The sequence below is a fragment of the Citrobacter sp. CRE-46 genome (assembly GCF_059615875.1).
The window spans coordinates 4,997,181-5,054,851 of sequence record NZ_CM184341.1 but is presented as its reverse complement, the minus strand read 5'-3'; the positions used below and the strand labels follow the sequence as shown (position 1 = coordinate 5,054,851).

General features: G+C 51.9%; 53 protein-coding genes and 1 pseudogene (2 of these 54 cut by a window edge). 25 read left to right on the top strand and 29 right to left on the bottom strand.

The features are described 5' to 3' along the window. From rhaM to rhaB, 5 genes are all read right to left on the bottom strand, one after another. Positions 1-127, bottom strand: partial view of an L-rhamnose mutarotase gene (rhaM, locus tag AC534G_RS24475; protein ID WP_110496324.1) — the start only. It extends 188 nt beyond the left edge of the window; the window shows 127 of its 315 coding nt (coding positions 1-127); its start codon is at positions 125-127; the stop codon falls past the left edge of the window. After that, entirely contained in the window at positions 124-1,272 is a 1,149-nt protein-coding gene (gene fucO, locus AC534G_RS24470) for a lactaldehyde reductase (RefSeq protein WP_038635920.1), read from the bottom strand. The genes rhaM and fucO overlap by 4 nt, the downstream gene beginning before the upstream one ends. Before the next feature lie 11 nt (positions 1,273-1,283). Further along, positions 1,284-2,108 (bottom strand): rhamnulose-1-phosphate aldolase, encoded by an 825-nt coding sequence (rhaD, locus tag AC534G_RS24465; RefSeq protein WP_069324874.1) that lies wholly within the window; start codon positions 2,106-2,108, stop codon positions 1,284-1,286. A 143-nt stretch (positions 2,109-2,251) separates the two neighbouring features. Then, entirely contained in the window at positions 2,252-3,511 is a 1,260-nt protein-coding gene (gene rhaA / locus AC534G_RS24460) for an L-rhamnose isomerase (RefSeq protein ID WP_042313455.1), read from the bottom strand. Continuing rightward, positions 3,508-4,977, bottom strand: coding sequence for a rhamnulokinase (rhaB, locus tag AC534G_RS24455; protein ID WP_110496323.1), 1,470 nt, complete (start codon positions 4,975-4,977; stop codon positions 3,508-3,510). Before rhaB ends, rhaA begins: the two co-directional genes overlap by 4 nt. A gap of 300 nt (positions 4,978-5,277) precedes the next feature. Between rhaB and rhaS the strand changes: the two genes are divergently transcribed. From rhaS to AC534G_RS24435, 4 genes and pseudogenes are all read left to right on the top strand, one after another. After that, positions 5,278-6,126 (top strand): HTH-type transcriptional activator RhaS, encoded by an 849-nt coding sequence (rhaS, locus tag AC534G_RS24450; RefSeq protein ID WP_038635932.1) that lies wholly within the window; start codon positions 5,278-5,280, stop codon positions 6,124-6,126. Positions 6,127-6,205: 79 nt separating this feature from the next. After that, complete coding sequence (gene rhaR, locus AC534G_RS24445) at positions 6,206-7,045, top strand: HTH-type transcriptional activator RhaR (protein ID WP_110496321.1); 840 nt, start codon at positions 6,206-6,208, stop codon at positions 7,043-7,045. Between the two features lie 182 nt (positions 7,046-7,227). After that, positions 7,228-7,938 (top strand): hypothetical protein, encoded by a 711-nt coding sequence (locus tag AC534G_RS24440; RefSeq protein ID WP_110496319.1) that lies wholly within the window; start codon positions 7,228-7,230, stop codon positions 7,936-7,938. A gap of 186 nt (positions 7,939-8,124) precedes the next feature. After that, positions 8,125-8,605: pseudogene (locus AC534G_RS24435) on the top strand (Hcp family type VI secretion system effector). Positions 8,606-8,694: 89 nt separating this feature from the next. Here the strand turns inward: AC534G_RS24435 and rhaT are convergent. Next, positions 8,695-9,729 carry an L-rhamnose/proton symporter RhaT gene (gene rhaT, locus AC534G_RS24430; protein WP_110496317.1) on the bottom strand — a complete coding sequence of 345 codons (1,035 nt, stop codon included), beginning with the start codon at positions 9,727-9,729 and terminating at the stop codon, positions 8,695-8,697. A gap of 288 nt (positions 9,730-10,017) precedes the next feature. Between rhaT and sodA the strand changes: the two genes are divergently transcribed. Both sodA and kdgT read left to right on the top strand, forming a co-directional pair. Further along, entirely contained in the window at positions 10,018-10,638 is a 621-nt protein-coding gene (gene sodA / locus AC534G_RS24425; protein ID WP_038635943.1) for a superoxide dismutase [Mn], read from the top strand. 236 nt (positions 10,639-10,874) lie between these two features. Continuing rightward, entirely contained in the window at positions 10,875-11,858 is a 984-nt protein-coding gene (gene kdgT, locus AC534G_RS24420; RefSeq protein WP_038635946.1) for a 2-keto-3-deoxygluconate transporter, read from the top strand. Positions 11,859-11,899: 41 nt separating this feature from the next. Here kdgT and AC534G_RS24415 read toward each other — a convergent pair whose 3' ends face one another. Beyond that, positions 11,900-12,796, bottom strand: coding sequence for a dihydrodipicolinate synthase family protein (locus AC534G_RS24415; RefSeq protein WP_110496315.1), 897 nt, complete (start codon positions 12,794-12,796; stop codon positions 11,900-11,902). A gap of 152 nt (positions 12,797-12,948) precedes the next feature. Between AC534G_RS24415 and yiiM the strand changes: the two genes are divergently transcribed. From yiiM to AC534G_RS24395, 4 genes are all read left to right on the top strand, one after another. Then, complete coding sequence (gene yiiM, locus AC534G_RS24410; protein ID WP_087856656.1) at positions 12,949-13,623, top strand: 6-hydroxyaminopurine reductase; 675 nt, start codon at positions 12,949-12,951, stop codon at positions 13,621-13,623. A 218-nt stretch (positions 13,624-13,841) separates the two neighbouring features. Beyond that, positions 13,842-14,546, top strand: a complete 705-nt coding sequence (locus tag AC534G_RS24405; protein WP_060683053.1) for a GntR family transcriptional regulator — start codon at positions 13,842-13,844, stop codon at positions 14,544-14,546. Between the two features lie 7 nt (positions 14,547-14,553). Next, entirely contained in the window at positions 14,554-15,510 is a 957-nt protein-coding gene (locus AC534G_RS24400) for a sugar phosphate isomerase/epimerase family protein (RefSeq protein WP_060683767.1), read from the top strand. 117 nt (positions 15,511-15,627) lie between these two features. Next, positions 15,628-16,878, top strand: a complete 1,251-nt coding sequence (locus tag AC534G_RS24395; RefSeq protein ID WP_087856673.1) for an MFS transporter — start codon at positions 15,628-15,630, stop codon at positions 16,876-16,878. 40 nt (positions 16,879-16,918) lie between these two features. Here AC534G_RS24395 and cpxA read toward each other — a convergent pair whose 3' ends face one another. Further along, a complete protein-coding gene (gene cpxA, locus AC534G_RS24390) occupies positions 16,919-18,292 on the bottom strand; it encodes an envelope stress sensor histidine kinase CpxA (protein WP_038635957.1) in 1,374 nt (457 codons plus the stop codon). After that, on the bottom strand, positions 18,289-18,987 hold the full coding sequence (cpxR, locus tag AC534G_RS24385) for an envelope stress response regulator transcription factor CpxR (RefSeq protein WP_038635960.1): 699 nt from the start codon (positions 18,985-18,987) through the stop codon (positions 18,289-18,291). Before cpxR ends, cpxA begins: the two co-directional genes overlap by 4 nt. A 150-nt stretch (positions 18,988-19,137) precedes the next feature. Between cpxR and cpxP the strand changes: the two genes are divergently transcribed. Next, the gene (gene cpxP, locus AC534G_RS24380; protein WP_069324867.1) at positions 19,138-19,638 is read left to right on the top strand and encodes a cell-envelope stress modulator CpxP; all 501 of its coding nucleotides are present in this window, start codon (positions 19,138-19,140) and stop codon (positions 19,636-19,638) included. Positions 19,639-19,761: 123 nt separating this feature from the next. On the opposite strand, the gene AC534G_RS24375 is transcribed toward cpxP, so the two are convergent. Continuing rightward, on the bottom strand, positions 19,762-20,220 hold the full coding sequence (locus AC534G_RS24375; protein ID WP_069324866.1) for a DUF3757 domain-containing protein: 459 nt from the start codon (positions 20,218-20,220) through the stop codon (positions 19,762-19,764). Positions 20,221-20,545: 325 nt separating this feature from the next. Here AC534G_RS24375 and fieF point away from each other — a divergent pair, with 325 nt between their 5' ends. From fieF to AC534G_RS24345, 6 genes are all read left to right on the top strand, one after another. Further along, positions 20,546-21,448, top strand: coding sequence for a CDF family cation-efflux transporter FieF (fieF, locus tag AC534G_RS24370; protein WP_038635968.1), 903 nt, complete (start codon positions 20,546-20,548; stop codon positions 21,446-21,448). 185 nt (positions 21,449-21,633) lie between these two features. Then, positions 21,634-22,596 (top strand): 6-phosphofructokinase, encoded by a 963-nt coding sequence (gene pfkA / locus AC534G_RS24365; RefSeq protein ID WP_006686196.1) that lies wholly within the window; start codon positions 21,634-21,636, stop codon positions 22,594-22,596. A gap of 204 nt (positions 22,597-22,800) precedes the next feature. Further along, the gene (sbp, locus tag AC534G_RS24360; RefSeq protein ID WP_038635971.1) at positions 22,801-23,790 is read left to right on the top strand and encodes a sulfate/thiosulfate ABC transporter substrate-binding protein Sbp; all 990 of its coding nucleotides are present in this window, start codon (positions 22,801-22,803) and stop codon (positions 23,788-23,790) included. A 104-nt stretch (positions 23,791-23,894) separates the two neighbouring features. Continuing rightward, positions 23,895-24,644 carry a CDP-diacylglycerol diphosphatase gene (locus AC534G_RS24355; RefSeq protein ID WP_038635973.1) on the top strand — a complete coding sequence of 250 codons (750 nt, stop codon included), beginning with the start codon at positions 23,895-23,897 and terminating at the stop codon, positions 24,642-24,644. A gap of 73 nt (positions 24,645-24,717) precedes the next feature. Further along, positions 24,718-26,022, top strand: coding sequence for an SLC13 family permease (locus tag AC534G_RS24350; RefSeq protein WP_110496313.1), 1,305 nt, complete (start codon positions 24,718-24,720; stop codon positions 26,020-26,022). Between the two features lie 113 nt (positions 26,023-26,135). Next, complete coding sequence (locus tag AC534G_RS24345) at positions 26,136-27,608, top strand: DASS family sodium-coupled anion symporter (protein ID WP_110496311.1); 1,473 nt, start codon at positions 26,136-26,138, stop codon at positions 27,606-27,608. Between the two features lie 40 nt (positions 27,609-27,648). On the opposite strand, the gene tpiA is transcribed toward AC534G_RS24345, so the two are convergent. Then, entirely contained in the window at positions 27,649-28,416 is a 768-nt protein-coding gene (gene tpiA / locus AC534G_RS24340) for a triose-phosphate isomerase (protein WP_038635981.1), read from the bottom strand. A 111-nt stretch (positions 28,417-28,527) separates the two neighbouring features. Beyond that, complete coding sequence (locus tag AC534G_RS24335; RefSeq protein WP_069324864.1) at positions 28,528-29,124, bottom strand: YiiQ family protein; 597 nt, start codon at positions 29,122-29,124, stop codon at positions 28,528-28,530. A 100-nt stretch (positions 29,125-29,224) separates the two neighbouring features. On the opposite strand from AC534G_RS24335, the gene AC534G_RS24330 reads away from it, so the two are divergent. Next, positions 29,225-29,653, top strand: coding sequence for a DUF805 domain-containing protein (locus AC534G_RS24330; RefSeq protein WP_042313402.1), 429 nt, complete (start codon positions 29,225-29,227; stop codon positions 29,651-29,653). A gap of 70 nt (positions 29,654-29,723) precedes the next feature. On the opposite strand, the gene fpr is transcribed toward AC534G_RS24330, so the two are convergent. The 4 genes from fpr to AC534G_RS24310 all read right to left on the bottom strand — a co-directional run bounded on the left by fpr (position 29,724) and on the right by AC534G_RS24310 (position 34,093). Beyond that, positions 29,724-30,470 carry a ferredoxin--NADP(+) reductase gene (gene fpr, locus AC534G_RS24325; RefSeq protein ID WP_038635988.1) on the bottom strand — a complete coding sequence of 249 codons (747 nt, stop codon included), beginning with the start codon at positions 30,468-30,470 and terminating at the stop codon, positions 29,724-29,726. Between the two features lie 95 nt (positions 30,471-30,565). Next, entirely contained in the window at positions 30,566-31,576 is a 1,011-nt protein-coding gene (glpX, locus tag AC534G_RS24320) for a class II fructose-bisphosphatase (protein WP_038635990.1), read from the bottom strand. 140 nt (positions 31,577-31,716) lie between these two features. Further along, positions 31,717-33,225 carry a glycerol kinase GlpK gene (gene glpK, locus AC534G_RS24315; RefSeq protein WP_042313394.1) on the bottom strand — a complete coding sequence of 503 codons (1,509 nt, stop codon included), beginning with the start codon at positions 33,223-33,225 and terminating at the stop codon, positions 31,717-31,719. A 22-nt stretch (positions 33,226-33,247) separates the two neighbouring features. After that, positions 33,248-34,093 (bottom strand): MIP/aquaporin family protein, encoded by an 846-nt coding sequence (locus tag AC534G_RS24310; RefSeq protein ID WP_038635996.1) that lies wholly within the window; start codon positions 34,091-34,093, stop codon positions 33,248-33,250. Between the two features lie 428 nt (positions 34,094-34,521). On the opposite strand from AC534G_RS24310, the gene zapB reads away from it, so the two are divergent. Further along, positions 34,522-34,767 carry a septal ring assembly protein ZapB gene (gene zapB, locus AC534G_RS24305; protein ID WP_019077914.1) on the top strand — a complete coding sequence of 82 codons (246 nt, stop codon included), beginning with the start codon at positions 34,522-34,524 and terminating at the stop codon, positions 34,765-34,767. 206 nt (positions 34,768-34,973) lie between these two features. Here zapB and AC534G_RS24300 read toward each other — a convergent pair whose 3' ends face one another. From AC534G_RS24300 to priA, 11 genes are all read right to left on the bottom strand, one after another. Beyond that, positions 34,974-36,905, bottom strand: a complete 1,932-nt coding sequence (locus AC534G_RS24300) for a sigma 54-interacting transcriptional regulator (protein ID WP_110496309.1) — start codon at positions 36,903-36,905, stop codon at positions 34,974-34,976. Between the two features lie 159 nt (positions 36,906-37,064). Then, positions 37,065-38,024: a 2-keto-3-deoxygluconate permease gene (locus AC534G_RS24295; protein ID WP_038636001.1), complete on the bottom strand. Its 960-nt coding sequence runs from the start codon at positions 38,022-38,024 to the stop codon at positions 37,065-37,067. A gap of 86 nt (positions 38,025-38,110) precedes the next feature. Further along, positions 38,111-39,274, bottom strand: a complete 1,164-nt coding sequence (locus AC534G_RS24290; protein ID WP_038636004.1) for a UxaA family hydrolase — start codon at positions 39,272-39,274, stop codon at positions 38,111-38,113. 21 nt (positions 39,275-39,295) lie between these two features. Beyond that, complete coding sequence (locus tag AC534G_RS24285) at positions 39,296-39,586, bottom strand: UxaA family hydrolase (RefSeq protein WP_038636007.1); 291 nt, start codon at positions 39,584-39,586, stop codon at positions 39,296-39,298. Between the two features lie 227 nt (positions 39,587-39,813). Continuing rightward, positions 39,814-40,299: a ribonuclease E activity regulator RraA gene (gene rraA, locus AC534G_RS24280; protein ID WP_008787034.1), complete on the bottom strand. Its 486-nt coding sequence runs from the start codon at positions 40,297-40,299 to the stop codon at positions 39,814-39,816. A 92-nt stretch (positions 40,300-40,391) separates the two neighbouring features. Continuing rightward, on the bottom strand, positions 40,392-41,321 hold the full coding sequence (gene menA / locus AC534G_RS24275; RefSeq protein WP_038636012.1) for a 1,4-dihydroxy-2-naphthoate polyprenyltransferase: 930 nt from the start codon (positions 41,319-41,321) through the stop codon (positions 40,392-40,394). A 67-nt stretch (positions 41,322-41,388) separates the two neighbouring features. After that, the gene (hslU, locus tag AC534G_RS24270; protein ID WP_038636017.1) at positions 41,389-42,720 is read right to left on the bottom strand and encodes an ATP-dependent protease ATPase subunit HslU; all 1,332 of its coding nucleotides are present in this window, start codon (positions 42,718-42,720) and stop codon (positions 41,389-41,391) included. Between the two features lie 9 nt (positions 42,721-42,729). Beyond that, positions 42,730-43,260 (bottom strand): ATP-dependent protease subunit HslV, encoded by a 531-nt coding sequence (gene hslV / locus AC534G_RS24265; protein WP_003028805.1) that lies wholly within the window; start codon positions 43,258-43,260, stop codon positions 42,730-42,732. A gap of 91 nt (positions 43,261-43,351) precedes the next feature. Further along, the gene (gene ftsN / locus AC534G_RS24260) at positions 43,352-44,326 is read right to left on the bottom strand and encodes a cell division protein FtsN (protein ID WP_074458535.1); all 975 of its coding nucleotides are present in this window, start codon (positions 44,324-44,326) and stop codon (positions 43,352-43,354) included. 93 nt (positions 44,327-44,419) lie between these two features. Next, entirely contained in the window at positions 44,420-45,445 is a 1,026-nt protein-coding gene (gene cytR, locus AC534G_RS24255; protein ID WP_003028807.1) for a DNA-binding transcriptional regulator CytR, read from the bottom strand. Positions 45,446-45,599: 154 nt separating this feature from the next. After that, entirely contained in the window at positions 45,600-47,798 is a 2,199-nt protein-coding gene (priA, locus tag AC534G_RS24250) for a primosomal protein N' (protein WP_087856662.1), read from the bottom strand. Between the two features lie 257 nt (positions 47,799-48,055). Here priA and rpmE point away from each other — a divergent pair, with 257 nt between their 5' ends. The 3 genes from rpmE (at position 48,056) to AC534G_RS24235 (ending at position 50,802) form a co-directional block, all read left to right on the top strand. Continuing rightward, positions 48,056-48,268 carry a 50S ribosomal protein L31 gene (gene rpmE, locus AC534G_RS24245; protein ID WP_038636025.1) on the top strand — a complete coding sequence of 71 codons (213 nt, stop codon included), beginning with the start codon at positions 48,056-48,058 and terminating at the stop codon, positions 48,266-48,268. A gap of 339 nt (positions 48,269-48,607) precedes the next feature. Further along, positions 48,608-49,288, top strand: coding sequence for an oligogalacturonate-specific porin KdgM family protein (locus tag AC534G_RS24240; protein WP_110496307.1), 681 nt, complete (start codon positions 48,608-48,610; stop codon positions 49,286-49,288). 89 nt (positions 49,289-49,377) lie between these two features. Next, positions 49,378-50,802 carry an MFS transporter gene (locus AC534G_RS24235; RefSeq protein ID WP_110496305.1) on the top strand — a complete coding sequence of 475 codons (1,425 nt, stop codon included), beginning with the start codon at positions 49,378-49,380 and terminating at the stop codon, positions 50,800-50,802. A 53-nt stretch (positions 50,803-50,855) separates the two neighbouring features. Here AC534G_RS24235 and metJ read toward each other — a convergent pair whose 3' ends face one another. Further along, a complete protein-coding gene (metJ, locus tag AC534G_RS24230) occupies positions 50,856-51,173 on the bottom strand; it encodes a met regulon transcriptional regulator MetJ (protein ID WP_003825168.1) in 318 nt (105 codons plus the stop codon). A gap of 265 nt (positions 51,174-51,438) precedes the next feature. On the opposite strand from metJ, the gene metB reads away from it, so the two are divergent. Together metB and metL are read left to right on the top strand one after the other, a co-directional pair. Then, a complete protein-coding gene (metB, locus tag AC534G_RS24225) occupies positions 51,439-52,599 on the top strand; it encodes a cystathionine gamma-synthase (protein WP_038636034.1) in 1,161 nt (386 codons plus the stop codon). A 2-nt stretch (positions 52,600-52,601) separates the two neighbouring features. Further along, on the top strand, positions 52,602-55,034 hold the full coding sequence (gene metL, locus AC534G_RS24220) for a bifunctional aspartate kinase/homoserine dehydrogenase II (protein ID WP_069324857.1): 2,433 nt from the start codon (positions 52,602-52,604) through the stop codon (positions 55,032-55,034). A gap of 26 nt (positions 55,035-55,060) precedes the next feature. Here the strand turns inward: metL and AC534G_RS24215 are convergent, their stop codons facing one another. Next, complete coding sequence (locus tag AC534G_RS24215; protein WP_110496303.1) at positions 55,061-56,245, bottom strand: cytoplasmic protein; 1,185 nt, start codon at positions 56,243-56,245, stop codon at positions 55,061-55,063. A 133-nt stretch (positions 56,246-56,378) separates the two neighbouring features. Between AC534G_RS24215 and AC534G_RS24210 the strand changes: the two genes are divergently transcribed. Then, positions 56,379-57,671: the 5' portion of a bifunctional metallophosphatase/5'-nucleotidase gene (locus AC534G_RS24210; RefSeq protein ID WP_069324855.1), read on the top strand. 264 nt of this gene lie beyond the right edge of the window; 1,293 of the gene's 1,557 nt are visible here — the first part of the coding sequence; the start codon lies at positions 56,379-56,381; the stop codon falls past the right edge of the window.

The following is a 57,671-nucleotide window of genomic DNA, read 5'->3' as shown; positions in this document are numbered from 1 at the left end:
TCGCGTAGTGATGGGCGCCGTGTTGTTTCAGTAGTGATTCCAGTTCTGGCCAGATGGGATTGTGCCGACGCTGGTACTCAACGTGCGCGTCGGCATTCACCTGCATCACAAACGCTTTGCGGATCATAACGCCTCCAGATACAGCTCGCGGACTTCATCGCGGCTGGCGATGCGCGGGTTACACGGCGCGCATGGATCGGCCAACGCTTTATCTAACCAGCCTTCAATATCCTCTTTGGTCACGCCAAGCTGGCTGAAACCGGCTGGAATACCTACCCGCTTGCTCAGGGCGCGAATGGCGTTGATGGCTTCCATGCTTGCCGCTTTATCGCTCATGCCGCGGGTATCGACGCCCATCGCCTGCGCCACTCGGGCAAAGCGAGCCTCGGCGTTCGGTCGGTTAAAGTTTTCGATTATCGGCAGCAGGATGGCGTTGCAGACGCCGTGCGGCAGGTTGTGGGTTGCGCCCGGCTGGTGCGCCAGCGCATGCACCAGACCAAGACCGGCGCTGTTAAATGCCATACCCGCCAGATATTGACCAAATGCCATTTGCTCACGGGCTTCGAGGTTGTGGCCATCATCGACCGCTTTCGGTAGCCACAGATTAATCAGGCGAATGGCCTCCAGCGCATTGGCGTCAGTGAGTGGGTGCGCGCCGACGGAAACATAGGCTTCCACCGCGTGAGTCAGGGCGTCCATGCCGGTTGCGGCGGTAACGGAAGCCGGGATTTCCAGCATCACGCTGGCATCATCCACGGCGATATCCGGGATGATGTTCGGGTCGATGATCACCTCTTTAACCTTGCGAGCAGAGTCGATAATCACCGCATTGCTGGTCATTTCTGCAGCAGTGCCGGCGGTGGTATTGATGGCGACCAGCGGAACGCCGGCATTTTTCACTTTGCCCACGCCGGAGTATGCGGTAGAAGGGCCTGGGTTGGCGGTCAGGATTTTCACTGCTTTAGCGGTATCGATCGGACTGCCGCCGCCAAAGGCGATAATGTAGTCACATTCTGCGCTCTGATACGTCGCAAAACCTTTCTGCACCAGCTCTTCTGTCGGGTTTGGGAATACCTCATCAAACAGGTGGTAAGACATTTGATGTTCATCCAGCGCGCTAAACAGGCTATCCAGCAGGCCCAGTTTCACCAATTGACCATCGGTAACGATCAGCGCTTTGCCCCATTGCTTATTCGCCACGAGGTTCACCATATCGGCAATCGCTCCAGCGCCATGCAGGCTAATTTTGGGTAGTGCCAACATAAAGCTCATCACTATTCTCCTTATAATGCTAGTGCGCTTGCCAGCGGAGTCACGCCAAAACGTTTGCCGAGTGCGACCAGTTCTTCACGCGTGATGGTCTGCTTCATACCGCCCATCGAATAGATTTTGACTAAAACCTCAGCGGATTTCTCAGCGGTATCGATCAAACCGAATGCTTCATCGAGGGAGGGGCCGCTGCCGAACACACCATGGAACGGCCACAAAACAAGCGAATGCTTCTGCATTTCCTGCGCGGTCGCCTGGCCGATTTCATCCGTACCCGGCACCATCCACGGCAAAATGCCGACGCCATCCGGGAACACCACCAGGCACTCGGTGCTGCCTTCCCACAGTTTGCGGGTGATCAGTGCGGTGTTGTTTTCCAGCACATAGGTCAGGGCGATCAGGTTGGTGGCGTGGCAGTGCATGATCACGCGATCTTTGCCGTTCGTCGCTTTAATACGTTCGCAGTGAGAGAGGAAGTGGGCTGGCAATTCGGAGGTTGGCACCGCTTCGTGGGTCAGGCCCCAAAGGATGTGATAGCCCGCACCGTCGCTGTCCACTTTCACTACGCCTAAATTTGCCGCCGGATCGAGCTGAACGTTACGGAAAAATTTACCCGAGCCGGTGACGATAAATGGCGTATTCGCCAGCAATGGCATGGGTTGACTCAGCGCGATATAGCGCGGATTTTCGTGGAAATTGCCGCTAAATGGCGTGATATCCGCTTCATCCAGGCGCAGCGTCAGGTTGCCGCCGTTACGTTCATCCCAGCCTTTCAGCCACGCATCGGATGTGGCTTTGATCATCCCCTGGACAAACCAGGAATGAGTAATGTTCTGCATGTTCGGTGCTCCCATTTATTGCCCGAAGGTTATCGGGTCTTACGTAGGCCGGATAAGCGCAGCGCCATCCGGCAATCGTGTTTTATTTATTGCCGGATGGCGACGCGGGGCGTCTTATCCGGCCTACAGTTCAGGTGTCGCTATCAGCTACGTTTGCTCAGGATCTCTTTTTCATAGGCGCGAACGCTATCCAGCCACTGGCTGCCCGCTGGCGTGTCGTGGCGCTGGCAATACATTTCCCAGACGGCCTGCCACGGCAGTGATTTTTGTTCTTCCAGCAGGGCCAGACGTGCGGTGTAGTCGCCGCTGGCTTCGAGCTGACGCAGTTGCTCGGTTGGTTCTAACAGCGCGCGCAGCAGGGCTTTTTTCATATTGCGGGTGCCGATAACCCATGCCGCGATGCGGTTAATGGAAGCGTCGAAGAAGTCGAGACCGATGTGTACGCGATCAAACAGGTTGTGGCGGACGATTTCGCTGGCAATTGCCTGAGTTTCATCATCCAGCAGCACCACGTGATCGCTGTCCCAGCGCACCGGACGACTGACGTGCAGCAGCAGGCGCGGTACATACAGCATGGCGGCGGAGATTTTGTCGGAAATCACTTCAGTCGGATGGAAGTGTCCCGCATCCAGGCACAGCGCGGTCTGGCGGCTGGTGGCGTAGCCCATATAGAACTCGTTGGAGCCGACGGTGTAGCTTTCAGCGCCGATGCCAAACAGCTTGCTCTCAACGGCGTCAATATGGTGCGCCGGGTCGAGTTTCTCGCTGATCACTTCGTCCAGTGCTTCCAGCAGGCGCTGGCGCGGCGCTAAACGGTCAACGGTGATATCTTTCATACCGTCCGGGATCCAGATGTTCATTACCGACGGCGTACCCAACTGTTCGCCAAAATACGCCGAGACGCGACGGCTGGCTTTGCAGTGGTCAATCCAGAACTGGCGAATGTGGTCATCGGCATGGGCCAGCGTGAAGCCGTCGGCGCTCAGCGGATGAGAAAAGCAGGACGGGTTGAAATCCAGCCCTAACTGGTTTGCTTTCGCCCACTCAACCCAGTTTTTGAAGTGTTCCGGTTTGATTTGGTCGCGGGCAACCGGCGTATCGGATTCCAGATAGATCGCATGCAGATTCAGGCGTTTTGGACCCGGTATCAGGCTCAGCGCCTGCTCCAGATCGGCACGCAGTTCGGTCGCGTTGCGCGCTTTGCCGGGATAATTGCCGGTAGCCTGAATTCCGCCAGTGAGCGAGCCTTCCGGGTTTTCGAAACCGGCGACGTCATCGCCCTGCCAGCAGTGCATGGAGACCGGCAGACGATCGAGCTGGCGTAAGGCCGCCTCGACATCAATACCTACCGCGGCGAAACGCAGTTTTGCCAGTTCCCAGGCTTGTTCAAGTTGAGTGGTCATGCGCAAAGCTCCTTTGTCTGTCGTAGTGATTGAAACTGCGCCTGGTAGCGGGCAATTTCACTTTCCGGATTGGGAATGAAGGTGGTCAGGTCGTAGTTGGCGCGCACTACCTGACGGAAATCATCGACGTTGTTAAGCTCGTCCAGCGTCATCAACTGGATGCCGATGTTGCCGAGCGTGGAGGCCTCAATCGGCCCGGACATAACGCGAATACCGCAGGCATCCGCGCACAGCTGATTCAGTAACGCGTTCTGGCAACCGCCACCAACAATGTGCAATTGGCTAAACGCTGCGCCACGCAGGTCCGCCAGCTCTTGCAGAATGTCGGCATACAGCAGCGCCAGGCTGTCGAAGATACAGCGCGCCAGTTCGGCGTTTTGCAGAGGAACAGGTTGGCCCGATTCACGACAGGCCGCCTGAATTTCCGCACTCATATCGTCGGGGTTGATAAAGCGATCGTCGTTCGGGTTGATCAGGAACTGGCAGGCTGGTAGCGCTTGCGTTTCGGCGATAAGCGTTGGCAGGTCGTCGATCTGGCGCTCTTTTAATACGCGCTGGAGCAGCCATAGTCCCATGATATTTTTCAGTACCCGGTAGCGCCCTTCCGCGCCGCCTTCGTTGGTGATATTCGCCGCCAATGCCGCATCGTTGGTATACGGTGTTCTGCTCTCAAACCCCATCAGCGACCAGGTGCCGGAAGAGAGATACGCGCTGTTTTTATCGGCGAGCGGCGAAGCAATGACTGCGCTGGCCGTGTCGTGACTGGCAACCGCCACGACAGGAATTTGATTTTTCTGCGGGCAAATCCAGTGGCCAATGACGTTCCCCGGATGCGTCGGGCGACCAAACCAGGCTTTGTCTGCCCCGGTCCACGCCAGCAGCGTGTCATCCCAGTCGTCGGTATTGATATTGACTAACTGGGTGGTGGTGGCATTGGTGTATTCCCAATTCATTTCACCGGTCAGGCGAAAACTGAAGTAGTCGGGGATCAGCAGGGCATGCGCCACCTGCGGGAGCAATTCTGGTTGCTGTTCAACCAGCGCGCGCAACTGATACAGGGTGTTAAAGGGGAGAAATTGAATACCGCTACGCCGGTAAATCTCGTTTTTACCCGGTTGCACCATCGCCAGCGACATAATGCCTGTCGTGCGATTATCACGGTAAGAGATCGGCAGACCGACGCGCTGACCGGCGTTATCGACCAGTACGTAATCCACCCCCCAGGTATCAATACCGATGCTGTCTATCCGAATGCCTTCATCGCAGACTTTCTTCAGACCCAGACGAATGTCGTTTTCCAGGCTGTCGATGTCCCAGGTGTCAAAACCGTCCGTTTTTTGTAGACAGTTAACGAAGCGGTGGATTTCACGCAGCGTCAGGGTGCGGTGTTCACTGTCGTAACGCGCCAGCATTACGCGCCCGCTGGATGCGCCGAGATCGACAGCGACACAATGGCGAAAAGTCATAGCGAGGTCCTTCTGAGTTTTATTGCACTCAGTCTAAGAACCCCCGATAAGACGTACCTTCTTAACAGTGACAGGCACAATTAGCGGCTGGCAACATGGCAAAGGTGAACGTGATGATGTTCACAGTTTCTACTCATGGGGCGGATTCGGGCAGATGTGACGCCTTCCGCAATTCCCGATCTTTCCCACCGTATCTTGAAGAATTGACCATGTTTACGCACTTTGGCGTCAAAAATTTAAGGTGAGGGTAGTAACCCTTAATTACTATTCAGCCATATTCGCTAAACAGGGGGAGCCGTCATGACTGTACTGCATTGCGTAGACTTTTTTCCGACAGGTAAAGCGCCAGTGGCTATTGAACCGCGGCTTCCTCAACCCGCGTTTCCTGAACATCATCATGATTTTCATGAAATTGTGGTGGTCGAGCATGGTACGGGGATCCACGTGTTCAACGGGCAACCGTATGCCATCAGCGGTGGTACGGTGTGTTTCGTCCGCGATCATGACCGGCATTTATATGAACATACTGACAATTTGTGTCTGACCAATGTCCTGTATCGCTCCCCGGATGCGTTTCAATTTTTAGCCGGGCTGAATCAGCTTTTACCTCAGGAACAGAATGGGCAGTACCCATCCCATTGGCGGGTAAACCAGGGGGTACTACAGCAGGTCCGACAGTTGGTGGGGCAAATGGAAGCGCTCGGTGAAGGAATGGATACGCCGACGGCGGCAAATCGTGAAATTCTGTTTATGCAGCTACTGGTCGTGTTGCGTAAAAGCAGCCTGATGGCAGCGGCAACCGATAACGATGCGCGGCTTAACCTTCTGATGGCGTGGCTGGAAGATAACTTTGCTGACGAGGTGTGCTGGGAGGCGCTGGCCGAAAAGTTTTCGCTCTCTTTGCGCACACTGCACCGCCAGCTTAAACAACAAACGGGATTGACGCCCCAGCGCTACCTTAACCGCCTGAGGCTTATTAAAGCGAGACATCTGCTTCGTCATAGTGAGGACAGCGTGACGGATATCGCGTATCTCTGCGGTTTCGGCGACAGTAATCACTTTTCGACGCTTTTTCGCCGGGAGTTTAATTGGTCGCCACGCGATATTCGTCAGGGGCGCGATCTCATTGCGGGAAGCAGCCTGCAGTAACGCGAAAGCTATCAACGTTTTTTACCGCCGAATCTCAGATAATCATGTTCCTTAACGCCGGATGGCAGGGAATATTGTGATGGCGAATCAGCTAATCCTTCTGACATCAGACTTTTTCGCGCATGAGCAGCAGGCTGTCGCCGTGGCTGACCGTTATCCGCAGGATGTCTTTGCGGAACATACCCATGAATTTTGCGAGCTGGTCCTGGTCTGGCGCGGCAATGGTCTGCATGTTCTTAACGATCGTCCGTACCGGATAACCCGTGGCGATCTGTTTTACATTCGCGCTGAAGACAAACATTCCTACACGTCCGTAAATGACCTTGTTTTGCAAAATATCATCTACTGCCCGGAGCGGTTAACGCTGAATGTTGACTGGGAAGGGGCGATCCCCGGATTTAACGGTACGCCACGGCAGCCGCACTGGCGACTCGGCAGCGTTGGCATGACTCAGGCCAGGCAGGTGATAAGCCAGCTTGAGCATGAAAGCAATCAACGCGATGCGCAGGCTTTTAACATGGCGGAACTGCTGTTCGGGCAACTGGTGACCCTCCTTAAACGCCATCGTTATGCGACAGATACGCTCCCGGCAACGTCGAGTGAAACGCTGTTGGATAAACTCATTACCGCATTAGCCGGGAGTCATGAGCATGCTTTCGAACTGGATAAATTTTGCGAGCGCGAACAGTGCAGCGAACGCGTTTTGCGCCAGCAGTTTCGCAGCCAGACCGGGATGACCATCAACCAGTATCTCCGCCAGGTGCGGGTCTGCCATGCTCAGTATCTGCTCAAGCACAGCCGGTTAATGATTAGTGAGATTTCCATGCGCTGTGGCTTTGAGGACAGTAACTACTTTTCGGTGGTGTTTACGCGGGAAACCGGGATGACGCCGAGCCAGTGGCGTCATCTGGCTGAGTGAGTAACCATGATTACGTCGGATATCAAGATGATAAAATCTGACAGCGATCCCTCCAAAAATTGAAAATTTCGCGATGGCTCACTTCTGTAAATAAAGCCTAAAATAGGAATAACGACCATTATCAGGAGAGAATGATGAGCGTATGTTGAAATAATTTACCAGAAATTATTGGGCGTTAAACAATGCAGGCTTCTGACTATTTAAGAATGAAATTTCAAAATGACAGGCGGCTGGCGCTAACCACTCAGAATGCGGTTGGTGGAGTTTTGCAGTCAGCCCGGGGAGTTGCTTCAGATATATATTCGGGTATGGAGCGAGCTAGTTGGTATTCATCATGCTTTATACCGCAATACAATGATGTTTGTCAGGACTTAAAGACTGAAGAAATAAGAACACTCTATTCCATAGAGTCTATATATAGATATCGTGATGTAATTGCATATATGCTCTATTTGTACTTCAAAATGATAAGTGATGATGTTGATGAAGGTAATCCAGAAGGTTCGGCGCGTCAGTTAATCAGAAAAATGTCAGCAATAGCTTCTCATATGAATATTGCAGGAGGGACCAGGTACGCTTTTGCTTCCGCGGCTTCTCTTGCGTTGTCTCAGTCTGGTTTCATGTCTAAAATCATTGTTGAACGTCTATCTGCAAAGCTACCACAAGCAGTATTCGTGCTTCAGTTTTTCGGCGTTCAACAAAAGTGTGCGCTTGCTGCCCGTCATCTAAAAGCAGTGGATTCAGATTATTATTGGATTTTATATCAGGCAAAGCTTGAAATGCATTATTTTGTCGAACCAGCAATTTCCAAAATGATTAGCAGAGCAAAGTCTCAACTCTTCTCAAATCTTGATGACTTAGCTGATTTTTTACAGGGGGATTTTAGTGTTTAAGAGTTTGATAACACTTTTATTAGAAGGTGTAGTGTTTCCAGTTCTGGTAATAGGCTTTGGTTTATTATGGCTTCATCTGTTCCCTAAATATTGTTTATTGCTAACATTAATTACACTTATTATTCTGATGTGGTTGTTTCCCCGATTGACTTCACGGTTCACCAAGTTTAAATAAAAGGAGTTTAAATGTCTAACCCAGCTTATTTGTGGCTAACAGATGAAAATGGTTCTCCTATGTCAGGCTCATCTCTGGTTGTCGGACGTGTCGGAGCTATTGAAATAAAGTCACTGACTCACAACATCAATATCCCGGTTGATAGTAATACAGGGCGCCTAACGGGTACGCGAATTCATGCACCCATCATGTTTCAAAAAGAATTCGACCGGGTTACACCTTTTTTGTACAGAGCATTAAGTACCGGAGCTACGCTCAAATCAGCGACGATACAAAATGTACTCAATTAATGAAGCAGGGATTGAAAAGGAATATTTCAACATCATTCTTCACAACGTAAAGCTTACGTCCATCACGCCTGATTTGTATCCCGGCTCATCAACAGGTACACATCTTGAAACGGTACTGCTTCGCTACGAGAAAATCACCTGGAAGCATTGCGATGGTAATATCATCTATACCGATGAATGGAATCACCGTACTACCTATTAAAAAATTAATCTGGCAAATAAAAATTTGTGTGTATCAAACTAACGATAGATGACGCCGAGCCAGTGGCGTCATCTCAGTACCCAACATGCTTAGCTGGCCATTCCCAGACCGACAATGTTTGCCGCGACGATAATCACCACGCAGCCGAGGCTCAGCACGCTGACCGGACGTCGACCCGTGTTTTTCCACTCTTTCAATACCAGACCAACAATCCCGCCGCACAGGACATAGAAACTCATGTGCAGCATCCAGCTTACATAGTCATACTGTGCCGGAATACGCGCGTGGCCCCAGGCGTAGAAGAAAAATTGCAGATACCACATCAAGCCACCGAGCGCGGAGAGTAGCACGTTGCTGATGATCAGCGGTTTTGCCAGCGAGAAGTCGGCTTTTATCGACAAGTTCTTCACTTTTGCCAGACGAATGAAGCAAAAACCCAGGTTGACCAGCGCACCACCGCCCATGATAACCACATAGCTGGGCAGAGCGACATACAGCGGGTCCACACCCAATGCGGCGGCGGCATCGTGCATCGGTTTCGCGGCGTTCATCGCAAATGACATTCCTGCGGAGAAAATGCCGCACATGACCGCCAGAACCAACCCTTTTTTCAGGTTGAACTCTTCGGCTTTGATGCCCATTTTGCGTTCTTTTAATTGACCCGCACGGGTAACAATGCCCACGCCAATTAGTGCGACCAACACGCCAAGCAGCGTCATGCGTCCGCCGGAGGTGTTGATCAGCACATCAAAGTTGCCGTTGATAATCGGGGTCATCAGCGTGCCGACAATCAGCGTAATACCTATCGCAATGCCGATACCCATCGACATACCGAGATAGCGCATGGTCAGGCCATAGTTAATGTTGCCAATCCCCCACATCGCCCCGAAAAGAAATACCGGGGCCAGTGTGGAAAGGCTGAAGGAACTGAAGTAGGCCCAGAAATTGGGAAGTAACATAGCGCTGATAGTCCACGGAAGGATAAGCCAGGAGACGATCCCGCCTACCGACCACATCGTTTCCCATGACCAATGTTTGACTTGCTTGAACGGGGCATAGAAACAAGCTGCACTGGCTGCGCCTATCAAATGCCAAAAGATACCCATCGTAATCGCGTTACTCATGACTTAATCCTCGTTATTTTTTATCGTCGGTAATGACCCCTCCGACCTGACGAGTTTAAAAATTACGCAGGGTATTAACCTTTTAACGCTTGCCGCCATTTTGCGCATGTTGGCAATCATCACGTTAAGTGGGTGATTCGGTTCACATCTTTTACAATAAACTGATCGATTAAAACCTTGTAAAAAGTACGGCATTGATAATCATTTTCAATATCATTTAATTAACTATAATGACCCAACTGCTTACGCGGCGTTAACACTGGCCGCCCGACAACACTGGAGATGATTATGAGTTATACACTGCCATCCCTGCCGTACGCTTATGATGCCCTTGAACCGCACTTCGATAAGCAGACGATGGAAATTCACCATACCAAACACCACCAGACTTACGTAAACAACGCAAACGCTGCGCTGGAAAGTCTGCCTGAATTCGCCAGCCTGTCGGCTGAAGAGCTGATCACCAAACTGGATCAACTGCCAGCGGACAAGAAAACCGTACTGCGTAACAACGCCGGCGGCCACGCTAACCACAGCCTGTTCTGGAAAGGCCTGAAAACCGGCACTACGCTGCAGGGCGATCTGAAAGCGGCTATCGAACGTGACTTCGGCTCTGTTGACAACTTCAAAGCTGAATTTGAAAAAGCAGCGGCCACCCGTTTCGGCTCCGGCTGGGCGTGGCTGGTTCTGCAAGGTGACAAACTGGCTGTTGTTTCCACCGCTAACCAGGATTCCCCGCTGATGGGTGAAGCAATTTCTGGCGCTTCTGGCTTCCCTATCGTCGGTCTGGACGTTTGGGAACACGCTTACTACCTGAAATTCCAGAACCGTCGTCCAGACTACATTAAAGAGTTCTGGAACGTGGTGAACTGGGACGAAGCAGCAGCGCGTTTCGCCGCTAAAAAATAAGTTCTACGCTTAAATAATGCCCCTGCAAGCACTGCTTGTGGGGGCTTTTTTGTGATCAAAATCAACATGGGAACGATGATCCATTTAAATTGAAACAATGTTTTATTGTGCGGGTGGGATCACTTTTATAATTCCTCTGAATGTCTATCTTCTGTTCATCAAGACGGGCGCATCTCAAAAGCAAGATGCAATCGCCCATAAAAATTGCCCCATTTTTATGTCTACAGGTGATGGAAATGCAGATCAAACGAACGATAGAGAGAATCCCTGGCGGGATGATGCTGGTGCCGCTTTTCCTCGGCGCGTTATGTCACACCTTTTCACCCGGCGCCGGGAAATATTTCGGCTCATTTACCAACGGTATGATCACCGGTACGGTGCCTATTCTGGCGGTCTGGTTTTTTTGTATGGGCGCGTCGATTAAGCTAAGTGCAACCGGCACCGTGCTGCGTAAATCCGGCACGCTGGTCATCACCAAAATTTTGGTGGCGTGGGTGGTGGCGGCAATTGCCTCACGCATCCTGCCGGAACACGGTGTGGAAGTCGGGTTCTTCGCCGGGTTGTCCACGTTGGCGCTGGTGGCCGCCATGGATATGACCAACGGTGGGCTGTACGCCTCGATTATGCAGCAGTATGGCACCAAAGAAGAGGCCGGGGCATTTGTTCTGATGTCTCTGGAATCAGGCCCGCTGATGACCATGGTTATTCTGGGAACCGCCGGGATTGCTTCGTTTGAACCGCACGTGTTTGTGGGGGCTGTATTACCATTCCTGATTGGCTTTGCGCTGGGTAATCTGGACCCTGAACTGCGGGAGTTCTTCAGCAAAGCGGTGCAGACGCTGATCCCGTTCTTCGCCTTCGCGCTGGGTAACACCATTGATTTGAGCGTGATTGCGCAGACCGGCGTGCTGGGGATTCTGCTGGGCGTGGCGGTGATTATCATTACCGGGATCCCATTGATTATCGCCGATAAACTGATTGGCGGCGGCGATGGAACGGCGGGGATTGCCGCTTCCAGCTCTGCGGGTGCGGCGGTTGCCACGCCGGTACTGATTGCTGAAATGGTTCCGGCATTTAAACCGATGGCGCCAGCGGCAACCTCTCTGGTGGCGACCTCGGTGATTGTGACCTCCATTCTGGTACCGATTATCACGTCCATCTGGTCGAAAAAGGTCAAAGCCAGGGCGGCGGAAATTGATCTTCGTGGTACCGTGAAGTAAGCCTCTTTTGCCGGATGGTCTGCGCCATCCGGCTTAGTCAGTTAACCTTTGACGACGAACACCTCATCAATAGTCCGACATTCCCCCTCATTCAACTCTCCGCCAGCATTACGTGACACGCCGGTGCAGTAGCCAAACTTACGCGATACCACGGTTTTGATGGTGGTGACAAAATCTTCGCCAATGGCGTAGATGGACATATAGGTGCCAATCTGGTCCTGAATATCGCGAAGCGTCGCCAGGTCGCCCTGCTTAAACGCCTCCCGCGCGCTGACAAACAGTTCCGGCATAACGTTGTTCAACCCTGAAATAATCCCCGCCCCGCCTGCCAGCAGGTTAGGAATGTAGTATTCGTCATAACCGGACAGTACGGCAAAATCTTCCCGCACGGCGCGCGTTGTCTGAATCATACTGCGGGTATGTGACTGACAGTCGACGGTATCTTTGATGCCGGCGAAATTTGGGAACTCGGCAGCGAGAGTGGCAACCAGCTCCGGCGTTAAATCACAGCCGGTACGCGCCGGGAAATTATAGGCAAACCATTTACCGCTGAGTTTCTGTCCCAACTGGCGGAAGTAGCTCAGCAGCTGTTTCGCCGTTTGTCCGTAGTAGTAAGGCGGCAGGATCATCACGGCATCATAACCTGTGCGATATGCTTCCTGCGCCATCAGCAGAACATCATTCTGGCAGGTGGATGAGACGTTGGCGACCATCTTCAGCGAGCTCATAGCCCGGGCTTCACGGATCAGCAGCAGTCGTTCTTCGAGCGTAAAGGAAGCAAACTCCCCGATGCTGCCCATCAGCAAAATCACGTCGATTTTGGCCTCGGTTAAACGTTTGAGATGCTGGCTCAGACCGTTGAGATCGATCTTGCCGTCATTATCCATTGGCGTAATGGAAGGGCACCAGACGCCAGCAAATTGCGATTGACCAGTCACGTAGTCGACTCCTTATTTGAAATGATGTTTCAAAACCAGCTTACATTGATAGCATGTGTCCCTAAGCTTCATGTGAACCGTGCTCTCATTTTGAGCGACTGGGATAAAATAAATATGGTGTAATGGGGGAAATTTATCGGGAGAGGGAACAGATGCGATATCCGGTCGATGTTTTTACAGGCAAGATTCGGGACTACACGGGAAGTCGTCCCAGCGCGATTGCTAAAGTTCAGGTCGATGGTGAGCTGATGCTGACCGAACTGGGCCTGACGGGGGATGAACAGGCGGAAACGAAAATTCACGGCGGGCCGGATCGCGCGCTGTGCCACTATCCGCGTGAACACTATCAGCACTGGAGACAAGAGTTTCCGGAGCAGGCGGAGTTATTTGTCGCGCCCGCTTTTGGCGAAAACCTCTCCACTGAGGGGCTGACGGAAGAGAATGTGTATATTGGCGACATTTTCCAGTGGGGAGACGCGCTGATTCAGGTCACACAGCCGCGCTCGCCGTGCTTTAAGCTGAATTTCCATTTTGGTATTAGTGATATGGCCAGCCAGATGCAGAATGCGGGCAAGACGGGCTGGCTATGCAGCGTCATCGCTCCCGGTCAGGTTTCGACGGACGCGCCGTTGATCCTGGCGTCACGCGTCAGCGACGTCAGCGTGCGCGAGGCGATTGCCATTGCCTGGCATATGCCGTTTGATGACTCGCAGTATCACCGTTTACTGTCGGCTGCCGGGTTATCGAAGAGCTGGACCAGAACGATGCAAAAGCGCCGTTTAAGTGGCAAGATCGAAGATAATTCCCGCCGTTTGTGGGGGAAATAACGCTCACCTTTAGCTTGCCATTAAATCAGGTGGCGACACCTGATTTATCGTCCTCATGGTTCATCTCCTCACGTACTAAAACCTGCCTGTCGCGCCATATGTCCAGGCCATTCTTGATACCTGGCCCACAAAAAGAAACGATGCGTTGAAAAAAAACTTGAGTATTTCGTGCACTCAAATATCTTAGCTTCAAATTGGTTTAAACCAGATTGAGTGAGATGAAAAAGAAAAACAATGTTGATGTGCTCAGAGAGCGCTTTGAAAGCTGGTTAAACGAGAATAATTTGCCAGCGGGCTCCAAATTGCCTTCGGAGAGAGAGCTATGTGAGTTGCTGGATGCAAAGCGCATGACCTTACGTCAGGTTCTGATCGAGCTGGAGATTGATGCACGTATTTTCCGCAAGAACCGTAGCGGGTGGTTTATTTCATCGAAGCGATTCATTTATAACCCGAAATCACTTTCCAGCTTCAATGCCGAGGCCTGTGCCCAGGGGCGTAAACCTTTTTGGGATTATTTGACCAAGGAAACGATTGAGACGGTTCCGCACCATGTTGAGGATGTTTTTCTCTCCTCCGGCGATCGCTATTTAGTTACCGGCTGGTGTGGTCTTGATTCGCATAAAGTGTTTTATCATGAATCCTATATTGATGCCGATGTTGCGCCAGGATTCATAAACAAACTTGGCAATCAGTCTTTTGCCAGCGTCTGGGAAGATGCGTTTGGTCATGTATTAAATATCAAAGAAATGATTTTTAAACCGGTCAACATGCCGGAAGTGGCCTGTAAAGAACTGGGCGTTGCGCCAAATACTTATGGAATTTTAGTAGAAAAACATCGGGCAACCCGAGATAAAAAAGTGGTTCAGGTTGATTTTGAATACTGGCGACTTGAATCAGTGGAACTTGTTATTCGTGATGAATGAGAAAACTATGGGAAAATATAACCAGGAACTTCTCGCTGAACGCGCGAGAAATATACCGCTGTACCTACATGCTTATGCCTTTCATCTGAATATGCGCTATGAGAGAGTCCTTCCTGGCGATCTTCTGGATATTGCATATCAGCAAAAATTAAAAGGTGTAAAAATACATGTTGAGGATGGTGAATCCCAGTCACTGCAGAAACTAAACGATCGACAGTTACACGATTTTAAAGAAAAGGCCAAAAAATATAATTTGGATGTGCATATCGAAACGAGCGCATCGGACAAGGCGACGTTGACGGATGCGATCCGTATTGCCGTGGCAACTGGCGCAACGTCAGTTCGTTTCTACCCGCGCTATGAAGGGCATCTCAACGATGTTATGGCGAAGATCGCCAATGATATTGCGTGGTTGTCTCAGTATGATGATTGCGGCCTAAGCTTTACCATCGAACAGCATGAAGATCTGCAAGGCCATGAGCTGGTGACGCTGGTTAAGAATAGTGGAATGAAGAATCTCTCTATTCTGTTTGATTTTGGCAACATGATTAATGCTAATGAGCAGCCGCTTTCTGCGTTAGAGGTTATGTCTCCTCTGATCACTCAGGTACATATCAAAGACGCTAAAATTATTAAAGAAGGTAAAGGCTGGGGGCATGAGGCTTGTCGTTCTGGATATGGCGACTTACCCATGGAAGAGATGCTCAAAGCATTATTACTCTTAGGCGAAGATAAACCGCAAGTACATGCTTTTGGTCTGGAAGAAGAGGTTGAATATTATGCACCGGCATTTCGTTTCGATGATGAAGGTGATAATCCCTGGATCCCATGGCGCGATGCAAGTTATACGCCGCTACCTGACGCTGACATGATTGATGCGCGACTGGCGCAGGAAAAAGAACATGCTCTGGCTCAAATAAAATATATTCGTGACTTGTGTAATAAATTTATAGGTAATCAATAACTTTTTAAAATTTTACTTAATGCGAAAAGGGTTATGAAAATAACTCTACAATTTTATTAATTATATAATTTAATCTGGATATTTCTCTCAACAAGCAATGAGGGTTTACTCATGTTCATGAATAAATGGGCAAGGCTTTGTTTTTTGATTTTAGGCGGCGGCACAATATTCAAACTTTCAAGTATGAAAGATGTTTTCTATGTGCCAATGCAAAATGACTGGGGTTTAACCAATACGCAGATTGGCTTAAGCTTTACGGTTTATACGATTGTTCAGACAACCGGACTGTTTCTTTCGCTCTATATTGCAGACCGTTATTCTAAGAAAATATTATTACCCTTTGGTCTGATCGGCGTAGGGCTTTGCGGTTTATATCTGGCAACGCTACCGTCATTTACCGGTTATCTCATTTGCTTTGCCGCAATGGCGTTCTTTGCCGATGTGGTGTATTGGCCGGTATTGCTGAAAGCCGTACGTCTGCTGGGTACGAAAGAAGAACAAGGCCGCATGTTTGGCTTTTTAGAAGCCGGACGCGGCGTGGTGGATGTCATCGTCGCTTCTGGCGCCCTGTTTGTTTTTGTTCAGTTTGGTGAAGGCAAAGCGGGCATGCAGGCGGGTCTGTTGTTTTATACGGTCATTACGCTTGCGGCAGGTATTGTGACGTACTTTATTGTCGATGACGACAAAGTGAAAGGCGGCGAGAATACCAGTGCCAATATGGAAGTGTTAAAGGGTATTAAACATGTTTTGTCCTGCCCTAACGTCTGGTTGGCTTCTTTAGGGATTTTCTTCGTTTACGCAGCATATTGTGGGCTGACTTATTTTATTCCCTTCTTAAAAGACATCTACATGTTGCCGGTAGCACTGGTCGGCGCGTACGGCATCATCAACCAGTATGCGTTAAAAATGGTAGGAGGGCCGATTGGCGGGCTGCTGGCGGATAAGGTTGCTAAATCGCCGACGGTGTACCTGAAATGGACCTTTCTGATCTCTGCCGTTGCGATGCTTGTTTTCATGCAGTTGCCGCATCAAACAATGAACGTGTATATCGGTATGGCCGCAACATTAGGATTCGGGGCGATTATCTTCTCACAGCGTGCGATTTTCTTCGCGCCAATGGATGAGATTGGTACGCCACGTGAGTATGCCGGTTCGGCAATGGCGTTTGGTTGCATCATCGGTTATATGCCAGCCATGTTTGCGTACACGTTATACGGCTATTTGCTGGACACCAATAGCGGCATCACGGGCTACAACTATGTCTTTAGCGTGATGATTGCGTTCAGCTTAATGGGCTTTATCTGTTCGACAATTCTGGTGAAGCGGATTAAAAAGCAAAAGCTAGCGGCTGCGACCGCAACTGCATAATGTGAGTGCTTCCCCGGCAATACGTGACCGGGGAAGCCTGTTAAGCGCGTTTGTACAGCGGTAACCAAATCACCAGCCGTAAACCACCCAGCGGGCTGTCTTCGGCCTTCACCCAGCCACGATGCTGCTGGATCGCGGTTTCCACAATCGCCAGACCCAGCCCCGTTCCGCCAGACTCGCGATCGCGCGCCTCATCGGTACGATAGAACGGACGGAAAATCTGCTCCCGGTCTTCAGGGCTAACGCCCGGGCCATCGTCGTCCACGGTGATGGTGATCCCGTCTTTATCCACCGCGAAGCCCACTTCAATCTGCGTGTGTGAATAGCGCAGGGCGTTGCGCACAATGTTTTCCAGTGCGCTTTCCAGCGCATTTGGGTTACCGTACAGCGGCCACGGACCCGGCGGGAAATTCACCGTGAGCGATTTACCCATCTGCTCGGCTTCAAAGGCGGCGTTATCCAGCACTTCGCCCCATAGCTGATTGGCTTTCACCGTTTCACTGACCAGCGCGTTTTTCTGCTGATTACGTGACATCACCAGCAGGTCGTTGATCATGCTGTCCAGCCGGTGCGCTTCTGTTTCAATGCGCTCCAGCTCCTTGCTCTCGCCATTACGACGACGCAGCAGGGCAGTGCCCAGTTGCAGACGCGTCAACGGCGTTCTCAACTCGTGAGAGATGTCCGACAGCAGGCGTTGCTGCGTGGTCATCATCCGCTCCAGCGCCGTCACCATCTGGTTAAAGCTGGCGCCCGCCGCCAGAAACTCCTGCGGACCGGCTTCCAGTTCCGGATGCTGGCGCAGGTTGCCCTGGGCCACTTCATCTGCCGCGTTTTTCAACTTACGCGCCGGTTTCGCCAGACTCCAGGCAAGCCAGAGCAATAACGGAGAGCTGACTAACATGGTGACGATCAGCAACAACAGCGGTCGGTCGAACAGCAGGTTGATAAAGTCAGATTGCGAGCTGCTGGCAGGTCGAATGAGATACAACTGGTAGTTATCTTCACCGTCTCTGACGGAAAAAGGCCCGACCATCTCAACGCGACCGTATTTTTTCTTTTGCGGATGGTCGGCGTTATCGGCCTGACCAATAAAGTTACGAATGATCTGCATTTCGTTGCGTTCTGCGCCGATCACGCGTCCTTCCGTGGTAACAAGTAATAACCGCTGCCCTGGCGGCGCCCACTTGTCTATCGCCCGAAACAAGCGACGCCACCACATCAAATCGTTGGGTGGATCGTTCGCCAGTTCAGCTTCAACGTGTTGCTCAATCATCAACCCCTGGCGCTGCTCGCTGTCCAGTAGCTCGGTCATCTGACGTGAGTCGAGCTTGGGTAGCATCAGTACCAACATCAACACCAGTGCCAGCGTCAACCAGAAGATGGCAAAGATGCGTGCGGTTAAACTCCCTATCATGAAGCGGAGACCATCAGGTAGCCGCGACCACGCAGCGTTTTAAACCACGGATGCCCATCTTTACGCTCTGGCAGCTTACGACGCAGGTTCGAGATATGCATGTCGATCGCGCGATCGAAAGGCGTCAGGCGTTTGCCCAGCACTTCCTGGCTCAGATGTTCACGCGAAACCACCTGGCCGAGATGCTGCGCCAGCAAATAGAGCAGGGTGAATTCGGTGCCGGTTAGCTCCAGAGTTTGCCCGTCGAAGCTGGCTTCCTGGCGACCAGGGTTGAGGCTTAACGCATCCACTTCCAGAGTCGGCGAACCGTTGTCGCTGCTCTGCTGCTGTTCGCTCCAGTGCGAGCGACGCAGAATAGCGCGGATGCGCGCGACCAGTTCGCGGTCGTTAAACGGTTTCGGTAAATAGTCGTCCGCGCCCAGTTCAAGGCCGAGAACGCGATCCAATTCGCTGCCGCGAGCGGTCAGCATGATTACGGGGGTCTGGTGTGTCTGGCGAAGCGCTTTCAGTGTATCGATGCCGTTTTTCTTCGGCATCATGACGTCGAGCAAAAGTAAATCGATGCTGTCATCCAGAAGCTCGAGCGCCTGTTCCCCATCATGGGCAACCAGCACATCGAAACCTTCCATTTCGAGCAACTCCTTTAACAGGGAAGTCAGCTCTCGGTCATCATCAACTAACAGGATTTTATTCATTGTTTACGTACCTCCGAGGCAGAAATTACGTCATCAGGCGTCGCTAATCTATGACTTTACGTTGTTTTACACCCCCTGACGCATGTTTGCAGCCCGAATCGTAAACTGTCTCTCGTTGAATCGCGACAGAAAAGATTTTGGGAGCAAGTGATGGGCAAAGTTACCGCTGCCGTCATGGCCTCAACGCTGGCATTCAGTACCTTAAGCCATGCAGCTGAAGTCGTCACAGGCGATCACTGGCACCTGGGTGAAGGCTCCGCGCAACGCAGCGTACAGAGCCACATGTTTGACGGTATCAGTTTAACCGAACATCAACGTCAACAGATGCGAGATTTAATGCAGCAGGCAAGACACGAACAGCCTCCTGTTAATGTTAGCGAAATGGAGACAATGCATCGCCTTGTCACCGCAGAGAAATTTGACGAAAGCGCTGTGCGCGCTCAGGCAGAAAGAATGGCGCAAGAACAGGTTGCCCGCCAGGTTGAAATAGCCAGGATTCGCAACCAGATGTATCGCCTGTTAACGCCCGAGCAGCAAGCGGTTTTAAATGAGAAACATGAACAACGAATGGAGCAACTGCGCGACGTCGCGCACTGGCAAAAAAGCTCATCGTTGAATTTATTGAGTAGTAGCAACTCACGTTCCCAGTAGTAACCCTGTTTTCCTTGCCATAGACACCATCCCTGTCTTCCCCCACATGATGTGGGGGTTTTTTTTGCCCAAAAAACGGTCTCTGATGGGGCGTGCTTGGGTGGCAGGCGAAGGGAGAAGGGATCAGTTATTGACTGTCTGCAGTGGTTCGAATCCGCAGGCGTCTGCTGACTTGTCGCAATCATAAAAACGTTCGGTTTTTGCGGCCGATTCAGGATACCAGTTATCGTTTCCTTCAATCGACACAATCAGATTGCTGAGTATATTCTCTTTCCCTTTACGGCTATACGTCAGGTCAATTTCCTGGCCGTTTGCCAGTTCGTAAGTGCAGTTGACTAATACGCCTTCAGCCAGTTTATTTTTTGCAAAATAAAGTGCAGTGACGAAGCGTTTAATGTCCTTCTGTTGGTGTACTTGAGAATTCCAGCTCCCTTCCCATCCGGATAAGGTAACGGGAGAGGTATAAATATGGTTTTCATAAGTGATGTTTTCTGGCGCTGGGCATTGCATGCTTTCCGTCGCGGCTGCCGCAGAGCCTGAAAGCAGGGCGAGCGTAAGCGCAGTACATATACTATGTTTCATTATTTTTTCCTTTATATTCGCTTGACTTATCTATTACAGAGTGAATAAGTGACCTGCAAGGAAAATATAAGAATAAAAGAGTAGTAAAGGCAATATTAATTATGAGTAATTCAGAGGCTGTGCCGATTTTTATTATTGTTTAGGTCGTTTGATTTTTAATTGATGCTAAATGATATATATATAAAATGTTTTCTATTATTCACTTTGTTGATAATTGTTTACTCAGGCTGGTGCTAAACGGTTATATCTCATTTTCTACACTTCGCTGTCGTCAGACGTTCATCGCTATGAGTTATACTACGCCAAGATGATGGCAGGAGTGTTTATGAATCAAACCTATGGGCGGCTGGTTAGTCGGGCGGCAATCGCGGCGACCGTGATGGCATCGCTGTTACTTTTGATCAAAATTTTTGCGTGGTGGTACACCGGATCGGTCAGTATTCTGGCTGCACTGGTGGATTCTTTGGTGGATATCGCGGCGTCGTTAACCAACCTGTTGGTGGTGCGCTATTCTTTGCAGCCGGCCGATGATGAACATACCTTCGGACATGGTAAAGCGGAATCGCTGGCGGCGCTGGCGCAAAGCATGTTTATTTCCGGTTCGGCGCTGTTTTTATTCCTGACCGGGATTCAGCATCTTATCCAACCCACGCCGATGAAAGATCCCGGTGTCGGGGTGATTGTCACCATCATTGCGTTAGTGTGCACAATCATACTGGTCTCGTTTCAGCGCTGGGTGGTAAAGCGTACGCAAAGTCAGGCAGTTCGGGCGGATATGCTTCATTATCAGTCTGATGTTATGATGAACGGTGCGATTCTCATTGCGCTTGGGCTGGCATGGTACGGCTGGCATCGCGCAGATGCCTTGTTTGCGCTCGGGATTGGCATCTATATTTTATATAGCGCATTACGCATGGGGTATGAGGCGGTACAGTCATTGCTGGATCGCGCTTTACCCGATGAAGAACGTCAGGAAATTATTGATATCGTGACGTCATGGCCGGGAGTCAGCGGCGCTCACGATCTTCGTACGCGGCAGTCAGGGCCGACCCGCTTTATTCAGATTCATTTGGAAATGGAAGATAATCTGCCGCTCGTTCAGGCGCATGTAGTGGCTGAGCAGGTCGAGCAGGCAATTTTGCGACGTTTCCCGGGATCGGATGTCATCATTCATCAGGATCCCTGTTCGGTCGTACCCAAGGAAGGCAAGATGTTTGAGCTTTCATAATTCGTTGTAAAAAAAGTGAACCAGGCCAGCATTTTGTGTATAAATTACCACCATTTGGCCTGACCTGAATCAATTCAGCAGGAAGTGATTGTTATACTATCTGCATATTCGTTGGATCGTTTCGATATGCGGAATCGACTTCCGGCAGCAGATTTCATTTTGCATTCCAAAGTTCAGAGGTAGTCATGATTAAGAAAATCGGTGTGTTGACAAGCGGCGGTGATGCGCCGGGCATGAACGCAGCAATCCGTGGTGTTGTGCGTGCAGCGTTGACGGAAGGGCTGGAAGTCATGGGGATCCATGATGGCTACCTGGGTTTGTATGAAGACCGTATGGTCCAGCTTGACCGCTATAGCGTGTCCGACATGATCAACCGTGGCGGTACCTTCCTCGGTTCTGCCCGCTTCCCGGAATTCCGCGACGAAAACGTGCGTGCGGTGGCTATCGAAAACCTGAAGAAGCGTGGCATCGACGCCCTGGTTGTTATCGGCGGTGATGGTTCTTACATGGGTGCGAAACGCCTGACTGAAATGGGCTTCCCGTGCATCGGTCTGCCGGGCACTATCGACAACGATATCAAGGGCACCGACTACACCATCGGTTATTTCACCGCGCTGGGTACTGTCGTCGAAGCGATTGACCGTCTGCGTGATACCTCTTCTTCTCACCAGCGTATCTCTATCGTTGAAGTGATGGGCCGCTACTGTGGCGATCTGACCCTGGCGGCAGCGATTGCCGGCGGTTGTGAGTTCGTAGTGGTTCCGGAAGTAGAATTCAGCCGTGACGATCTGGTTGCTGAAATCAAAGCCGGTATCGCGAAAGGTAAAAAGCACGCGATTGTAGCGATCACTGAGCACATGTGCGACGTTGACGAACTGGCGCATTACATCGAGAAAGAAACGGGCCGTGAAACGCGTTCAACCGTACTGGGTCACATCCAGCGTGGTGGTTCTCCGGTTCCTTATGACCGTATTCTGGCGTCCCGTATGGGCGCGTATGCCATTGAATTGCTGCTCGAAGGTCACGGTGGCCGTTGCGTAGGTATTCAGAACGAAAAACTGGTTCACCATGACATCATCGACGCTATCGAAAACATGAAGCGTCCGTTCAAAGGTGACTGGCTGGACTGCGCGAAAAAACTGTACTGATTGTTTTTTGCGCGCCTGATGGCGCTACGCTTATCCGGCCTTCAGGTTGCTGAGACTTGCAGGCCGGATTAGGCGTTAGCCGCCATCCGGCAATCCCTCAGATTTATTCCTCGAAGTTATAGCAAATCTTTTTTTATTCTTTAATGTTTGGATCGCTTTCTGGCACGCTTTGCTCATCACAACACCACATAAGAGAGCTGGGCGATGAACAAATGGGGCGTAGGGTTAACATTATTGCTGGCATCGACCAGCGTTCTGGCAAAGGACATTCAGTTACTTAACGTATCGTACGATCCAACGCGTGAACTGTACGAGCAGTACAACAAAGCTTTTAGCGCGCACTGGAAGCAGGAAACTGGCGACAACGTCGTGATCCGCCAATCGCACGGCGGTTCGGGTAAACAGGCGACTTCCGTCATTAATGGCATTGAAGCCGATGTTGTGACGCTGGCGCTGGCTTACGATGTGGACGCTATTGCTGAACGTGGTCGTATCGATAAAAACTGGATCAAGCGTCTGCCGGATAACTCAGCACCTTACACCTCCACCATCGTTTTCCTGGTCCGCAAAGGCAATCCAAAACAAATTCATGACTGGAACGATCTGATCAAACCGGGCGTATCGGTCATTACGCCAAACCCGAAAAGCTCAGGCGGCGCACGCTGGAACTATCTGGCGGCATGGGGCTACGCCCTGCACCACAACAATAACGATCAGGCCAAAGCGCAAGACTTTGTCAAAGCCCTGTTTAAAAACGTTGAAGTGCTGGACTCTGGTGCGCGTGGCTCAACCAATACCTTCGTTGAACGCGGTATCGGTGATGTGCTGATTGCCTGGGAAAACGAAGCGCTACTGGCGACGAACGAACTGGGTAAAGATAAATTCGAGATAGTGACCCCGAGTGAATCGATTCTCGCGGAGCCGACCGTTTCCGTGGTCGACAAAGTGGTGGAAAAGAAAGACACCAAAGCGGTAGCGGAAGCCTACCTGAAGTATCTCTACTCGCCGGAAGGTCAGGAGATAGCAGCGAAAAACTTCTACCGTCCGCGTGATGCTGAAGTGGCGAAGAAATACGAAAATGTCTTTCCGAAGCTGAAGCTGTTCACCATTGACGAAGAGTTTGGCGGCTGGACGAAAGCACAGAAAGAGCACTTTTCTAACGGCGGTACGTTCGACCAGATCAGCAAGCGTTAAATAAATCTGTGAGTTACCAACCCGGTGGCATAACGCGACCGGGTTTTTTATTTGTCATGGTTTTGCGTTACTCTTGCCCCTCAATAGGATACAGGGAACGCGTAATGAAAAAAGCAGGTTATCTTTTACTGGCGGTGATTGTGGTGGCTGCCGCTGCTGGCATTGGTTACTGGAAATTCACCGGCAACCCGGACGCGTTACGCCAGATTGTTCTCCAGCAATGCTTGCCGCACCAGTTGCAGCAGCAGGATCCCGCACCGTGCGTGGAAGTGAAACCTGACGCCGGATATGTGGTGTTCAAAGATCGTAACGGTCCGCTGCAATATCTGTTGATGCCTGGTTACCGTATCAATGGTACGGAAAGCCCGTTGCTGTTGGAATCAGGCACGCCGAACTTTTTCTGGCTGGCCTGGCAGGCGCGTAGCTTTATGAGCCAAAAATACGGTCAGGAGATCCCTGACAAAGCGGTATCGCTGACCATTAACTCGCGTAGTGGTCGTACGCAAAATCACCTACACATTCATATCTCCTGCCTGCGGACCGATGTCAGAAAACAACTGGATGACAACATGGCGAAAATCAGCACCCGCTGGTTGCCTTTGCCGGGTGGATTACGTGGGCATGAATATCTGGCGCGTCGCGTCACGGAGAATGAACTGGCGCAACGCAGCCCGTTTATTATGCTGGCGGAAGAAGTACCGGATGCGCGAGAACATATGGGCAGCTATGCGCTGGCGATGGTGCGCCAGAGCGATGAGTCCTTTGTCCTGCTGGCGACTCAGCGTAACTTGCTGTCGCTGAATCTCGCCTCTGCTGAGGAAATTCAGGATCATCAATGTGATATTCTGCGCTAACCCTACCTAATCTGGCGTTTACTCCGCATGCCTGTCCCCGTATTCTTGTTGAAAAAAACAACAGGAGACAGGCATGTCGCTCTGGCTTTCGCACCCTTTGTTTATCCCTTCTCTGGTGGTTGGCATCACCATTCTTCTCTGGGCGACGTCGCTGCTGCCGGAATTTATAACGGCGCTGCTATTCTTTGCCGTGGCGATGGTGGTCAAAATCGCGTCACCGGATGTGATTTTTGGCGGCTTTGCGTCGTCGGCGTTCTGGCTGGTCTTCAGTGGATTCGTGCTGGGTATCGCGATTCGTAAAACGGGATTGGCGGACAGGGCGGCGAGGGCGCTGTCATCGCGATTGACCGACTCCTGGCCGTTAATGGTAGCGAGTGTGGTACTGCTAAGTTATGCGCTGGCATTTGTAATGCCGTCCAACATGGGGCGTATTGCGCTGCTGATGCCGATTGTTGCCGCGATGGCGAAACGGGCGGGAATTAACGACGGCACGCGAGCCTGGTATGGTCTGGCGCTGGCCGTCGGGTTTGGGACGTTCCAGCTTTCCGCGACGATTTTACCCGCTAACGTGCCGAATCTGGTGATGAGCGGCGCAGCGGAAGGTTCCTACGGTATCCACCTGAATTATCTGCCTTATTTACTACTGCATACGCCGGTTCTGGGCTGGCTCAAAGGCGCGATACTCATCGTACTTATCTGCTGGCTGTTTCCTGGTAAGCCCCATGCGCCGCGAGATTTAACGCCGCCTGAGCCGATGAGCCGGGATGAAAAACGTCTGGCATGGATGTTAGCGGTGGTGTTGTTTTTGTGGGTAAGCGAAAGCTGGCACGGCATTGGTCCAGCGTGGACCGGACTGGCGGCGGCGGTTATCACGCTGCTACCTCGGGTTGGCTTTATTAATGGCGAGGAGTTTTCCAGTGGGGTCAATATCCGTACCTGTATCTACGTGGCGGGTATTCTGGGGCTGGCGATCACCGTCACGCAGACCGGTATTGGCAGTGCGGTGGGCGAGGCGCTGTTACAGGTGATGCCGCTGGACGCGGAAAAACCGTTCACCAGCTTCCTCGCGCTGACCGGCATTACCACCGCACTCAATTTTATTATGACGGCAAACGGTGTTCCGGCGCTGTATACCACGCTGGCGCAAAGCTTTGCCGATGCCACGGGATTCCCGCTGCTGTCGGTGATTATGATTCAGGTGCTGGGGTATTCCACACCGCTGCTGCCGTATCAGGCTTCACCCATTGTTGTGGCGATGGCGCTTGGGAAAGTGCCTGCGAGGGCGGGGATGCTGCTGTGTATTGCGCTGGCGGCGGCAACATATCTGGTGCTTCTGCCGTTGGATTACCTCTGGTTCAGTATGCTGGGTAAATTATAACTGTATCTAAATGTTAATTTTTTGTTTTGTGAGATGATGAATTGTTTTATTTGGGCTGATGGCGGTTAATACCGGGGCGCAGATTTGCGCACTGGAAACTCAAGGATTGATTCATGGACAGTTTGACCCCTATCCGCTGTTGGCCTGCCATCATTTCGCTCGCGATCACGCTGGCCATCTGGTTTGTTATCCCGTGTCCGCCTGACGTCACTCCGCAAGCGTGGCATCTGCTGGCGTTGTTCATTGGTACGATCGCAGCGATTATCGGTAAAGCCATGCCCATTGGCGCCATTGCGGTTGTGGCGATTATGCTGGTGGCGATGACCGGCGTCACTAACCCCGGTAAACCCTCGGCCGCGCTGAACGATGCCTTGAGCGGATTCTCTAATCAACTGATTTGGCTGATTGGTTTATCCATCATGCTGTCGCAAAGCCTGTTAAAGACCGGGTTGGGCGCGCGTATTGGCTACGGGTTTATTGCGCTGTTTGGTAAAAGAACGCTGGGTATTGCGTGGGCATTAACCCTTGCGGAAACCCTGATTGCGCCGGTTACGCCAAGCAACACGGCGCGTGGCGGCGGTATTATTCACCCGGTAATGCGGGCGATTGCGGAAAGCCTCGGATCGCAGCCGGGCAACAACGAGAATGGCTCAACGGGCCGCTATCTGGCGCTGGTGAATTACAACATTAACCCCATCAGCTCGGCAATGTTCATCACCGCGACCGCGCCTAACCCTTTAATCGTTAGCTTTTTAACGAAGGGAACGGATGGTGTGCTGAATATGACCTGGGGAATGTGGGCTATCGCCGCGCTGCTCCCCGCGGTGGTCTCACTGGTCGTTATGCCGATTGTTATCTGGTGGCTCTACCCGCCAGCCATCACACGCACGCCAAATGCGCCTCAGTTCGCACGACAAAAACTGGATGCGCTAGGTCCGCTTTCACTGGCAGAGAAAATTACCCTGGGCGTCTTCATTTTGCTGCTCTGCCTGTGGGCGGGAGTGCCCGCGATGTTGATGGGCAGTGGCTGGAGTGTAAACCCTACCAGCGCCGCGTTAATTGGTTTGTCGATTCTGTTGATGGCGGGCGTATTAAGTTGGGATGACATTCTTAAGTGCCGTGGCGCGTGGGATACCATAGTCTGGTTCGCGGCGCTGGTAATGATGGCGGATTTTCTCAGCAAGTTGGGGCTGGTGGGGTGGCTGGCAACCAGCGTGGGTAGCGCAATCGACCATCTTGGTGTGCACTGGAGCATCGCGACGCTATTGCTGATCCTGCTTTACGTCTACTCGCACTACTTTTTCGCCAGTACAACCGCGCATATCACGGCGATGTTCGCTGCATTCTTCGCCGCAGGATTAGGCCTCGGCGCGCCGCCGGCGCTGCTTGGGTTGATGCTCGGCTTCTCCTCCTCGCTGATGATGTCGCTCACGCACTATGGCACGGGTACTGCGCCTATCATCTTTGGTTCAGGCTATGTCACGCTGGCGGAGTGGTGGAAAACGGGGCTGGTAATGAGTGTGGTCAACCTGACCATTTGGGGGATAACCGGCGCCTTCTGGTGGCACTGGCTGGGATACTGGTAAACCTGATGCGACGGGAGGAGTGCTCCTCCCGCCATACAACTTAAGCCTGTTTAGCGGCTTCTGCTGCTTTAACGATAACTGCGAAGGCGTCTGCTTTCAGAGAAGCACCGCCAACCAGCGCGCCGTCGATGTCCGGCTGAGCGAACAGTTCAGCAGCGTTGCCCGCGTTCACGGAACCGCCGTACTGGATGATAACCTGTTCAGCGATTTTCGCGTCAGCTTTAGCAATGTGGTCACGGATGAATTTGTGAACAGCCTGAGCCTGAGCCGGAGTTGCAGATTTACCGGTACCGATAGCCCATACTGGTTCGTAAGCGATAACTACGCCTTCGAATGCCGCAGCGCCCTGAGTTTTCAGAACGGCGTCGATCTGACGTGCGCAGACTTCTTCAGTTTTGCCCGCTTCATTTTCTGCTTCGGTTTCACCAATGCACAGAACGGGAGTCAGACCCTGCTCTTTCAGCACAGCAAATTTCTTCGCGATCAGTTCGTCAGACTCTTTGTGGTAAGTACGGCGCTCAGAGTGACCGATAATGATGTACTGCGCGCCGATATCTTTCAGCATTTCAGCGCTTGTTTCACCGGTGAATGCGCCAGACAGGTTCAGGTCAACGTTCTGCGCGCCCAGGATGATGTGGCTACCGGCAGCGGCGTGTTTCGCCAGGTCGATATACATTTCCGGCGGAGCAATCGCTACTGCACAGCCAGCAACGCCAGCCAGTTCTTTACGCAGATTAGCAACCAGTTCGTTTACCATATGGCGGCTGCCGTTCAGTTTCCAGTTACCCATCACTAAAGGATGTCGCATTTCATTTCTCCACGCTTGTCAGCGAATTAAGGAATATGGCCGCCCGTCAGGGCAGCATGGTCTGTGAAACAGTATAGAGATTCGTCTGCGGAAAGGCTTTGCTTTTTGTCATCAATTCGCCTTCTCAAGACTTTCTGATAGTGCCAGCTTAATCGGTTCAACAGCGAAGGTCAGCCCCTTTTCACCGTTATCTGCTATGACATAGCGAATAGCGCCTTCTGTTTCGGCGTAATAGTGCTTACCTTTACCGGCGGCGAGCAGCTTTTGCAGCTTTTTCTGACTTTGTTCTTTTGTCAGCAGCGGCGCGACGGTGTGAATGACGGCGGTCATGTATTCCAGCGCTTTCGCTTTCGCCGCCTTTTGTTCAGGCCCCTGAATCGGTAGCCAGGTGATCTGCATACTTTTGATTTTCAATGTACCGCGTTCAAGCGCGGATGACGCATACAGATTTTCGTTGATTTTGCTGGCGGCGCGGGTGAGATTCGCCCGGTCGCGGCTGCTGTCGATGGCACGGAATTCATTGAGGATAAGCTTTGGATTCTGTGTATTAAAGTTTTCACGAAACTGGCTAATCGATAGATCAAAAGTTGGCGCGCCCGCCAACAAATAGGGGGCCGTGATTGCCGTCGATGGCTCTTCCGCCTGCGCTGTAGCGCTGACGGTTAAGGCTGAAAACAGTAATAAAAACAGTGTAAATCCTTGCTTCATCAATTGTACCTTTCATTCTCACTGCTCACGATTAAAACGGTAACCGTCCGGCTTGTCAAAAGGGTAAACTGTCCTGGAAGGTAATAATAAAGGAACCTACATGACCATACAGCAGTGGTTATTCTCATTTAAAGGGCGTATTGGACGCCGTGATTTCTGGATTTGGATAGGTCTGTGGCTCGTCAGTATGCTGGCGTTGTTCTCCCTGGCAAGTAAGCAATTACTCGATATTCAAACCGCAGCATTTTGTCTGGTGTGTCTGTTATGGCCGACGGCGGCGGTGACGGTAAAGCGTCTGCATGACCGAGGGCGTTCAGGAGCGTGGGCGTTGCTGATGATTCTGGCGTGGATGCTGCTGGCCGGAAACTGGGCAATGTTACCTGGCGTCTGGCAATGGGCGGTAGGCCGTTTTCTTCCGACGCTGATTTTGGTCGGCATGCTTATCGATCTGGGCGCGTTTGTCGGCACCCAGGACGAAAATAAATACGGTAAAGATACGCAGGACGTAAAGTACAGAGCTGACTCGTAGGCCGGATAAGGCGCGTTAGCGTCGCCATCCGGCAAAATGCCCGGGACGCTTACCGGGCAGTAAAACGTTCTTACCAGTAGTGTTCAGCGGTCATATGGCCTGGTCGACGGCGCAGGTGTTTGGTCATCTGCCGGGTCTCTTTCAACAGTTGCTGCGTGTCGCGCACCATTTGTGGATTTCCACACAGCATTACGTGGCTGGTTTCTTTATCCATTGGCAGACCTACCGCTTTTTCCAGCTCACCGCTTTCAATCAGCGCTGGCACTCGTCCGGTCAGCGAATTTGCCGCAGTTTCACGGCTAACAACGGTCTGGATACGTAATTTACCTTCGTAGCGTTTTTCCAGCGCCTGCATCAATGGCAGGTAGCTTAAATCGGCGGCATAGCGCGCGGCGTGGACAAGCACCAGATTTTTAAAGCGATCCAGATCTTTGCCTAACTGCAAAATCGACAAATACGGGCCGATAGCCGTGCCGGTCGCCAGCATCCACAGCGTGTCGCAATCGGGGACCTCATCCAGCACGAAGAAGCCAGCGGCTTCACTGACCACCTGAACGTCATCGCCAGGCTTCAGCGCGGCCAAACGAGGGCTGAGTTTGCCGTCGGGAACCGTCACCAGATAAAACTCTAAATCGGGATTGTCAGGCGCATTCACGTAGGAATAGGCGCGCTGGACGCGCTCGCCGTCGATTTCCAGGCCAAGCTTGGTAAACTGGCCAGCAGTAAAAGGAAGAACCGGAGCTCGCACGGTCAAACTAAATAAGGCATCGGTCCAGTTCTGCACCTTTGTGACTTTGCCTGTTACCCAATCTGCCATGGTTGTCTCCTGTCTGCTTTGATTGCCTTATCTTCGTTCGTTGGACGAAAGATTTCCAGCCCGGATGGGCTGGAAGGCTCTATTGATCAAATCAATTACAGGATGTGCGCCTGCACATCGGGATCTTTGCGATCGAGATAGTGAATCGACTGAATGCGGCGGATTGTGCGCGATTTGCCGCGGATCAGCAGCGTTTCGGTGGTCGCGATATTGCCTTTGCGGCTAATGCCTTCCAGCAGATCGCCTTTGGTGATGCCGGTGGCAGAAAAAATGACGTTGTCGCTGCGCGCCATTTCGTCCAGACGCAGCGCTTTGCCCGCTTCAATGCCCATCGCGGTGCAGCGGGCCAGTTCCTGTTCGCCAATGCGGCGGTTTTCTTCGCTGTCGCCTTTGACGTCATGACGCGCCAGGAGACGGCCCTGCATATCGCCATCCAGCGCGCGGATAACGGCGGCGGAGACCACACCTTCCGGTGCGCCGCCAATGCCGTACAGCACGTCAACTTCGCTGTCAGGCATGCAGGTCAGAATTGAGGCCGCGACGTCGCCGTCGGGAATAGCGAATACGCGCACGCCCAGTTTCGTCATCTCTGCAATAACGTCATCATGGCGAGGTTTTGCCAGGATAGTGACGGTCAGGTCACTCAGGGGTTTGTTCAGCGCGGCGGCAATGTTACGCAGGTTGGCTTCCAGCGACAGGTTCAGGTCAATGGACCCTTTTGCGCCTGGGCCGACAATCAGCTTTTCCATGTACATGTCCGGCGCGTTCAGGAAGCAGCCTTTATCGCCCACGGCCAGTACCGCCAGCGCATTTGCCTGGCCCATTGCCGTCATACGCGTGCCTTCGATAGGATCGACTGCGATGTCTACCGCATCGCCAAGACCCGTACCGACTTTCTCACCGATAAACAGCATCGGCGCTTCATCGATTTCACCTTCGCCAATCACGATGGTGCCGTCGATGTTGACCTGGTTGAGCATAATACGCATGGCGTTCACCGCCGCGCCGTCAGCGGTATTTTTATCGCCGCGGCCCAGCCATTTATAGCCAGCCAGCGCGGCCGCTTCGGTCACGCGTGAAAATTCAATGGCAAGTTCTCGTCTCATTGCAAACTCGTAGCTGAAAGGAATGGCGCGAAGTGTAGCACAGGGGAGGGGGCGAGATTATTGATGTGTGTGCGGGGTTGTCCCCGCACGAAGATATTGCCGGATAAGACACCTTAGCGTCGCCATCCGGCAATGACGTATTACTCGTCGTGATCTTCCCACGCCATGGCGCGTTTGACTGCTTTTTTCCAGCCGCTGTAACGGAAGTTACGTTCGGTGGTTTCGATGCCAGGACGGAATTCACGCTCGATGACCGCTTTTTCCTGCAGCTCATCCAGGTTTTGCCAGAAGCCGACCGCCAGACCGGCCAGATAAGCCGCACCCAGCGCAGTGACTTCGCGGACTTCCGGGCGCTCAACGCGTGTGCCGAGAATGTCCGACTGGAACTGCATCAGGAAGTTGTTGGCTACCGCACCGCCATCGACGCGCAGGGCGTGCAAGCGAATGCCGGAGTCAGCCTGCATCGCTTCCAGTACGTCACGGGTCTGGTAAGCGATAGACTCAAGCGTTGCGCGAATGATGTGGTTGGAGTTTACGCCACGGGTCAGACCGAAGATGGCGCCACGCGCATACGGGTCCCAGTACGGTGCGCCCAGACCGGTGAATGCCGGAACGACGTACACGCCGTTGGTGTCTTTCACTTTAGTCGCGAAATACTCAGAGTCGAATGCATCGCTGATGAGTTTCATTTCATCACGCAGCCACTGGATAGAGGCACCCGCCATAAACACCGCGCCTTCCAGGGCGTAGTTCACTTCCCCGGTCGGTCCGCAGGCGATGGTGGTCAGCAGCCCGTTTTCGGACTTAACGGCTTTCTCGCCGGTGTTCATCAGCATGAAGCAGCCGGTACCGTAAGTGTTTTTCGCCATCCCTTCTTTCACGCACAGCTGGCCGAACAGCGCCGCCTGCTGGTCACCGGCGATACCGGAGATAGGAATACGAATGCCGCCCTTACCACCGATGTTGGTCTGACCGTACACTTCAGAAGAACGACGTACTTCCGGCAGCATGGCGCGCGGAATATCCAGCGCATCCAGCATCTTGTCGTCCCAGTCCAGGGAGTGAATGTTGAACAGCATGGTACGTGAGGCGTTGGTGTAATCGGTGACGTGTACGCGCCCCTGCGTCATTTTCCAGATAAGCCAGGTATCTACGGTACCAAACAGCAGTTCACCGCGACGGGCGCGCTCACGCGAACCTTCTACGTGGTCGAGGATCCACTTCACTTTGGTACCGGAGAAGTACGGGTCAATCACCAGACCGGTGTTGCTACGGATGTACTCTTCCATACCGTCGCGCTTGAGCTTCTCGCAGATATCCGCGGTACGACGACACTGCCACACAATGGCGTTATAGATAGGTTTACCGGTCTCACGTTCCCAGACGATGGTGGTTTCACGCTGGTTGGTAATACCGATCGCGGCAATTTCATCGGAACTGATATCGGCTTTCGCCAGCACTTCTACCAGCGTGGAGCTTTGGGTCGCCCAAATTTCCATTGGGTCGTGTTCTACCCAACCTGCTTTCGGGTAGATTTGCTCGAATTCGCGCTGTGAAACGGCAACGATATTTGCATCGTGGTCCATGACGACCGCGCGGGAGCTGGTAGTGCCCTGGTCGAGCGCAACGATATATTTTTTTTCAGTCATAATTTTTTGTCCCGTAGTCACATTACTGCGAAGCTTTTTGTTGAGTGTTGGCCGCAACGTCTTTCTCTTCAATCGCGCAGACATCGCACGGCAAATGACGACCAATCAGTTTGCGATAGGCCCATGCGCCCAAAATTGCGCCGGTAATCGGTCCAAACACCGGTACCAGGAAGTAAGGGATATCACGACCACCCGTGAAGGCAATCTCACCCCATCCGGCCAGTCCGGCGAAGAGTTTCGGTCCGAAGTCACGTGCCGGGTTCATCGCAAAACCTGTTAGCGGGCCCATGGAAGCACCAATAACGGCAATCAGTAAGCCGATCAGCAGTGGCGCCAGCGGACCACGAGGTACACCGTTACCATCGTCGGTCAGGGCCAGAATCAGCCCCATTAGAATAGCGGTAATGACCATTTCAACCGCGAAGGCCTGCACAAAATTGATATGCGGGTTCGGATAGGTGGAGAAAGTACCTGCCAGACCCAGGCTCTCGGTACTGCCGCGCACGATATGATTGGTTTGTTCGAAATCGAGGAAAAGATTGTAATAAAGCCCGTAAACCAATGCCGCTGCGCAAAAGGCGCCGGCAATTTGCGAAATAATAAAAGGGACGACTTTGCGTTTATCAAAACAGGCAAACAGCCAGAGTGCGATGGTGACCGCTGGATTCAGGTGTGCGCCAGAAACGCCTGCGGTCAGATAGATAGCCATCGCTACCCCCAGACCCCAGATGATGCTGATTTCCCACTGACCAAAAGTAGCCCCGGCCACTTTGAGTGCAGCGACACAGCCCACACCGAAGAAAATCAACAACCCGGTACCGAGGAATTCAGCAATGCACTGGCCTTTTAAGGTTGATGTTTGACTCATAATCGGATCCTGAAGAGAGTTTAATGTTTATTGTGTGCGAGAAGGTCACTGACATCCCCGGAGCCGGTAGGCACACTGTTAATTTATCGTTAACGCTCAAAAACGAGAAATATCGAAATTAAAATGTGTGTACTGCATCAACAAAATGAGCGTTTTCGCGCCATTGCGCGGTATTTGTTATACAAAAATAGTGTGAGCTGAATCATTTCACCGATCAATCTCTTAACACTTAAGCGTTATGACAGTCATGTCACCAGGAGAAAGACTAAAAGTGTTGCAAACCGCAATCTGCGCGGGATGCCGCTGGACAGGGATGACGCGGCTTCATACAATCGGTGTTAAGTAGAGTGCGCTCGTTTTTATTAAGGCGTCGCCGGTTATCGGGACGAGGATTTTTATCCATCAACGCCTTGCAATTCAGGAGAGGTATGACGATGTCATTAGAAGTGTTTGAGAAACTGGAAGCAAAAGTACAGCAGGCGATTGATACCATCACGCTGTTGCAGATGGAAATCGAAGAGCTGAAAGAAAAGAACAACTCACTGTCGCAGGAAGTTCAGTCTGCACAGCAGCAGCGTGAAGAACTGGAGCGTGAGAACAACAATCTGAAAGAACAGCAGAACGGCTGGCAGGATCGTCTGCATGCCCTGCTGGGTCGTATGGAAGAAGTCTAATCCTCGTCATATTTCACGTTATGGCGGCGTTGGCTGCGTGCGTTCACCCCAGTCACATAGTGGCCTATGCTCCTGGGGATTCACTTACTTGCCGCCTTGCCCTGACGCGAAATCTATAGAGGTTTTAGTTTGTAGGCCGGATAAGGTGTAAGCCGACATCCGGCAATACTTATCTTTGATAACGGCCTTGCTTGCGGGCTTTCCCATCAATCACCAAGCCAACGGGTGAACGAGCTACGGTCAATATCCAGTTGCTTCGCTGCACGGCTTTTGTTGTTTTGCTGTCGTAGTAGCACCCCTTTGAGAATACGGCTACGGATCCGTTTATACGGCCCTTCGAGCAACTGGCAGTCCGGGCAGTGATGGCGAGGTTGTTGGGGGGAAGACGCTTTATCGGCTTGTAAATCCTCAATCAGTAACGTGGCGGCAGAAAGAGACACCACGCCGGATGAAAACGATAACGCCAGGCGCTCCATAATATTATTCAACTGACGTACGTTACCCGGCCATAAATATTTTTTCAGCTCACTCCATAAACTTTCGCTCAATGCAATGGGAGGCAACTGATAGGACTTTCTCAGCGCATCTAAAGTTGTTTGCCCGATAAGTTGGATATCGTCCGGGCGTTCACGTAACGGTAATGTGGTGACCTTGAGCACATTCAAGCGATAAAAAAGGTCTTCTCTAAAATCACCGGCTGCAATCATTGCCGGTAAGTTTCGGTTTGTGGCCGCAATAACGCGGACGTTGACCGGAATCATGTGATCTGCGCCCAGGCGCATCAGTTGGCGCTCTTGCAGAATGCGTAAGAGTTTTGCTTGTAAGAACTTATCCAGTTCGCTGATTTCATCAAGAAAGATGGTGCCGTTATGCGCCAGTTCAAACATCCCGGCGCGGCCTTTTTTAGAGGCACCGGAAAACGCGCCATCGACATATCCAAAGAGTTCGCTTTCCATAATTGAAGCGGGGATTGCGCCGCAGTTAACTGCAACAAATGGCCCATTGCGATGTGAACTGGCGTTATGAATGCTCTGCGCCAGAACCTCTTTGCCGGTACCATTTTCACCGAGTAGCAGTATTGTTGCTTCGGTTTCCGCATATATCCTGGCTAACCTTAAGCGATCCTGCATTTCACGGTTGCAGGTAATAAAATCTTCGAAGTGATACCTGGCGTGAAATCCTAACTTTTTCGCTTCTTTGATTCTTATCTTCTGCTCAGCATTCTGTAAGTTAGATGATGTCTGGAGGGTGATCACTACGCGGTTGAGATTTTCGTTTTCTACAATGGGGAACTGGTTAACCACAAATTCGCCATAGGGTGTGTTGATTAACTCATTTTCTATCGGGATATTATTTTGCAGATCTTCCCAGTTTAGCGTTAAGGAAGGTATTTTTTTACTGATTAAATCATGTTTACTGAGTTGTAAAAGCTCGACGGCTTTATGATTACAGTGAATGACCTTACCGCAATTATCAATGAGAAGAATGAATTTATTGGTGTGGTCAAGTAACAGGTTTAGCTGGTTTTGCTCAATGCGCTCATTAGCGAGCGCCTGATACAGCTGAATTGCCTCATGTAATGCCAGTTCTATGGACTCGACACCTGAATGGAAAGGGATGAAATGTTCCATGCTGTGTGTGCCAAAATAAAGCGGGCAAATGGCATCGCCAATAATAAGATCTATCTGGTTATTTTGTGTGTAATTGACAAAGTCATTTCTGACATTCTCAATGCAAGGGTTGGCCATTTCGTCAATGATAAACTCAGTGAGTTGCAGATTAAGCATCCTGGCTATTTTCATACAGCCGTCGATAACGCTGCGAAACCCAATAACCCCAATATTTTTATTGAGCCCAAGATATGGCCTGAGGGCATCGATAATATCATAAGCGGATGTTTTTATTTCAATGACAGGCTGCGGTATTTTTTGTTTAAGCATCCATGCCATGCCACCGCGACTAATCACAAGATCAGGAGGATTCGTGCGCAATATCGGGATCACGGAATCAACATCGTCGAGGGTGGCATTTAATATCGTTATATTTGCGATGTGATTATATCGGATAGACAGGCGTTCAGCTTCGAGAGAGAGCGCTTGTAAAGGAGAAACGATGTAAATATTAGGTAATTTTAACATGTTGAATCCAGCATGATCATGATGTGAAGTCGATAACGGTGGAAACAGTTGTCGGCATTATTGCAAAAACAGTAATCCATTCACGACTTACTGTTTCTGCAATCTTTTTGTCACATAAATGGTGAACAGCGGAATTGTTTTCGATCAACTCTGTGGAATTTATGTTTTTGATAACTGCTGGCGTTGGGCGATTCTCCTTTGTTCGCGGCGAGCAACCCAGGCGGTTATAAACGGTACGACTAAGGAGGTGACGATCGTAGAGGCGGCAATCTGCGGCGTCGCTACGGCGATTAATGCTGACACGCTGGGGTCAACTGCGGCGATGGCTGCGGGGGTCGCAACGGCGTTACCGGCCGTCGTGGAGACTGCCGCTCCGGCGATGCCTGAACCTCCGACAAAACGGGAGACGGCAACATTAATCAGCGCGCCAATGAATGCGGTCATGAGACCCAGAATAACCCCTGCGAATCCGGCCATCAGCAGGGTGCTGAAATCGATTCCGGTACCCAGACCAAAAGAGAAGAAGGGGATCAGCATCGCGCCGCCGCTTTTCAGGAACGAACGCATATCCTCATCCAGATTTCCGAGCAGCATACCAATCAGTATTGGCAAAACAACGGCGAACAGCTCCATTATTGGGATCGACACCAGCCCAGCGGCACCCATCGCCACCATCGTCAGAAAGGGGCCTTCAAGTACGGAAAGCACAGCGATAGCGCCCGCATCGGTTTCATTGCCAAACTGTTTGGTCAGTGCAGCGTAGAGGCCCATATTCGCATTGGTCATAGCCGCGATAATGGCGAGTGCAGACAAACCAAAGAAGCCGTTGGCGCCGCAAAACTTTGCGACCAGTAAGCCAATTGCTGTCCCGACAACCAACTTGGACAGCATAATGGCGAACCCTTTTTTCAGGGCGACCGGCGCGGCCTGTAGGCGGATTTCAGCGCCCATACAGACAAAAAATACGCCCAGGATAGCGAGAGCGCCATGAGCTACCGCCGTCGAAAAGCTCCCTATTTCTAAAGCACCAGGACAAAATGTCTTTAATAATGCTCCGATCAATAACGGGATTACCATCATCCCGCCTGGGAATTTCTCAATTGTTTGTTTTATTTTCATGAGGAGACTTCCGTGTTTTTGTAACGGATATAAATGATGGGAATATGTTATTTATTCCCACCGTATAGGGTTATATTTCTATCGTCTTAAAATGTTGGTGCGATCTTGTAAATAGAGAATTCCTTATGCCCAAGATCTTCAGCTTTGGTTGTTTTACCATTAGAAACCTTAATGATTTCCTGATAAATTACCTCGCCCATCTCATTAATAGAAGATTCTCCCCGCATAATCGATGAAACATCAATATCAATGTTGTCGCGCATTTTGGTAAATGTTTCTTCGTTGGCGGTGATTTTGATCACTGGCGCAATCGGGTTTCCCGTGGGGGTTCCACGCCCGGTAGTAAAGATAATAATTTGTGCGCCGCCGGCCACCATCCCGGAGATGGATTCGATATCTTGTCCAGGGGAGTCCATCACCCATAGTCCACGACCGCCAGGGAAATCTGCGTATTGCAGGACGCCCTGTAGCGGTGAATGGCCCGCTTTGTGCATGCAGCCCAGAGATTTTTCCTCAATGGTGGTGATACCGCCCTGGATATTACCTGGCGTCGGTTGCCCGCCCCTGATATCTGCGCCCAGGGCTTTCGCTCTTTCTTCACACCCCACAACCAGCTTGATTAAATCGTCTGCGACTTGTGAATTAATGGCCCGACGAGCAACAACGTGTTCTGCGCCAATGAATTCGGTGGTTTCTGAAAGAATCGATGTGCCACCATCGTTAACTAACAAATCAGATGCAACACCGCAGGCAGGGTTGGAGGCGAGGCCAGAGGTGGTATCAGAACCTCCGCATTCCATTCCGAGGATCAACTCGCTGACGCTTATTTCTTCGTAGTCTTGCTGGGACAAATCCTGCGCATACTGACGTGCGATTGAAATTCCGCGCGCCTGACACTGCAAGGTCCCCCCTTCATTCTGAATTGTGATGCAGGAAACCGGCTTACCAAATTTCGTGATTTCTTGCGCAATGTGAGTAGGTTCAGCGCCTTCACAACCCAATCCGACAACGAGTATGGCGCCAACGTTGCCGTTCCTGGCAACGTTGATCAGTGTTTTTTCGGTTAATGCAGCATCACCAGCAATCTGGCAGCAACCAAAATCATTATTAAGCCAGGTTGAGCCATGAACCTGAGCGGAGATGTCCTGAGCCACTTTATTGGCGCAAACGCTGGTAGGTAAAATTAAGACGTAGTTGCGAATACCCACGCTGCCATCCGGGCGACGATAACCTTTGATTGTTTTTTTCATTTTCACTTGTTCCTTCAGCCTTTATTTCCAATCCCCACGGCCACGCTCACTTTCAACATTATGAACATGAACATAATCTCCGGTCTGGATAGGCTTTGTTGCCCGACCAATGGATTCACCGTATTTGTAAACTTCGCCATGAAGCGCAACGGCTTTAATGGCAAATTTATGACCGTAAGGGATGTCATCCCGTAAGGTGATGGTCAGATTTTCATTGCCAACAAACATGTTGGCGACGTCTCCGGCCTTGAGGGGCTGGATAGCAGTAGCAACGCTATCTTGCGGGTTAATAACCACTGCATTTTTCTTCATAAAAAATCCTTATGCGCTTTGATTGGATACAGTGGTATAAAGCATAAGGCGTGCCATGTTTTTAACTTGTTGTTTATTAAGATAAATAATACGCAGAGTGGGAAGGGGGAGATAGAGGCGCTGTAAGTAGCCTCATCAGTTGCGGCAAATAGCTACAGTTGCAAGGCGTGCAAAAGGTGGGTACGACGGAAACGCATAAAAAAAGGCACCTTGCGGTGCCTTTTTGATCACTCGATATCGAGCGGGTCTTCGGAGAGGATTATCCCGGTGTTGTCGGCGTACAGGTGGTCGCCGGAGAAGAAGGTCACGCCGCCAAAGTTGACGCGCACATCGCTTTCCCCAATGCCTTCACCTGAAGCGCCTACCGGAATTGCGGCAATCGCCTGAATGCCGATATCCAGTTCTTCCAGATCGTCTACCTGGCGTACTGAGCCGTAGATGACCAGACCTTCCCATTCATTCTGTACGGCCAGCCGCGCCAGTTCGGCATCGACCAGCGCGCGGCGAACAGAACCGCCGCCATCGACCAGCAGAATGCGACCACGGCCGTTCTGTTCGAGCAGATCGTACAGCAACCCGTTGTCCTCGAAACATTTTACCGTGATGATTTGTCCGCCAAACGACGACCGTCCCCCAAAGTTAGAGAACAGCGGTTCCACGACGTTGACATCTTCCTGATAGATGTCACAAAGCTCGGATGTATCGTATTTCATAGGCTTAACGTTTAGTTGCTGCGAGAATTTTTAGTATATCGCGCTATGTGTACTGTTGGCAAAATCATCAATTGTTAATTGATATTTGTCAGTTAAAGAGACCACTGACTTAAGAAAATTCCAACGACAAACAGCAGGTTAGTTAATAGTGCCGCTTTTACGGTGCGTTCCAGCATCGGGCGCATTGCCTCAGGGTTCATCTCACGCATCACGTAACGCGCCTGTTTGAAAAGCAGCGGAGCGGCGAGAATAAACAGCCATCCCCACAGGCTTTGCAGCGAGAACAGGTTAAACAGCGCCAGACAGACCAGCGTACCCATCAGCAGGCAGGCATGGTAGCGGCGGGCATTCACGGCGCCTAAACGCACGACCAGCGTGTTCTTGCCATTCTCTCTGTCGCTGTTGATATCGCGCAGATTGTTGACGTTGAGCACAGCGGTTGCCAGCAGGCCGCAGGCGGTGGCAGGCAGAATCAGCGCCGGAATTAGCGTATGGGCCTGCAAATACCAGCTTCCCATCACGCTGAGCCAGCCGAAGAATACCAGCACGGAAATATCGCCCAGACCGATATATCCGTAAGGGCGATTACCCACGGTGTAAGTGATCGCGGCGATAATCGACAGGCCCCCGAGCACCAGGAAACCGACAAAATCCGCCAGCGTGTGACAGGCCACGGCAACCAGGGCCAGACCAGACAGACAGATCAACACTACGGTGACGATCAGCGCGCGCTTCATCTGCTCTTGGGTGATAACCCCTTTTTGCATCCCGCGCAGCGGTCCAATGCGATCGGGCTTGTCGCTGCCTTTGACGGCATCGCCATAGTCGTTAGCGAGATTGGACAGAATTTGCAGCAGTCCCGCCGTAATCAATGCCAGCAGAGCAACCAGCGGATCGAAGTATCCTTGCCACCATGCTAATGCCGTACCGACGATGATCGCCGCGAAGGCGAGCGGTAAGGTCTTAGGTCGTAAACTTTCCAGCCAGGCTTGTGAGCGGCTAATTTGTTGTTGTTCAGTCATATTTAGCGCCAATAAAAATGGGGCTTTATCAGCCCCATCAACAGTGATGAAAATGCATTGAACGCGATTATAGGATAAAACGGCTCAGATCTTCATCTGCGACCAGCGCATCCAGATGTTTGCTCACATAATCGGCATCAATTGTGATGCTTTGGCCGTTCAAATCGCTCGCATCATAGGAAATATCTTCCATCAGACGTTCCAGAACGGTGTGCAGACGACGCGCACCGATGTTTTCGGTGGTTTCGTTAACCTGCCAGGCCGCTTCGGCAATGCGTTTAATGCCCGATTCGGTGAAGTTAATGTCCACACCTTCGGTCGCCATCAGCGCTTTGTACTGAACGGTGATGGAGGCATTCGGTTCGGTCAGGATACGCTCAAAATCGCTGGTGGTCAGCGCCTGTAGTTCAACGCGAATCGGTAGACGACCCTGCAGTTCCGGGATCAGGTCCGACGGTTTCGCGACCTGGAATGCGCCAGAAGCGATAAACAGAATATGATCGGTTTTCACCATGCCGTGCTTGGTGGAGACCGTGCAGCCTTCAACCAGCGGCAGCAGGTCGCGCTGTACACCTTCACGGGACACGTCCGGACCAGAGGATTCGCCGCGCTTACAGATTTTGTCGATTTCGTCGATAAACACGATCCCGTGCTGCTCAACGGCGTCGATAGCTTCCTGTTTCAGCTCTTCTGGGTTCACCAGTTTGGCCGCTTCTTCTTCAATCAGCAGCTTCATCGCGTCTTTGATTTTCAGCTTACGCGGTTTTTGCTTCTGACCGCCCAGGTTCTGGAACATGGACTGTAACTGGCTGGTCATCTCTTCCATGCCCGGAGGCGCCATGATTTCAACGCCCATCGGTGCGGCGGCGAGATCGATTTCGATCTCTTTATCGTCGAGCTGGCCTTCGCGCAGTTTTTTACGGAACGCCTGACGCGCGGCAGAAGGTTCCTGCGGCTGCTCAGACTGTCCCCAGTTATTTTTAGCTGGTGGGATCAGCACGTCGAGAATGCGCTCTTCCGCCATCTCTTCAGCGCGGAAGCGGTTTTTCTCGATGGCCTGAACGCGAACCATCTTAATGGCAGCGTCGGTCAGATCGCGGATGATAGAGTCAACTTCCTTACCAACATAGCCAACTTCGGTGAATTTGGTTGCTTCAACCTTGATGAACGGCGCGTTGGCCAGTTTTGCCAGGCGACGGGCGATTTCGGTTTTACCGACGCCGGTCGGGCCAATCATCAGAATATTTTTCGGCGTCACTTCATGGCGCAGCTCTTCGTTGAGCTGCATACGGCGCCAGCGGTTACGCAGGGCAATCGCCACGGAACGCTTAGCGTTATCCTGGCCGATGATGTGTTTGTTCAGTTCGCTGACAATTTCGCGTGGGGTCATTTCAGACATGGGGGATCCTTACGCTTTGGAGTTCAATTCTTCGATGGTATGGAAGTGGTTGGTATAAATGCAGATATCCCCTGCAATATCCAACGCTTTCTCAGCAATCTCGCGCGCGCCAAGCTCGGTGTTTTCCAGCAGAGCGCGTGCAGCAGCCTGGGCGTAGGGACCGCCGGAGCCGATGGCAATCAGATCGTTTTCTGGCTGGATGACGTCGCCGTTACCGGTGATGATGAGTGATGCCGTTTCATCTGCGACGGCCAGCAGCGCTTCGAGTTTGCGCAGCATACGGTCGGTACGCCAGTCTTTTGCCAGTTCAACGGCCGCTTTCACCAGGTGACCCTGGTGCATTTCCAGCTTGCGTTCGAACAGTTCAAACAGCGTGAATGCATCCGCAGTACCGCCCGCAAAGCCCGCAATGACTTTGTCGTTATACAGACGGCGGACTTTCTTCACGTTGCCTTTCATTACGGTGTTACCCAGTGTGGCCTGACCATCACCGGCGATTACCACATGGCCGTTACGGCGTACGCTTACTATTGTTGTCACGAGCAGACCCCTTGGTTACAAATGCAGAATACAGGCCCCGCACAGGATGCGGGGCGTAATGCAAGTATAGATGGGGGGGATTTTGGGGGTTTCAACCCCCAGTGGCGAGTCGAATGCAGTTTGTGTGACCAGCAACCTTCAGGCGGCTGATGGTGTTGTCGGCATTCTCTTTGCCTTTGAGTGGACCAATAACCACGCGATTCCAGCCGTTATTAGTGGTAATTCGCGAGTTGAACCCTTCAAAGGCCAGCTGTGCGCGCACGGTTTCTGCCTGCTCAGCGCCTTTAAATGACCCGCACTGAACCATCCAGCGGCGTTCATCTTTTTTCTCCGCCGTCTGTTTTGGCGGCTGCGTTTCATTCGTTATTGGCGCGGCCGGTTGCGTTTTCGGCTGAGCGGCGGTGGTATGCGCAGGCGTTTGCAGCAGATCCTGATACGGCTGTTGCGCCGCCGGTTTTGGCTGCGGTTTCGGCTGTTGTACCGGTGCGGTTTGCGCCGTACGCGTTTGCGGCTGCTGGTACGGCTGTTCCGTTGCCCGTTGGCGTGGCTGTTGAGCCTGCTGCTGCGTAGTGTTCCACTGCTGCTGTTGCACCTGACGTTGACGCTGCAGCGTTTGCTGGCGTTGCTCAGGCGTTTGTTCGTTCCATGGTACTTCGTTGAGCTGCGTTGGCTGTTGACGCATATCTGCCTGCATCTGCGCCAACAACTGGCGCTGCTCATTGGTTAACTGGTCGGCGTTCAGCACCTCGCCGCCGGCAGACGGTTCGGTAGGCGCGCGTACGCCAGGCTGACGGCTTTCCAGCTCTTTGATGTATCGCCAGCGCTCTTCCGGTTTTGGTGGAATGCCATTCCCGGTGACTTTCTGGTTTTGCAGCGTTTCGGACTCTTCTTTCTTGTGATGCGTAATGAAGTACAGACCACCGATAAAGGTCACGAGTACGGCTGCAGCAATAGCAACCATAGCGGGCGATACCGCAGGTGTATTGCGTTGTTTTTTCCGTGATGTGCTCTTTTTGCGCCGCGAAGGTGCCGGTTGGCCGCGACGTACATAATCTCGTTGTGCCACTATCGTTTCGCTGTATTTATTCGTTCGTCAGCCCGCCATGTTACTTAAGCGGCGGGCCTTTGACCAGACAGGGGAGTCCGAAAGCACTTTACTTTACGTCAGTGCCCGGGTTGTACCCCGAATAATAAGCTCGCAGTCCAGTAAACGTGAGCCACTGCTGACGTTCTGCCCTTGTAATTGATCGAGCAGTAACAGCATAGCTTCGCGTCCGATATCGAAACGCGGCTGTGCGACGGTTGTCAGGGGTGGATCACAAAATTCCGCGAGCGAAATGTTATCGAAGCCAATGATCGATAAATCGTCGGGTACTTTCAGGCCCTGACGTTTGGCGTAAGAGAGGGCGCCAAGCGCCATGACATCGCTGTGGCAGAAGACTGCGGTAGGCGGCTGTGGTAGCGCCAGGAGCTGTTTAAGCGCATTAGCTCCCGCTTCATAGGTAAAGTCTCCGCGCGCGATGAAATGCGGATCGACCGTAATTCCGCTGCGGCGCAGTGCCTGAACGTAACCTTGCAGACGGTAATGGCACAGCGGCATATCCTCTGGTCCGGCGATACAGCCAATGCGTTTATGTCCCAACTCCAGCAGATAATTCATCGCGTTGAAGGCGGCGGTGAGGTTATCAATGTGCACGGTGGGGAGTTCCAGCTCTGGCGCGAACTCGTTGGACATAACCATCGGCGGTAAATTACGCTGCTCTTCAACGCTGGCATCAAACGGCAGGCGCGAGCTGAGCAGGACCATGCCATCGATCTGCTTGGTGATAATGAGGTTAAGAAAGGTCTTTTCCTGCTGATTCTGGTGCGCGCAATCGCCGATAAGCACCAGATATCCCTGTTCTGCGGCGGTGACTTCTATGCCACGAATGACTTCGCTAAAAAACGGATCGCAGATATCAGGCACAATCACCAGAATGGTACGTGACTCATTACGCTTTACGTTGCGTCCCATCGATTGAGGTAGATATCCCACTTCCAGAGCTGCCTGCTCAACCTTGTTACGGGTTGACTGCGAAACTTTGTCTGGATTCATTAATGCGCGGGATACGGTTGCCGTTGAGACTTTCGCCTTCAGGGCAACATCTTTCATCGTAGCGGCGGCAACCTGCTTATTCGGTTTCACTCTTTCTCCTCGCCAGGGCGGCTGGCACAGACTCGTCCCTGGATAACCTTCATCTGAAACATTTTTATCAGATAGTGAATGGAAGCGGTTACAGAATTTTCATAAAAAGTGTGATGGATCTTTAATTTTACGATCCGCCTCGCATCGTGAGGGATTATCCCTCGATGGGATCGACATCCAGCACCCATTTAACTTTACGCGCATCGGGTAACGTATTGATCAGCGCCAGTGTGCCGCTGACGATATGCTGCAGGCGAATTCGCGATGGGTGCTGCAACAAAATTTGCCAGCGATAGCGACCGCCACGTTTGGGTGCCAGGGCGGGAACCGGGCCTAACACCCACAGTTTTTCATCGGCCAGCGGACTGGCCTGAATCAGATTTCGTAACTGCTGCAAGAACATCGGCGCATGCTGGTTGTTGTGATCTTCTGCCCGCACGATCACATGGCTGGTCCATGGGGGAAGCTGGAGCGTTTGTCGCTCGGCCAGCGCCTGCTCGGCAAAAGCGTCATAACCTTTATACAGTAAGGTTTGCAGTAGCGGATGTTCAGGGTGGTGCGTTTGCAGCACCACTTCACCCTGTTTCCCGGCGCGACCGGCACGCCCGGAAACCTGCGTGTAGAGCTGGGCGAAGCGTTCTGCCGACCGGAAATCTGCGGAGAACAGCGCGCCGTCAACGTCCAGCAGCGCCACCAGAGTGACGTCCGGGAAATGGTGGCCTTTCGCCAGCATTTGTGTGCCGATCAGGATTCGCGCGCCGCCGCGATGCACTTCCGCCAGATGCTGCTCCAGCGACCCTTTACGGCTGGTCGTGTCGCGATCGATGCGTGAGATGGGCACGCCGGGGAAAAAAGGCGCCAGAGCCTGCTCAAGTTGTTCGGTGCCGAGTCCTACCGGAACCATATGCGTTGAGCCGCAGGAAGGGCACTGACGCGGTATCGGACGCTGACTGTCGCAGTGGTGGCAGCGCAGATGGTGCTGCGCCTGATGCAGCGTGTAGTAGTGATCGCAGCGCGGGCATTCAGCAATCCAGCCACAGTCGTGGCACAGCAGGGCAGGAGCAAAACCCCGGCGGTTTAAAAACAGGATCACCTGGTTATCCGCCTGCAGGTGCTGACGCATACGGGCGATAAGCGCAGGGGCGAGTCCGGCCTGTACCTGCTGACCTTTCAGATCCAGCACGTGCTGAGTGGCTGGGCGCGCATTTCCGGCGCGGCGCGTCAGGCGCAGCATGCGGTATTTTTTCTGCCGCACGTTGCACAGCGTTTCCAGCGCTGGGGTGGCTGAGCCGAGAATAATGGGAATTTGTTCGCTATGGGCACGATAAACCGCGAGGTCGCGCGCATGATAGCGCCAGCCTTCCTGCTGTTTATAAGAGCTGTCGTGCTCTTCGTCGATGACAATCACGCCCAGATTTTTAAACGGTGTAAACAGCGACGAGCGCGTGCCGATGACAATCGCCGCTTCGCCATTTTTCGCCTTCAGCCATGCCGAAAGACGTTCGCTGTCATTTAAACCCGAGTGCAGGACTTCGACCGGCGCATTGAAGCGCTCGCGAAACCGGGCAATAGTTTGCGGCGTCAGGCCAATCTCCGGCACCATCACCAGCGCCTGTTTGCCCTGGGCGAGCACATTTTCCAGTACGCTTAAATAGACCTCTGTTTTACCCGATCCCGTCACGCCCGCTAATAGCCAGGCGCTAAAACTGTCCGAGGCGCTGTGGATCGCCCCGACGGCGGTAGCCTGTTCGGTATTCAGCCGCAGACGCTCACCGGAAACCGCGTAGTGTGTACGCCAGTCGCTAAAGTCTGGTGTTTCGCTTGCCAGATCGCACAGGCCTTTTTTACGTAGCGCCTGCAAGGCGGCGTCATTAAATTCCAGCTCTGCCACCTGGTCGCGCCAGATTTTTCCCTGGCGTAATGCTGCCAGCGCCTGCTGCTGCTTGGGAGAGCGTTTCAGGCCGTTGAGATCAATAACCTGGCCCTCTTCAGTGGCAAACCAGTACCACATGGGCGCGTTGGCAGCCGGGCGTCCCTGGCGTAACAGAATCGGCAGGGCATGAAACAGCACGTCGCCAATAGGATGATGATAATAGTCAGCTGCCCACAACAGCAGACGCCAGACGGAGGTCGAATAGACCGGCTCGCTGTCCAGCACTTCGAGAACGGCTTTCAATTCGTTGAGCGGCAGTTCGCTGTGCTCGCTAACGGAAAGGACGATGCCCACGCGCTCCTGCTGCTTGCCAAAAGGCACGCGTACACGACACCCGGCTTTGGCGCTCATGCCTTCCGGCAGAAGGTAGTCAAAGGTGCGAGGTAGCGGAACGGGTAAGGCAACGTGCGCAACGGGCATTGAATCATCCTGACTTGAAATCTGGCGGGTTAGTATACACATTAGTGAAGGGTAGAATGCGGATCAGTTTGCATGAGCAGGTTAATTTCTGTATGATTCGCCGCCTTTGATGCAAATTGATTGCGTCAAACAATGACCATTACCCGAGAATTTCAAGCTGTTGATGCAGTGTGAAAGGTGACGGGGAATAATTAACATCGCGTGGTGTCTGGCGTTAGGGCTGGAAGAGCGACGCGGCCTTAAACTGAGGTTTTCCCATGAAAAAAGATATTCACCCGAAATACGAAGAAATTACTGCAAACTGCTCTTGCGGTAACGTCATTAAAATCCGCTCCACCGTCGGTCACGATCTGAACCTCGACGTGTGCAGCAAGTGCCACCCGTTCTATACTGGCAAGCAGCGTGATGTTGCTACCGGTGGCCGCGTTGATCGCTTCAACAAGCGTTTCAACATCCCAGGCAGCAAATAAGTTTCAGCTGTCAGAAAAAAGCGCCTTTCGGCGCTTTTTTTGTTTCTGCGCCTGAAGAATGAAATTTATATTGATGTGTTGAATAGTGTCTTTTATTTAATAAATAAAACAGCGTTTTTATTTTTTTAGGTAAAATGTTTCTACTGGTGATCTGCATCCTTTTTATCTTCTGATTTTTGCCACTCATGCCAATTGTTGGCAAAATACCAAAGGTTTCTGCTTTCTTTCTAAAATACACTTTCGTGGAAATATAAAATTATTCTTAATCCTTCATCGTTTCCCATTAATGGACGGAACGAGATGGATAATTTCCTTGATTTAGTGTGAAGAGGGATGGTCATGAAATTTAAATCTGCGTTATTACTGATTCCATTATTCTCTGTGGCCGCGCAAGCGGGTTATGTTGATTATCGTCATGAATATTATGACGATGGGCGCAATTACGATCGTGTTTATATGTCTCATCGTTTTGCGACTGGTTTTGGTGTAGCCGTTGAAGCCATTTCACGTTCCGAAGATACGCAATCTAATGATGCGTGGAATAATATGGAAAGTAATGGCAACGAGTATACTGCAAGCTACCAGTTTACCTGGCGGGATCTTATCTGGCAGCCGGGTATTGCGATCGAAACGGGCGATAACATCACGATTTACAAACCTTATATCCGCGTACAGTACAATATCAATGACAACTGGTGGACTGCGTTCCGCTATCGTCAGGAGTACATGCGCAGAAACACTGACGGCAAGGATGATCGCATGGTCTATCGTCCGGAAGCATGGCTCGGTTATAACATTCATGACTGGATGTTTGAGCTTAACGGTATTTATAAAATTGCCGATAGCGAAGATTTATATAACAACCGAAAAGACGATTATGAATATAACTTCCGTGTAGCTTATAAAATAGGTTCCTGGATTCCATTTGTTGAGGTGGGTAACGTTTCCTCCGGTTATAACACCACCACCACAGACGATCGCCAGACTCGTTATCGTGTCGGTCTCGGTTATAACTTCTGACCGTTAATACTCTTCATAGCGGTTTATTACGCTGAGCATCGGTATATCCATATAGTTTGCGTGAATAATGAGTCTAAGGAGTTGATATCATGTCTAATGATGGAACTATAATTAGAAGTAATCAAAGTATTGCTGTCAGGCCTTTCGGATTAAGAGACAAATTTGGTTATTTGTGTGGCGACCTCGGAACCTGTTTTATTCTTGGACTGGTGAACAGTTTTTTAATGATTTATTACACCAACGTACTCGGTATTTCCGGGGTTATTGTCGGCTCGCTCTATTTTGTGACCAAACTCTTTGATGCGTTTGTCGATGTTGGCGTAGGGCGCTTATGTGATACCTCTAAACTAACGGTACATGGACGGTTTAACCCGTGGGTGCGCCGTATGAAATATCCGTTTTGCATCATTGCGGTCGTCCTGTTCCTGCCATTTGTGAATGATTTCTCTTATACGGCGAAAATTATCTACATCTGCTGCTCCTATTTTATCTACGGTTCGTTGTTATCGACGGTCAGTATCCCGTATGGTGCCATGTCTGCGGCGATTAGCTCGAACCCGGAAGATCGTGTTTCGCTCTCAACCTGGCGCAGCGTTGGGTCTGCCATCGGCGGTGGGGCAACCGGCTTTTTTATTCCCATTCTGATGTACACCACCCTGGTAGACGGAAGCCAGGTGATTTCCGGACAGCATTTCTTCTGGATTGCCATGGGTTGCGCAGTACTGGGTTTTCTCTTTTTAACCCTAACCTGTCAGTTAACGACAGAACGCGTGCGTGTGGAGAGAAAAGAGAGCATGCCCGTGTCGGTGCTGCTGAAGGGGCTATTACGTAATAAGGCGCTGATTGTTTTGGTTGTGGTGGATCTGCTGATTGTGATTAATCAGGGGTTGTCCGGGACCAATATGACCTACCTGTTTAATGACTATTTCCATAACAAAGAGGCCATGTCCGTTGCATTGCTGTTTACCTTTGGCTCTCTGGTTTTGCTGGCGCCATCGGCATCCTGGCTCACGAAGCGGTTTGGTAAAAAAGAAGCAAGTGTAGGCGCGTTGCTCTTTGCGGTAGCGATGTATCTGATTATGTACTTCGTCCACATTACCGACGCGAAAGTCTATTTGGTTTTCCTGTTTCTGGCGACGCTGGGGGCGGGGTTATTCAACCTGATGATATGGGCGTTTATGACCGATGTTTGTGATTATCACCAGTATGTCACTGGCGATCGTGAGGATGGTACCGTTTATGGCGTGAACTTCTTCGCCCGCAAGGTTGGTCAGGCGTGCGCCGGGGCGATTGGCGGCTTTATGCTGGCCATCATTGGTTATCAATCTTCCTCAACGGGTGGGGCTGTGCAAACCAGCATCGTGCAGGAAAATATTTATACGATGGCGAATCTCTTGCCGGCTTTGTGCCTGTTTTTGGCGGCGGTCATTCTGATTTATTGCTATCCATTGAACCGTAAAGAAACGCTCAAAATGGAAGAAACATTGAATAAAATCAATGGGATTAGTAAGTAATGTTGTGAAAGATGGCGGGAACAATCCCGCCTTCTTTCATCTTTCTCTAACGATCAGTATTCCCACGTTTCCGGGTTGATACCCAGTTCACGCATGATTACCTTTGCTTCTTCCGGGATTTCATCACTGCGTTCTTTACGCAGGTCGTCATCGTTGGGTAGTGGTTGCCCGGTAAAAGCATGCAGAAACGCTTCACACAGCAGTTCGCTGTTGGTGGCGTGGCGCAGGTTGTTCACCTGACGACGCGTGCGTTCATCGGTAAGGATTTTTAACACCTTCAGAGGAATGGAAACCGTAATTTTTTTTACTTGCTCACTCTTCTTACCGTGCTCAGCGTATGGGCTGATATATTCGCCGCTCCATTCAGCCATGAGATACCTAATCCTCTTCGTCATTAATATTGAGGCCAGAACCTGAGCCCGGACCATAATTGCGCGTAGTTTATCGTAGTGGCGCGGCCCTGACACGAAGTAAGCCGACGCGGATGTACGCTAATGCATATAATTTTAACGGCTATTTGCGGTTTGCTCAATCTATACGCAAAGAAGTTTAGATGTCCAGATGTATTGACGGCTATCGTAACTATGATTAATCTGGTGCCTGACTTTTCACCGACTCAGCCAGGACCTCCTCTCTATGACGCGTAAACAGGCCACCATCGCAGTGCGTAGCGGATTAAATGACGACGAACAGTACGGTTGCGTTGTCCCGCCGATTCACCTCTCCAGTACCTATAACTTTACCGGCTTTAATGAGCCTCGCGCCCATGACTATTCACGCCGCGGTAACCCGACGCGCGATGTGGTTCAGCGCGCGTTGGCAGAACTGGAAGGTGGCGCGGGTGCGGTACTAACCAATACCGGCATGTCGGCGATTCATCTGGTGACGACGGTATTCCTGAAACCTGGCGATCTGCTGGTCGCGCCGCACGACTGTTACGGCGGCAGCTATCGACTGTTTGACAGTCTGGCAAAGCGAGGCTGTTATCGCGTACTGTTTGTTGATCAAGGTGATGAGCGGGCGTTGCAGGCGGCGCTGGCGGAAAAACCGAAGCTGGTGCTGGTAGAAAGCCCAAGCAACCCGCTACTACGCGTGGTGGATATTGCGAAAATCTGTCAATTGGCGCGTGAAGCTGGTGCAGTCAGCGTGGTAGACAACACTTTTTTAAGCCCGGCACTGCAAAATCCACTGGCATTGGGCGCCGATCTGGTGTTGCATTCATGCACGAAATATTTAAACGGTCACTCAGACGTGGTGGCTGGTGTGGTGATAGCGAAAGATCCGGAAACGGTCACTGAACTGGCGTGGTGGGCGAATAATATTGGCGTGACCGGCGGCGCGTTTGATAGTTATCTGCTGTTGCGCGGCCTGCGTACTCTGTCACCGCGTATGGAGGTGGCGCAACGTAATGCTCAGGCGATTGTTGATTATCTGCAAACGCAGCCGCTGGTGAAAAAATTGTATCACCCATCATTGCCGAATAATCAAGGGCATGAAATTGCCGCGCGTCAGCAAAAAGGCTTTGGCGCGATGCTGAGTTTTGAACTGGATGGCGATGAGCAGACGCTGCGTCGCTTCCTTGGCGGGCTGTCATTGTTTACGCTGGCGGAATCGTTAGGAGGCGTTGAAAGTCTGATCTCCCACGCCGCAACCATGACACACGCGGGAATGGCGCCAGAAGCGCGCGCGGCGGCAGGGATTTCGGAAACGCTGCTGCGTATCTCCACCGGTATTGAAGATGGCGAAGATTTAATTGCCGACCTGGAAAATGGCTTCCGGGCTGCAAACAAGGGGTAAACATGAGTGTGATTGCGCAGGCAGGGGCGAAGGGTCGTCAACTGCACAAATTTGGTGGTAGTAGTCTGGCTGATGTGAAATGTTATCTGCGTGTCGCAGGCATTATGGCGGAATACTCGCAGCCTGATGACATGATGGTTGTTTCAGCCGCAGGCAGTACCACTAACCAGTTGATTAGCTGGCTGAAGTTAAGCCAGACCGATCGTCTTTCTGCGCATCAGGTTCAGCAGGCGTTACGTCGCTATCAGAGCGAGCTGATTAGCGGTTTGTTACCACCAGAAGTGGCCGACGGCCTGATCGGTGCGTTTATTCACGACCTGGAGCGTCTGGCCGGATTACTCGACAGCGGCGTGAACGATGCCGTTTATGCTGAAGTCGTCGGACACGGTGAGGTATGGTCGGCGCGTTTGATGTCCGCTGTTCTTAACCAACAAGGTCTGGAATCGGCCTGGCTGGATGCGCGCGATTTTTTACGTGCGGAGCGTAGCGCTCAGCCGCAGGTGGATGAAGGTCTCTCCTACCCATTGTTGCAGCAACTTCTGGCGCAACATCCGGGTAAACGCCTGGTCGTTACCGGCTTTATTAGCCGTAACAACGCCGGTGAAACGGTACTGCTGGGGCGTAATGGTTCTGACTACTCGGCGACGCAGGTTGGCGCGCTGGCCGGGGTTTCCCGCGTAACCATCTGGAGTGATGTCGCCGGGGTTTACAGCGCGGATCCGCGTAAAGTAAAAGATGCCTGCCTGCTACCGCTGCTGCGTCTGGATGAAGCCAGCGAACTGGCGCGTCTGGCGGCTCCGGTTCTCCATGCCCGTACCTTACAGCCGGTTTCCGGCAGTGATATTGATCTCCAACTGCGTTGTAGCTATACGCCTGAGCAAGGCTCAACGCGTATTGAACGCGTGCTGGCTTCCGGGACCGGGGCGCGTATCGTGACCAGTCATGACGACGTCTGCCTGATTGAGTTTCAGGTTCCCACCGGTCAGGACTTTAAGCTGGCCCATAAAGAGGTCGATCAGATTTTAAAACGCACCCAGGTGCGTCCGCTGGCGGTCGGTGTGCATCCCGATCGCCAACTGCTGCAATTTTGCTATACCTCCGAAGTCGCTGACGGCGCGTTGAGAATTCTTGATGAGGCCGGATTGCCGGGCGAGCTGCGTCTGCGCCAGGGGTTGGCGCTGGTGGCGATGGTCGGGGCGGGCGTCACCCGTAACCCGCTGCACTGCCACCGCTTCTGGCAGCAACTGAAAGGTCAGCCGGTCGAATTCACCTGGCAGTCGGAGGAGGGCATCAGCCTGGTTGCCGTACTGCGTACCGGACCGACGGAGAGCCTGATTCAGGGTCTGCATCAGTCAATTTTCCGCGCGGAAAAACGAATCGGCCTGGTGTTGTTCGGGAAGGGGAATATTGGATCACGTTGGCTGGAGCTATTCGCCCGTGAGCAAAGTACGCTCTCGGCGCGTACCGGATTAGAGTTCGTGCTGGCGGGCGTGGTCGATAGCCGCCGTAGTCTGCTGAATTATGAAGGGCTGGATGCCAGCCGCGCGTTGGCCTTCTTTGATGATGAGGCAGTGGAACAGGATGAAGAGTCATTGTTCCTGTGGATGCGCGCCCACCCGTATGATGATTTAGTGGTGCTGGACGTAACCGCCAGCGAGCAGTTGGCGGATCAATATCTGGATTTCGCCAGTCACGGTTTCCATGTTATCAGCGCTAACAAACTGGCGGGTGCGAGCAGCAGTAATAAGTATCGCCAAATTCATGATGCGTTTGAAAAAACTGGTCGTCACTGGCTGTATAACGCCACCGTGGGCGCTGGTTTGCCGATCAACCATACCGTGCGCGATCTGATTGATAGCGGAGATACCATTCTGTCGATCAGCGGGATCTTCTCTGGCACGTTGTCGTGGTTGTTCCTGCAATTTGATGGCACGGTGCCGTTCACCGACCTGGTGGATCAGGCGTGGCAGCAGGGGCTGACCGAACCAGACCCGCGGGTGGATCTTTCCGGCAAGGATGTGATGCGCAAGCTGGTGATTCTGGCGCGTGAAGCGGGTTACGACATCGAGCCGGATCAGGTTCGCGTGGAGTCGCTGGTGCCTGCGCATTGTGAAGAAGGCTCTATTGACCATTTCTTTGAAAATGGCGATGAACTGAACGAGCAGATGGTGCAGCGTCTGGAAGCGGCGCGTGAAATGGGGCTGGTGCTGCGCTATGTGGCGCGTTTTGACGCTAACGGTAAAGCACGTGTGGGTGTTGAAGCGGTACGTTCTGAGCACCCGCTGGCGGCATTGTTGCCGTGCGATAATGTGTTCGCCATTGAAAGCCGCTGGTATCGCGATAACCCGCTGGTGATCCGCGGACCTGGCGCAGGCCGCGATGTGACCGCCGGAGCCATTCAGTCGGATATCAACCGCCTGGCGCAGTTGCTGTAGTTTGCGTTGCCGGATGGCGCTTACGCTTATCCGGCCTGGCTATGACACGAACCATAGGCCCGGGAAGCGGCAGCGCCACCGGGCAAATCGCTCTGGGTGATCAGGATGTTGTATTTCTCCGTCAGCGTCCTTATCGTCTGAAACACCGCATGGGCTGAGTAACGGGCGCTATACCGAAATTCCGGCTGTTGCTGTAGCCAGGCGATAAAATGATGACTTGCCCTCAGGGTTATCGAGGCCCCTTTTTCAACCTGACCCTCCGTTAACAGACACACCATTTTACGCCTGTTGCCCTGTTGCCAAATCTGCCACTGGTTTTGCCACCATCCCTGATAACTTTTACCCAGTAATTGCCAGGGCCTGGTGTGTTGATCGTCGCCCATTTCTTCATCCACAAACCAAAGCGATGCGTGATTTTCGCGAAACTGTTCCGCCCATGCGGTAATCACAGCGCCGCGCAGAAAGCATTCGTGGGCGATGATGTGCATTTTAATCGTAGGCCAGAGATGGCTCAGGACGCGGAAATGCCCATGCGCGGTAATGACCGGGCGTAAAATCTCACCGCTGGCGTTACGTTTGAGCATCGCGCTGCCGTACTGAATTTCGTCAAACTGGCTGCGGCGTAAAAACTGCGTTTCTCGCTGATTTACACGCTGGATCTCATCGTCATTATTCACTGTGGCCTCGACCATCCCGCGCCAGCGGTAAACTAATGACTCGCCAACAGAATGAGGAGTGAAGTTGCTGGAAATATGCAAAATATTGCCGCGAATAGCATCAAAACTGAGTAATACATACAGTTTCTGATCTGCACTTGCGCCCTGAAAAGGGACGATCAGTGGCACCGTCACTATTTGTTCTGGCGGATCAATAGTCGTCAATGGCGGTTGTCTGGGGGTCCAGACTTTTCTACAGCTCCGGCACTGTAGGCGCTGGGTTCCCTGTGGGTTATGTCCATAACGGCTCGGTTCCCGCTGATAGCAATTTGGGCAAAAAAGACCGCTGTTAATTGCAAAATGTGTAAAACAGGCGGCCAACCACTCGCGGAAATGTTCAGCGTTAAACAGCGGGGGATAACTTCCGCATGCCCGGCAGTGCAGGGCGGCGTAGCCCAGTCGGTAATCGGGCCAGCTGTAATCAACGGAGTTTGCCAGCCCCAGATTTTTGCAGCCAAAAGACTTGCAGCAGTTGATGGTGAACAGAGAAGTCATCGCATTACCAACGATTTTTAATGGTCGTTGATTTTGCCCTGCAACTATTACCGATGGGTGTGAGTCTTCTCACATAAAAAAACCTTTCAGAACGTAACGTAGCGATTCTTTATATGACTGAAAGGGATTGATTATGAAGTTAAAAATGCTTGCTGTCGGTGTTCTGGTATCGCTGCCGTTATGGGCGTCAGCGAAAGACGTCACGATTATCTATACCAACGATCTCCATGCCCACGTCGAACCTTATAAAGTCCCGTGGATTGCTAATGGCGCACGCGATATTGGCGGTTGGGCCAATATCACGACGATGGTGAAGCAGGAAAAAGCGAAAAATAGCGCGACCTGGTTCTTTGACGCGGGTGATTACTTCACCGGGCCGTACATCAGCAGCCTGACAAAGGGCAAGGCGATTATCGATATCATGAATACGATGAATTTCGACGCCGTCACTATGGGTAATCATGAGTTCGATCACGGCTGGGATAATACGTTGTTGCAACTGAGCCAGGCGAAATTCCCCATTGTGCAGGGCAATATCTTTTACCAGAACAGCAGCAAAATGTTCTGGGATAAGCCCTGGACCATTATTGAAAAAGATGGCGTAAAGATTGGCGTCATAGGTCTGCACGGTGTGTTTGCTTTTGATGATACGGTTTCGGCTGCGACGCGCGTTGGCATTGAGGCGCGGGATGAGGTGAAGTGGCTGCAACGTTATATCGATGAATTAAAAGGTAAGGTCGATCTGACGGTGGCGTTGATCCACGAAGGTACGCCGGCGCGTCAGTCCAGCCAGGGAAGTACAGATGTGCGTCGTGCGCTGGATAAAGATATCCAGACTGCAGGTCAGGTGCATGGCCTGGATATCCTGATCACCGGCCATGCGCATGTGGGCACGCCAGAGCCGATTAAAGTCGGTAATACCTTAATTCTCTCCACCGACAGCGGCGGTATTGATGTCGGTAAACTGGTGTTGGATTACCAGCAAAAACCGCATCAATTTACCGTGAAGAATTTCGAGCTGAAGACGATCTACGCCGATGAGTGGAAACCCGATCCGCAGACGAAACAGGTGATTGATGGCTGGAATAAGAAGCTTGATGAAGTGGTACAACAGACGGTTGCCAACTCTCCGGTTGAGCTGACGCGTGCTTACGGGGAATCCTCCTCGTTGGGGAATCTGGCGGCGGATGCATTACTGGCTGCGGCGGGTAAAGATACCCAGTTAGCGCTTACCAACTCAGGCGGCATTCGTAATGAAATCCCGGCAGGTGCGATTACGATGGGCGCAGTTATTAGTACCTTCCCGTTCCCGAACGAGCTGTCTACGATGGATCTTACCGGTAAGCAACTGCGTAGTTTGATGGAGCATGGCGCGGGTTTAAGTAACGGCGTACTACAGGTATCCAAAGGGTTTGAGATGAAGTAC

What these genes read in the sequence shown, in the direction of transcription:
- fucO (WP_038635920.1), bottom strand. Translation starts at nt 1,272, where the DNA reads ATGAGCTTTATGTTGGCACTACCCAAAATTAGCCTGCATGGCGCTGGA.
- rhaD (WP_069324874.1), bottom strand. Translation starts at nt 2,108, where the DNA reads ATGCAGAACATTACTCATTCCTGGTTTGTCCAGGGGATGATCAAAGCC.
- rhaA (WP_042313455.1), bottom strand. Translation starts at nt 3,511, where the DNA reads ATGACCACTCAACTTGAACAAGCCTGGGAACTGGCAAAACTGCGTTTC.
- rhaB (WP_110496323.1), bottom strand. Translation starts at nt 4,977, where the DNA reads ATGACTTTTCGCCATTGTGTCGCTGTCGATCTCGGCGCATCCAGCGGG.
- rhaS (WP_038635932.1), top strand. Translation starts at nt 5,278, where the DNA reads ATGACTGTACTGCATTGCGTAGACTTTTTTCCGACAGGTAAAGCGCCA.
- rhaR (WP_110496321.1), top strand. Translation starts at nt 6,206, where the DNA reads ATGGCGAATCAGCTAATCCTTCTGACATCAGACTTTTTCGCGCATGAG.
- AC534G_RS24440 (WP_110496319.1), top strand. Translation starts at nt 7,228, where the DNA reads ATGCAGGCTTCTGACTATTTAAGAATGAAATTTCAAAATGACAGGCGG.
- rhaT (WP_110496317.1), bottom strand. Translation starts at nt 9,729, where the DNA reads ATGAGTAACGCGATTACGATGGGTATCTTTTGGCATTTGATAGGCGCA.
- sodA (WP_038635943.1), top strand. Translation starts at nt 10,018, where the DNA reads ATGAGTTATACACTGCCATCCCTGCCGTACGCTTATGATGCCCTTGAA.
- kdgT (WP_038635946.1), top strand. Translation starts at nt 10,875, where the DNA reads ATGCAGATCAAACGAACGATAGAGAGAATCCCTGGCGGGATGATGCTG.
- yiiM (WP_087856656.1), top strand. Translation starts at nt 12,949, where the DNA reads ATGCGATATCCGGTCGATGTTTTTACAGGCAAGATTCGGGACTACACG.
- AC534G_RS24405 (WP_060683053.1), top strand. Translation starts at nt 13,842, where the DNA reads ATGAAAAAGAAAAACAATGTTGATGTGCTCAGAGAGCGCTTTGAAAGC.
- AC534G_RS24400 (WP_060683767.1), top strand. Translation starts at nt 14,554, where the DNA reads ATGGGAAAATATAACCAGGAACTTCTCGCTGAACGCGCGAGAAATATA.
- AC534G_RS24395 (WP_087856673.1), top strand. Translation starts at nt 15,628, where the DNA reads ATGAATAAATGGGCAAGGCTTTGTTTTTTGATTTTAGGCGGCGGCACA.
- cpxA (WP_038635957.1), bottom strand. Translation starts at nt 18,292, where the DNA reads ATGATAGGGAGTTTAACCGCACGCATCTTTGCCATCTTCTGGTTGACG.
- cpxR (WP_038635960.1), bottom strand. Translation starts at nt 18,987, where the DNA reads ATGAATAAAATCCTGTTAGTTGATGATGACCGAGAGCTGACTTCCCTG.
- cpxP (WP_069324867.1), top strand. Translation starts at nt 19,138, where the DNA reads ATGGGCAAAGTTACCGCTGCCGTCATGGCCTCAACGCTGGCATTCAGT.
- AC534G_RS24375 (WP_069324866.1), bottom strand. Translation starts at nt 20,220, where the DNA reads ATGAAACATAGTATATGTACTGCGCTTACGCTCGCCCTGCTTTCAGGC.
- fieF (WP_038635968.1), top strand. Translation starts at nt 20,546, where the DNA reads ATGAATCAAACCTATGGGCGGCTGGTTAGTCGGGCGGCAATCGCGGCG.
- pfkA (WP_006686196.1), top strand. Translation starts at nt 21,634, where the DNA reads ATGATTAAGAAAATCGGTGTGTTGACAAGCGGCGGTGATGCGCCGGGC.
- sbp (WP_038635971.1), top strand. Translation starts at nt 22,801, where the DNA reads ATGAACAAATGGGGCGTAGGGTTAACATTATTGCTGGCATCGACCAGC.
- AC534G_RS24355 (WP_038635973.1), top strand. Translation starts at nt 23,895, where the DNA reads ATGAAAAAAGCAGGTTATCTTTTACTGGCGGTGATTGTGGTGGCTGCC.
- AC534G_RS24350 (WP_110496313.1), top strand. Translation starts at nt 24,718, where the DNA reads ATGTCGCTCTGGCTTTCGCACCCTTTGTTTATCCCTTCTCTGGTGGTT.
- AC534G_RS24345 (WP_110496311.1), top strand. Translation starts at nt 26,136, where the DNA reads ATGGACAGTTTGACCCCTATCCGCTGTTGGCCTGCCATCATTTCGCTC.
- tpiA (WP_038635981.1), bottom strand. Translation starts at nt 28,416, where the DNA reads ATGCGACATCCTTTAGTGATGGGTAACTGGAAACTGAACGGCAGCCGC.
- AC534G_RS24335 (WP_069324864.1), bottom strand. Translation starts at nt 29,124, where the DNA reads ATGAAGCAAGGATTTACACTGTTTTTATTACTGTTTTCAGCCTTAACC.
- AC534G_RS24330 (WP_042313402.1), top strand. Translation starts at nt 29,225, where the DNA reads ATGACCATACAGCAGTGGTTATTCTCATTTAAAGGGCGTATTGGACGC.
- fpr (WP_038635988.1), bottom strand. Translation starts at nt 30,470, where the DNA reads ATGGCAGATTGGGTAACAGGCAAAGTCACAAAGGTGCAGAACTGGACC.
- glpX (WP_038635990.1), bottom strand. Translation starts at nt 31,576, where the DNA reads ATGAGACGAGAACTTGCCATTGAATTTTCACGCGTGACCGAAGCGGCC.
- glpK (WP_042313394.1), bottom strand. Translation starts at nt 33,225, where the DNA reads ATGACTGAAAAAAAATATATCGTTGCGCTCGACCAGGGCACTACCAGC.
- AC534G_RS24310 (WP_038635996.1), bottom strand. Translation starts at nt 34,093, where the DNA reads ATGAGTCAAACATCAACCTTAAAAGGCCAGTGCATTGCTGAATTCCTC.
- zapB (WP_019077914.1), top strand. Translation starts at nt 34,522, where the DNA reads ATGACGATGTCATTAGAAGTGTTTGAGAAACTGGAAGCAAAAGTACAG.
- AC534G_RS24300 (WP_110496309.1), bottom strand. Translation starts at nt 36,905, where the DNA reads ATGTTAAAATTACCTAATATTTACATCGTTTCTCCTTTACAAGCGCTC.
- AC534G_RS24295 (WP_038636001.1), bottom strand. Translation starts at nt 38,024, where the DNA reads ATGAAAATAAAACAAACAATTGAGAAATTCCCAGGCGGGATGATGGTA.
- AC534G_RS24290 (WP_038636004.1), bottom strand. Translation starts at nt 39,274, where the DNA reads ATGAAAAAAACAATCAAAGGTTATCGTCGCCCGGATGGCAGCGTGGGT.
- AC534G_RS24285 (WP_038636007.1), bottom strand. Translation starts at nt 39,586, where the DNA reads ATGAAGAAAAATGCAGTGGTTATTAACCCGCAAGATAGCGTTGCTACT.
- rraA (WP_008787034.1), bottom strand. Translation starts at nt 40,299, where the DNA reads ATGAAATACGATACATCCGAGCTTTGTGACATCTATCAGGAAGATGTC.
- menA (WP_038636012.1), bottom strand. Translation starts at nt 41,321, where the DNA reads ATGACTGAACAACAACAAATTAGCCGCTCACAAGCCTGGCTGGAAAGT.
- hslU (WP_038636017.1), bottom strand. Translation starts at nt 42,720, where the DNA reads ATGTCTGAAATGACCCCACGCGAAATTGTCAGCGAACTGAACAAACAC.
- priA (WP_087856662.1), bottom strand. Translation starts at nt 47,798, where the DNA reads ATGCCCGTTGCGCACGTTGCCTTACCCGTTCCGCTACCTCGCACCTTT.
- rpmE (WP_038636025.1), top strand. Translation starts at nt 48,056, where the DNA reads ATGAAAAAAGATATTCACCCGAAATACGAAGAAATTACTGCAAACTGC.
- AC534G_RS24240 (WP_110496307.1), top strand. Translation starts at nt 48,608, where the DNA reads ATGAAATTTAAATCTGCGTTATTACTGATTCCATTATTCTCTGTGGCC.
- AC534G_RS24235 (WP_110496305.1), top strand. Translation starts at nt 49,378, where the DNA reads ATGTCTAATGATGGAACTATAATTAGAAGTAATCAAAGTATTGCTGTC.
- metJ (WP_003825168.1), bottom strand. Translation starts at nt 51,173, where the DNA reads ATGGCTGAATGGAGCGGCGAATATATCAGCCCATACGCTGAGCACGGT.
- metB (WP_038636034.1), top strand. Translation starts at nt 51,439, where the DNA reads ATGACGCGTAAACAGGCCACCATCGCAGTGCGTAGCGGATTAAATGAC.
- metL (WP_069324857.1), top strand. Translation starts at nt 52,602, where the DNA reads ATGAGTGTGATTGCGCAGGCAGGGGCGAAGGGTCGTCAACTGCACAAA.
- AC534G_RS24215 (WP_110496303.1), bottom strand. Translation starts at nt 56,245, where the DNA reads ATGACTTCTCTGTTCACCATCAACTGCTGCAAGTCTTTTGGCTGCAAA.